Below are 56,648 nucleotides of genomic sequence, written 5' to 3'. Positions count from 1 at the left end.
GGGGCGATCGTGCCCGAGGGTTCGCCGTTCGAGGATTTCTTCCGCGAGTTCAACGACCGCAACGGACAGGGCGGCCGCAACACGCCGCGCCGCAGCCAGGCGCTGGGGTCGGGCTTCGTGATTTCCGAGGACGGGTACCTCGTGACGAACAACCACGTCATCGAGGGCGCGGACGAGATCCAGATCGAGTTCTTCTCGGGCAAGACCCTGGACGCGACGCTGGTCGGCACCGATCCGAACACCGACATCGCGCTCCTGAAGGTCGAGGCGGACGGCCCGCTGCCCTTCGTCAACTTCGGCGACAGCAACCTGATGCGCACCGGCGACTGGGTGATGGCCATGGGCAACCCGCTGGGCCAGGGCTTCTCGATCTCGGCCGGGATCGTCTCGGCCAGGAACCGCGCACTGTCGGGCACCTATGACGACTACATCCAGACCGACGCCGCGATCAACCGCGGCAACTCGGGCGGGCCGCTGTTCAACATGGACGGCGAGGTGATCGGCGTGAACACCGCGATCCTGTCGCCGAACGGCGGCTCCATCGGCATCGGCTTCGCCATGTCCAGCAACGTCGTCAGCAAGGTCGTGGCGCAGCTGAAGGAGTTCGGCGAGACCCGCCGCGGCTGGCTGGGCGTCCGCATCCAGGACGTGAGCCCCGACATCGCCGAGAGCATGGGGCTGGAGAAGGCCACGGGCGCGCTGGTGACGGACGTGCCGGACGGACCCGCGAAGGACGCCGGCATGAAGTCGGGCGACGTCATCATGTCCTTCGACGGCGTCGACGTGCCCGACACCCGCAGCCTGGTGCGCACCGTGGGCAACACGAGCGTGGGCAAGACCGTGCGCGTGGTCGTCTACCGCGACGGCAAGACCGAGACGCTGAGGATCACGCTCGGCCGCCGCGAAGAGGCGGAAAGCGCGCGTCCGGCCGCGGTCGAGACCCCCGCCGACCCGGCGACGAGCGAGATGCTGGGCCTGACCGTGTCGGAGATGACCGAGGAACTGAGGAGCGAGCTGAAGCTCGGCGACGCGGCCGAGGGTCTGGTCGTGACCGACGTGGCGGGCGACAGCGAGGCCTACGAGAAGAACATCCGCGCGGGCGACGTCATCACCGAGGCCGGTCAGCAAAAGGTGTCCGTCCCGCAGGACCTGGAGGACCGCATCGCCGAGGCGAAGGAGGGCGGGCGCAAGTCCCTGCTGCTTCTCGTGCGCCGCGAGGGCGAGCCGCGCTTCGTGGCGCTGACGCTGGACTAGTCCCTCCCTCGAAGACGGAAATGACGGGGGCGCCTTCCGGGGCGCCCCTTTGCTTTATGCCCGAGCGGATATGTGGTGCGGGCGAAACCTCCAGCCCCAAGTGGGGTGCCGGTTTCCTCAAGGAAACCGGTCCATTTTTCTTGAGAAAAATGGCGCAGGATGGAGAGGTCGGTCCGCGCGGGTGCCTGATCCCGCGCTATCTCCGATGATCGGGAGCCGGTTTCCTTGAGGAAACCGGACCATTTTCCTTCAGGAAAATGGCCTGGCACCGGAGTGGCGGGACGGCAGGGGCGACCGTGGACCGGCACCCGGCGGATCGACGGGGGCGCGGGACATGACCGGCGGAACGCCTCCGGCGGGAGTATTTGAGGCAAAGAAGAAACACGGCAGCCGGGGGCGGGCGCCGGTCAGCCCTCGATAGCCTCTTCCTCGGTATAGACGGCGAGGCCCAGGCGCTTGGCGCCGGCGAGGCTCAGCGCCGAGGCGTTCAGGCCCTGTTGTCCCTGGTAGCGGCGCACCGCGGCGCGTGTGGCGGCGTCCATCTCGCCCGTCACGGCGCCCGTGTAGTGTCCCCGTACCTGCAGGGCGCGCTGGAGGCTCGCGATGAAGGCCGGGGTCTGCTCGTGCGCGCAGACGGTCTGCAGGACGATCTCGCGGCGGTCCTGCAGGATGCGGGTTTCGGTCACGGTCTCGTAGCGGGCAGGCGCGTCCGCCTCCGCGGCAGCGGAGGAGGCATCCGGGGCGGCCAGGATGTGCTCGGTCCGGGTCTCGACCACGGCGGGGATGGTCACCGTGTCGAAACAGCCGGTGGCGGCGTCGCCGGTCGCCTCGGCCGCTTCCGCGGGGGCGATCTGGGGCTCGACGAACCGCGCGACATCGGGCGCCGAGGCGACGCAGCCCGCGAGAAGCGCAGGCAGCCACAGGGCGCAGGTTGCGCGGGCGGTGCGGGTCTTCGACATTCTGCTCGCGGCCTCTGACGGGTCGTTCCCCGGAATCCTAGCCGATCGGCTGTCCCCGCGGAAGCCGGAGGTCGATACGGCGGAACAGCGCAGGATTGTTTTGCCATTTCTGCCACAACCCGCCTATCCTCCCGACTTGAGGGAGGAGACGATCATGGGAATTTTCAAGAGCCCTTTCAGCCCCTTGGCGCTGAAGGAGCAGACGATCACCGAGCGGGTGTTCGAGGGGCTGGCCGGTCGTCCGCAGGACGACGTGGTGCTGATCGACGGGCCGAGCGGCGAGACGATGCAGGCCGGAGCCTTCGTCGACAGCGTGAAGCGGCTGGCCGGGGGACTTTCCGCCGCTGGCTTCGGCGCGGGGCAGGTGGTGGCGCTGATGGCGCCGAACATGCCCGCCTTCGGCGTGGTGAAGCACGGTGCGCTCTGGGCCGGGGGGACGGTGACGACGATCAACCCCGCTTACACCGCGCGCGAGGTCGCCCACCAGCTGCAGGATGCCGGGGCCGACATCCTGTTCACCACCGCGGCCTTCATCGACACGGCGCGGGCGGCGGCGGAGGGCAGCGGGGTGCGGCGGGTGGTCGTGATGGACGGGGAGGGGCCGGATGCCATGGCGGCGCTGATGGGCGATCCGCTGGAGGCGCAGGTGCCGGTGGACCTCGACTCCCACGTGGCGATGATGCCCTATTCCTCGGGCACGACCGGGCTGCCGAAGGGCGTGATGCTGAGCCATCGCAACCTCGTGGCCAACGTCGACCAGTGCATCGCCATGGGCGTGATCCGGCCGGGCGACGTGACGCCCTGTTTCCTGCCGTTCTTCCACATCTACGGGATGCAGGTGCAGTTGAACATGTTCCTCGCCGGGGGCGGCACGCTGGTCACCCTGCCGCGGTTCGACCTCGAGATGTTCCTGAGGCTCGCGCAGGAGCACCGGGCGCGCTCGCTCTTCATCGTTCCGCCGGTGGGGCTGGCGCTGGCCAAGCATCCGCTGGTCGACCGGTTCGACCTCGCCTCGGTCGAGATCCTGATGTCCGGCGCGGCGCCGCTCAGCGGCGAGATCACGGCAGCGGTGTCGCAGCGGCTGGGCTGCGACGCGTTCCAGGGCTACGGCATGTCCGAGACCTCGCCGGTGACGCTGATCAACGTGCCGGGGAAGTCGGTCAGCGGGTCGGTCGGCGTCCTCGTGCCCTCGACCGAGGGGCGGATCGTGGACGTGGAGAGCGGCGCCGACCTCGGGCCCGGGGAGGACGGTGAGCTGTGGGTGCGGGGACCGCAGGTGATGATCGGCTACCTGAACAACGATGCCGCGACGGCCGCGACCATGCCGGGCGAGGGATGGTTGCGCACCGGCGACATCGGCCATGTGGACGCGGAGGGGAACGTCTTCATCTCCGACCGGCTGAAGGAGCTGATCAAGTGCAAGGGCTTCCAGGTGGCCCCGGCCGAGCTGGAGGCGGAGCTGCTGAGCCATCCCGCGATCGTGGATGCGGCGGTGATCGGACGCCCGGACGACGAGGCGGGCGAGGTGCCGGTGGCCTTCGTCGTGCTCGCCCCGGGGCAGGGCCTGAGCGAGGCCGAGGTGCAGGCCCATGTCGCGGGTAGGCTGGCGAGCTACAAGCACCTGCGCGCGGTGAGCTTCGTCGAGTCGGTGCCGAAGTCGGCCTCGGGCAAGATCCTGCGGCGGCTGCTGCGGGACGCGTGAGCGTTCAGGCGGCGGCGAGGCGAAGGGCCTTCCGGCGCGGCTGGCCGAGGCGGGGGGGCAGCCGCCCGGCCAGCGCATAGGCCGCGAGGAGGCCGAGGCCCGAGGCCAGGAACACACCCGCGACCGGCGCCACCGCCAGCACCGCCCAGGCGGCGGCGGGGGTGGCGATGCCCGAGACGTCGCGGAAGGTGGAATAGACGGCGGACATCTCGGTGCGCTCCGCCGGGCGCACGGCCAGGAGGAACGGCAGGCCGGCCGAGATGTCGAGCAGGATGAGGAAGCCCGACCCCGCCAGCAGGGCGAGGACGGTGATCCAGGGCAGGGAGGCGGCGAGGGCCGCGCCGCTGAACAGGAGCCCTGCGGCAAGGAAGCCGGTGCGGATCGCCCGGCGCAGCGAGCGGCGCTGGACCCAGCGCAGCATCAGCGGGGTCAGGAACAGGGTGCCGTTGGTGACCGACAGCACGATCCCGCCCAGCCGGTCGCCGAGGCCGCTCTCGATGGCGAAGATCGGCAGGTAGACGACATAGACCCACCAGCCGCAGGAGCGGATCACGGCAAAGAGCCAGCCCGCCACCAGCCGCGGCTGCGCCGCGAAGCGGGGCAGGTAGGCCAGCGGGTTGGCCGGGGGGCGGCGCGACCGGGTGATGAGCTTGCCGTTGCCGAGGCGCAGGACCAGGAACACCGTCGCCATGGCAAGCGCCGCCGCCGCGGCGACGAGGAACGGCGCGGGCGCCCAGGCCTTCAGCAGGAAGACCCCGAGGGCCGGGCCGACCGTCCAGCCGAGGGCGCTGTAGAACATCCGCGAGGTCTCGCATTTCCCGAGATCGGCGCGGGCGATGTAGTCGAGCACGTAGGCGTTGAAGCACACGAAGCAGGTGACGGTGGCCGCGGTGGTGCAGAGAAGGCCGGCGATCAGCGCCGCGGCGCTGCCCTGGATCGCGAGGAAGGCGCCGGTGGCATAGAGCAGGCAGCCGAAGATGTAGACGAAGCGGCGCGGCACGAAGCGCGAGATCCAGGGCACCAGCAGGCCCGAGGCGAGCGAGGCGAGGCCGACCGCGAAATAGACCGCCGAGACCAGGGCGGCATCGCCGAGCGCCTTGAAGACGGCCAGCGGATAGACCGAGATCAGGATGCCCCGGGCCACGGCCTCGATCCCCGCGAGGGTCGCGAAGCCGCGCACGCCGGGGGTGGGGGGGTGGCGGAGCCATTCGGGGATATAGCGCTGGTGCATGGTCGGATCTCTTCGGCTGTGCGCCTTGTGCCGCAGGACGTGTGGGAATGATGTGCCGGCGGCGACATGCCGTCGCTTTTTCGGGCAATTCGCGAAGATCATCCGCCCCGTGTCTGCGCCCGGCGGAACGGAGTTTGGGAAACTCCGCCGCCGCGCCGCGGAGAGCGCGGGGTGACGGCCCCGGTCGGGAGAAGCCCCGGCGTCGCGCCCCCGTTTCGCGCCACCGCGTCGGGGGGGACGATCGCTCCATCTTTGCTTTCCAAATATCCCGGGGAGCGCGAGGGGCTGGCCCCTCGCTCCTGTCCTCCCGATCCGCGCAGGGGTCGGGGCGGCGTGCGGCGGCCGCGCGCCCTTCGGGGAGGCGGAAGCGCGGGTCGAGGAGGCGGAGCCTCCGGCGGGGATATTTAGGAAGCAAAGATGGGTGGTGCGGGCGCAGGGCGGCGCGGGTCGCCGGATGCGCGGGGTCGATCCGGCCAAGGGAGGTACCCGACCCGAGAAACGGCACCGCGCGGGATGCGGTGCCGTTCCGAAGATCGCGTCAGAAGTTCAGCGAGATGTCGCGGTGGATCGAGTTGCAGGAGGCGATGAACAGGGCCTGTTCGTGGGGCAGGCGGGGCTGCTGGCGCAGGCCGATCGTGCCCTTGATGGCCTCGTCGTAGGCCATCAGTTCGGGCAGCAGGTCGCTCCGGGCGCGGCTGCGCCAGTCGAGTTCGCTCCGGAACAGCGCCTGTGCCTCGGCGAGGTACTCCGCGGCCTTCTCCGGGTCGGGGGAGCGGGCGTCGATCTCGCGCCGCGCGTCCGCCAGCAGCCCGCGGATGTCGCCCGCGCCCGCCACCTCGCCGAACTGGCGTTCCACCTCCTTGAACCGCTCGTCCGCCATGTCGCGGTCCATCGACGGCGCGTCGGCGGCGAGCTGGCTCAGCGGCTCCGCCAGCTGCGCGAGGGCGTCGCGGGCCTCGATCACGGAGATCAGCCCGACCAGCGGCTCATAGGCTTGGTCCACCGTCCGGCGGTAGGTGGTGCGGGTGCTCCGGTCCTCCGAGGTGATCCTGTTGTAGGCCGCCTGGGTGTCGGTCCAGGTCCCGGGGATCTGGGCGAGCAGCGCGTCGTGCTCGGCCTCAAGCCGGTCGTAGCGGGCCTGCAGCGCCTCGGTGTCGCCGAAGCCGCGGCGGATGCGAGTTTCGAGCTCGGAGAGCTGCACCTCGATCCGGCGGGCGTCGCGCTGGATGGCGCGGACGATCCGGTGTTCGGGGCGGTAGTCCACCGCGCCTTCGGCGAGTCGGCGCTTGATGTCCTGGATCTCGGCCATCAGCGTGAAGGACTCCCCGGCCTTCTCGACGCCCTCCTGGAAGTCCTCGCGCAGATCCTCGGGAAGATAGGAGAGGTCGAGCGCGGCGGCGCGGTCGACGGCGGCCTTGATCTCGGTCCCGCGCTCGTCGAAGGCGTGGGCGACCCAGTTCTCGACGCAGTGCTGCAGCGCCGGGTTCACCGGCGGCGGCGCGGTTTCGGCGGTGAGCGAGCTTCGCGCGGGCAGGTAGTTCACCAGCGGCGGGTAGAAGGCGACGATCACCAGCGCGAGGAGCTGGAGGCAGATGAAGGACACGACGCCCTTGTAGATCTGGATCGTCCTGACCGCCGCCGGGGCCACGCCGCGCAGGTAGAACAGCGCGAAGCCGAAGGGCGGCGTCAGGAACGAGGTCTGGATGTTCAGACCGATCATCACGCCGAGCCAGACGGCCGAGACGTTCGCCTCGGGGTCGGCCAGAAGGATCGGCGAGACGATGGGCACCACGACCACGGCGATCTCGATGAAGTCGAGGAAGAAGCCGAGGACGAAGATCACCGCCATGACGATCACGAACTTGGTCCAGAAGCCGCCCGGCAGGCCTTCGAGGAAGTGCTTGACCAGCTCTTCTCCCCCGAAGGAGCGGAAGGCGGCGGTCAGCATCGCGGCGCCGAGCAGGATGATGAAGACGAGCGAGGTGGTCTTCGCCGTCTCGACCATCACGCCGGTCAGGGCGTCGTCGGTGACGAAGGCGCGGTAGCCGCTCCAGGCGATGGAGACGACCAGCAGCAGCACCGCGACGACGGCCAGCTGGACGCCGAACCAGTCATCCGCGCTCTGGATGTTCTGGACGTTGGTGTCGTAGGTCGAGAGCACGAAGACGAGCAGCGCCATGGCGGTCAGCGCGAGGATCGCCGGGACGTATCGCAGTCGACCGCCGGGATGCAGGCGGTAGCCGGCCATGATCATCGCGCCGACGGCACCGATGGCCCCCGCCTGGTTCACCGTGGCGATGCCGCCGATGATCGAGCCGAGGACGAGGATGATCAGCGCCAGCGGCGGCACCATGGCGAGGAACACCTTGCCGAGGAAGCGCAGGTCGTACTTCCCCTCGTAGGGGACGGCCGGGGCCAGTTTCGGGAACAGCACGGCCACGGCGAGGATGAACAGGATGTAGATGCCGACGAGCAGCAGGCCCGGCACCAGCGCGCCGAGGAACATGTCGCCCGCGCTGGTCGAGACCACGGCGTATTCCGAGGGCATCACGATCTCGCCGGTGACAGCCTTGTAGAGCTCCTGCCGGGTCTGGCCGGCCTGGTCGACGGCGGAGGCCAGCTGGTCGGCCAGGATGATGAGCACGATCGAGGGCGGGATGATCTGGCCGAGCGTGCCGGAGGCGGCAATGATCCCCGACGACAGCGGGTTGGAATAGCCGTTCCGCATCATCGCGGGCAGCGAGATCAGGCCCATGGCGACGACGGTCGCGCCGACGATGCCGGTGGTGGCGGCAAGCAGCGCGCCCACCACGACGACCGAGATGCCGAGGCCGCCCGGCACCGGGCCGAAGAGCTGGGCCATCGTGACCAGCAGGTCCTCGGCGATCTTCGAGCGCTGGAGCATGATGCCCATGAAGATGAACAGCGGGATCGCGATCAGCGTGTCGCGTTCGGGTTCCCAGTAGACCCCCCGCAGGTTCGTCACCCCCGCCGAAAGCCATTGCGAGGGGCCTCCGGAGGCGAAGTAGGCGTCGGTGCCGCCGCCGAAGAAGTAGCCCGCGATGGCGGCCAGCAGCACGGTGATGATCGCCGAGCCGGGCAGGGCGAAGGCGACGGGATAGCCCGAGCCGAGCGCGAAGGCCATCAGCCCGATCAACAGGAGGAGGAAGAAGAGTTCCATGCGCGGCGTCCCCGGCTGTGGTTAAAGGGCTTCGGCGTGCGTCTCGCGCGCGCCCGGCTCGCCGCGCCTGTCGGCGACGCCCTCGAAGAACTGGGCGACGAACTGGATCATCATCGTCACCGCGAACACGCCGAGGAACCCGGCCATGAAGTATTTCACGAACAGCCCGAAGCCCGACTGCGTGATCTCGTAGACCAGGATCGGGCCGACGATGATGCTGGAGGAGGAGCCGAAGCCGATGATCAGGATCGTCCAGCAGAGCAGCATCCCGAGGCAGATCGCGCCCACGGCGTTGACCCGCCCCTTCGCCTCGCGCCGCATCCCGGCATAGAGCAGGTCGACCCGGACATGGCCGTCCTCGAGCAGGGTATAGGCGGAGGCGAACAGGAACAGCGCGCCGTACCAGAAGCGCACGAGGTCGGACATGAAGGCCTGTTCGTAGGAGAAGATGAAGCGGCTGAACACGATCAGCAGCTCGGCCAGCACCACCAGCAGCGACAGCCAGATGAACCCGAGGGACCGGGTGACGGCGGCGACGAGGATGCCGAGCAGGATCAGCGGCACGTGGAAATAGAGCCCGCGATAGGCGGAGCGGCCGAGGTTGCCGGCGATCTCGGGTCCGACCAGCGGGTCGAGCAGGCCGTCGATGCGCAGGAAGGACAGGACCGCGTCGCCGATGCCGACGAAGACCACCACCCAGAAGGCGGCGCGCACCAGGAAACGGTTGATCGAAGTCACCCGCGCCGCGTCGTCGCGCAGCGTCATGTCGGGCTGCCGCAGCACCATCAGCCAGGCTCCGAGCAGCGCGAGCGCCGGATAGAGCGCGCATTGCACGATGGCGGGGCCCATGTCCGGGCCGCCCGCGAAGGCCGCGGCGGCGCCCGGAAAGGCGAACCAGAATGTCAGCACCACGTTCACGAGAAAGGCGGCCATCACCGCCAGCATCATCCAACCGAAAGACCGCGCGACGATCGCGCGTGCACCTTCTGCCTGCGTCATTGCGCCTGCACTCCCCCGTCGGGCCGTTCAGCCCTCGTTACCCTTGTGCCGGGGCGGGGGCTGTGCCCGCCCCGGCAGGATCCCTGTACCTCCGGTGACGCCCCGGCACCGGCCGGGGCGCCGGTCCGTCAGATGTCGAGATAGCGGTTGCGCTTGGCGACGTAGGGCGCGTCGGAGTAGTTGCTCCAGGCGCCGACGTTCGCGCGGGCGTCGAGGAAGCTGTCGACGATCTCCTTCGCCAGCTCGCTGTGGTCGCGGGTTTCCTCGATCACCTCGGTGGCGGCGTCGCCGAAGGCCTCGTAGACGTCATCGTTGAACTCGCGCAGCTCGACGCCGTACTCGTTGATGAGCTTGTTGAGGTAGATGCCGTTGTTGTAGTTGGTCTCGGCCGCCTGCATGGCGTTCTCCTCGGCGCAGGCGACGGTGATCAGCCGCTTGTCCTGGTCCGAAAGACCGTCCCACCACGCCTTGTTCATGCCGAGGCTGACCTGGCTTCCCGGCTCGTGCATGCCCGGCCAGTAGTAGTACTTGGCGGCCTCGTAGAGCTTCAGGAAGTAGTCGTTCCACGGTCCCACCCACTCGGTCGCGTCGATGGCGCCGGAGACGAGGTTCTCGTAGATCTGGCCGCCGGGCAGCGACACGGGCGAGGCGCCGACCTTGGCCATGACGTCGCCGCCGAGGCCGGGGATGCGCATCTTCAGGCCCTTCAGGTCCTCGGGCGAGTTGATCTCCTTGTTGAACCAGCCGCCCATCTGCAGGCCGGTGTTGCCGCAGGGGATGCCCTTGATGCCGAACTCGGCGCCGATCTTGTCCAGCAAGGCCTGGCCGCCGCCGAACTTCATCCAGGCGTCCATCTCGGTATAGGTCAGGCCGAACGGCACGGCGGTGAAGGGCGCCCAGCCGGGGTGCTTGCCCTTCCAGTAGTAATCGGTGCCGCAATAGGCCTGGGCGTTGCCCGACGCGACCTCGTCGAAGCTGTCGAACGCGCCCACGCGCTCGCCCGCCGCGAAGTACTGGACCGCGATCCGGCCTTCGGTCAGTTCCTCGATCCTCTCGGCAAGGCGCTGGCCGCTGGTGCCGAGGCCGGGAAAGTCGCGGCCCCAGGTCGAGACGATGACCATGTCCTTGCGCTCCTGCGCGAGGGCCGGTGCGGCCAGCGCGGCGGATGCCACCGTGCCGCTTGCCGCGGCCTTCAGAAACTTGCGTCGTTGCATCTTCTTGTTTTCCTCCTCAGTTGGTCGTGCCCGAAGGCCCCTTCCCGTTCTATTCTGCGCGGTTGCCTGCGCATACCCCTTTCGGCGCGCCGTGCCGTCGCAGGCGCCGGCGCACGCCTTCAGGGGTCACTTCTGTTCCCGAAGGCCGCGAAAAAGTGCAATCGGCGAGGCCGGGCGCGGGGCCGGTTTCCCGGCTTTGCCGCTTTCGCGGGCGTTTCGCGCCGCCATTTTTTCATGCTGCCTGCGGATTGGGCGTTTCGGGGACGGGCTGCTGAAAATTGTTTCCGCTAACAGGTGCGACGTGTCGCTTTTCGCCCGCGAGACGTCTTTACCCGTCCATCCGGCTCGGCCATAGAACCCTGGCGCCGGGCGAGGGGCGCGATCGTTCGGGGAGGATGCAGCGATGATCGAGACGGCATTGGGGCTGCGCAGCGCGTTCTCGGCGCCGCACCGCCTGGCGGCGAAGGCCGGGGCCGAGGTGCTGGAGGACGGCGGCAGCGCGCTGGAGGCGATGGTCGCCGCGGCGGCGGTGATCGCGGTGGTCTATCCGCACATGAACGGCATCGGCGGCGACGGCTTCTGGCTGGTGAAGCGGCCCGGCGCGCCTGCCTTCGGCATCTTCGCGGGCGGCGGCGCGGCGGCGCTGGCGGATCCGGCGTGGTACCGGGCGCGGGGGCACACCGATGCGATCCCGACCCGCGGCGCCGAGGCGGCGCTGACGGTGCCGGGCACCATCGGCGGCTGGGCGCTGGCGCTGGAGGAGGCGGGGCAGGGCGCGCGGCCCCTTGCCGACCTGCTGGCCCCGGCGATCCGGCTGGCGAGGGAGGGGATCGCCGTCAGCCGCAACCAGTCGGCGGTGACGGCCGAGAAGATCGACGGCCTGCGCGACGTGCCGGGCTTCGCCGAGACCTACCTGATCGGCGGCGAGGTGCCCGCGCCGGGCGCGAAGCTGGTGCAGGCGCCGCTCGCCGCGACGCTGGAGCGGCTGGCCGAGGCGGGGCTCGACGATTTCTACAGGGGCGACATCGCGGCGACCCACGCGCGGTTCCTGGAAGCGCAGGGCGGCCCGCTGCGCGCGTCCGACCTTGCCGGTCATGCCGCGCGCCGGGTGGTGCCGCTAGCCATCGAGACCTCGTGGGGTCGGCTGATGAACATGATCCCGCCGACACAGGGCATGGCCTCGCTCGCGATCCTCGGCGCCTTCGACCGGCTGGGCGTGACCGAGGGCGAAGGCTTTGCCCACTGGCACGGGCTGATCGAGGCGACGAAGCAGGCGTTCATCGTCCGCAACCGCGAGCTTGGCGACGAGCGGGGGATGCGCCGGGCGGCGCAGGAGATGCTGGGGCAGGCCGAGCTCGACGCCATGGCGGCGGCGGTGGACATGGAGCGGGCGCTGCCCTGGCCGCACCGCGCGAAGGACGGCGACACGATCTGGATGGGCGCGGCGGATGCCGGGGGCACCGTGGTCAGCTTCATCCAGAGCGTTTTCTGGGAGTTCGGCTCGGGCCTGACCTGCACCGACACCGGCGTGTTCTTCCAGAACCGCGGCGCCGGCTTCTCGCTGAAGGAGGGGCCGAACCTGCTGACCCCCGGACGCTGCCCGTTCCACACCCTGAACCCCGCGCTGGCCGAGCTGAAGGACGGCCGCGTGATGGCCTATGGCACCATGGGCGGCGAGGGGCAGCCGCAGACCCAGTCGGCGGTCTTCACCCGCTATGCCGCCTTCGGCCAGCCGCTCCAGCAGGCGGTCAGCGCGCCGCGCTGGCTGCTGGGGCGGACATGGGGCGATGCGACCGACAGCCTGAAGGTCGAGGCCGACGCCGACCCCGCGCTGGTCGAGGCGCTGCGCGGCGCGGGCCACGCGGTCGAGACGATCGAGGCGAAGTCCTCGCTCGCCGGGCACGCGGGCGCGGTGGTGCGCCATGCCGACGGGCGCTGCGAGGCGGCGGCGGATCCGCGCAGCGACGGCATCGCGCTGGCCGACTGACCCCGCAGGGCGGCGCGCATTGCGGCAGCGCTGCCCGCTCCTGCGGCGAAATGGCGCCCCGGCAAGAAATGCGGCCGCCGGATGGACCTTTCCGGCGGCCCGCTGCCTTTCCTCCGAGACCAGCCGGGTGCGGGCGCGATGATGCGTGCCCGCGGGACGACCCCGGACGCATCAAGGAGCACAGCATGAACACCCATTCCGACATGCAGGCCGGACAGGACACGGCATTGCCCGGACCCACGACCTCGAAGACGCGGCTTGTGGTCAACGGCACCGAGCGGGTGCTGGAGGTCGACAACCGTACCACCCTGCTCGACGCCCTGCGCGAACACCTCCGGCTGACCGGCACGAAGAAGGGCTGCGATCACGGCCAGTGCGGCGCCTGCACCTGCTTCGTCAACGGCCAGCGGGTCAATTCCTGCCTGTCGCTCGCCGTGATGCACGACGGCGACGAGATCACCACCATCGAGGGGCTCGGAACGCCCGAGGACATGGACCCCCTGCAGGCGGCCTTCGTCGCCCATGACGGCTTCCAGTGCGGCTATTGCACGCCGGGGCAGATCTGCTCGGCCAAGGCGACGCTGGAGGAGCTCCGCGCGGGCATCCCCAGCCACGTCACGAAGGACCTGCTGGCCAACCCGCCGCTGTCCCCCGAGGAGATCAAGGAACGGATGAGCGGCAACATCTGCCGCTGCGGCGCCTACGCCAACATCCTTGAGGCCGTTCTCGACGTCGCGGAGGCCCGGTGATGCGCGCATTCAGTTATGAGAAAGTGAAGAACCCCGCAGGCGCCGCGGCCCGTGCCGCCGAGGTGGCGAACGCCAAGTTCGTGGCGGGGGGCACCAACCTCCTCGACCTGATGAAGCTCGAGATCGAGACGCCGCTGCACCTGATCGACGTCAACGGCCTGGGCCTCGACCGGATCGAGGGGACCGACGACGGCGGTCTCAGGATCGGCACGCTGGTCAGGAACACCGCGCTGGCGGCGGACGAGCGGGTGAAGCGGGACTATCCCGTGCTGACCCGCGCGCTGATGGCCGGCGCCTCGGGGCAGCTGCGCAACAAGGCGACGACCGGGGGCAACCTGCTGCAACGCACGCGCTGCCCGTATTTCTACGACACCGCCATGGCCTGCAACAAGCGCAAGCCCGGATCGGGCTGCGCGGCGCAGGCGCCCGGCGCCTTCTCGCGCCAGCTCGGCGTCGTCGGCGTGTCCGAGGCCTGCATCGCCACCCACCCCTCGGACATGGCCGTGGCGATGCGCGCGCTCGACGCGGTGGTCGAGACAGTGATGCCCGAGGGCGAGACCCGCGCGATCCCGCTGGCCGATTTCCACCTGCTGCCGGGCCACACGCCCGAGGTCGAGACGGCGCTGAAACCGGGCGAGCTGATCACCGCGGTGACGCTACCCGCCCCCGTGGGCGGGCACCAGAGCTATACCAAGGTGCGGGACCGCTCGTCCTATGCCTTCGCGCTGGTCTCGGTCGCGCTGATCCGCCAGCCCGACGGCTCCGGCGCCGTCGCCCTTGGCGGCGTCGCGCCGAAGCCCTGGCGCAACGCCGCGGCGGACAAGCTGCTGCCGGAAGGGGCGAAGGCCGTCATGGCCGAGCTGATGAAGGATGCCCGCCCGACCGAGCAGAACCGCTACAAGATCAAACTGGCGGAGCGCACGCTCGCCTCCGCCCTGAACGAAGCGAAAGGCTGAGGCCATGGATTTCAACACAGCCGCAGAGACCAACATCTTCGACAGGCCGAAGATCCTCGGCAAGGCCGTGCCGCGCCGCGACGGCCCGCTGAAGACCACCGGCCGCGCGCCCTATGCCTACGAACGCCACGACGTCGCCGAGGGGCAGCTCGTCGGCTATCCGCTGGGCTCGGCCATCGCCAAGGGCCGGATCCTGTCGATGGACACCGAGGCGGCCAGGGCCGCGCCGGGCGTGCGCGCCATCGTGACGACGCTCGACATGGAGGCGATGCCGGTCCCGTCCGAGATGCACACCGCGCATCTGTTCGGCGGTGACAAGGTCGAGCACTACCACCAGGCGATCGCCGTTGTCGTCGCCGAGACCTTCGAGCAGGCCCGCGCTGCGACTGCGCTGATCAAGGTGGAGTACGACGCCGACGAGGGGGCCGAGTTCGACCTGCTCGCCGCCTACGAGAAGATGAAGGACACGCCCGTCGACCCCGAAGTGAGCAAGGGCGATTTCGAGACCGCTTTCGCCAATGCCGCCCACCGGATCGACCGGACCTACGTCACCACGCCCCAGAACCACGCCCAGATGGAGCCGCAGGCGACCGTCGCCGCCTGGGACGAGAACGGCAACGTGACGCTCTGGACCTCGAACCAGATGATCCAGTGGGCGAAGAAGGCGGTCGCCAAGACCTTCGAGATGGATGTCGAGAAGGTGCGCGTCGATTCTCCCTACGTCGGCGGCGGCTTCGGCAACAAGCTGTTCATCCGCTCCGACGTGGTGCTCGCCGCGCTCGGCGCGAAGGCGGCGGGACAGCCGGTGAAGCTGGCGATGCCGCGCCCCTTCGTCATGAACAACACCACCCACCGCGCGGGCACGGTGCAGCGCATCCGCATCGGTACCGACGCGCAGGGCAAGATCGTCGCCCTGGCGCACGAGGGCACGTCGAACACGCTGCCCGGCGGCAGCGGCGAGGATGCGACCAACCAGTCGCAGCACTTCTATGCCGCCGACACCCTGCTGATCGCCACCCGCCTGGCCGAGATGCACCTGCCCGAGGCCAACGCGATGCGCGCCCCCGGCGAGGCCTCGGGGCTCATGGGCCTCGAGATGGCGATGGACGAGATGGCCGAGGAGCTGGGGATGGACCCGGTGCAGTTCCGCCTCGTCAACGACACCGACACCAGCCCCGCCACCGGAAAGAAGTTCTCCGACCGCAACTTCGCCCGCTGCCTCACCGAGGGCGCCGAACGCTTCGGCTGGGAGAACCGCAACACCACCCCCGGCAGCCGACGGGAAGGCGACTGGCTGATCGGACATGGCGTGGCGGGGGCGTTCCGGCCCAGCCCGGCGACGACCTCCGGCGCGCGTGTGCGGCTTCAGGCCGACGGTCGGATCATCGTCGAGACCGACATGACCGACATCGGCACCGGCTCCTACACCATCATCGCCCAGACCGTGGCCGAGGCCATGGGCATGGACATCGAGGATGTCGAGGTGCGCCTCGGCGATTCCGCCTTCCCCGTCTCCTCGGGCTCCGGCGGCCAGTTCGGCGCCGTCAGCTCCACCGCGGGCGCCTATGCCGCCTGCACCGCGCTGCGCCGCGAGGTGGCGCGCCGGATCGGCCACAACGACGCCGACGGCCTGAGCTTCGCGCGCGGCAACGTCACGGCGGGGGCGAAGGAGACGCCGCTCGTCGACATCGCGCCCGAGGGCGAGATCGTGGCTGAGGACAAGGTGAAGTTCGGCAGCTTCCGCAAGGACCGGATGGTGGCGACCTTCGCCGCCCATTTCGTCGAGGTGGGGGTGAACGCCTGGACCGGCGAGGTCCGGGTGCGCCGGATGCTCGGGGTCTGCGACGCGGGCCGGATCATGAACCCGACGACGGCACTCAGCCAGGTGATCGGCGGAATGGTCATGGGCGTCGGCGCGGCGCTGAGCGAGGAGATCGCGGTCGACACGGCGAAAGGCGTGTTCATCAACCACGACCTCGCCAATTACGAGGTGCCGGTGCACGCCGACATCCCTGAGCAGGAGGTGGTGTTCCTCGATACGCTCGATCCCGTTTCGGGACCGCTGAAGTCGAAAGGGGTCGGCGAACTCGGCCTCTGCGGCGTGGCGGGGGCGGTGGCGAATGCCGTCTACAACGCGACCGGCGTGCGCGCGCGCGAATACCCGATCACCCTCGACAAGCTGCTCGACGGCTTGCCGGAGGTCTGAGCGACAGGGGCCGGGGCATCGCGCCCCGGCCCTTTCGCGTCACCCATCCCGAACAAGGACCCGCGCCATGCAGATCAGGACCATCACCGACCAGCCCTCCGCCGAAGGCCCCGCCGAATATTTCACCGGCCGCGTGCGTCTGGAGAACGCCTTCTCCTTCCCCGAGCCCGGCCGCACCAACGCCGCCCTCGTGATCTTCGAGCCGGGGGCGCGCACCGCCTGGCACACCCACCCCTACGGCCAGCTCCTCTACGTCGTCTCAGGCGAGGGCTGGGTGCGGTCCGAGGGCGGGGCGAAACGGGCGATCCGCGCGGGCGACACGGTGTTCTTCGAACCCGGCGAACGTCACTGGCACGGTGCCACCGCCACCCGTGCCATGAGCCACGTCGCCGTGCAGGAACGCAAGGACGGCTCCCCGGTGGACTGGCTGGAGCAGGTCAGCAACGTGGACTACCTCGCCGACTAGCGGGAACTGCCCTCCGAACGTCGGAAACGGGGCGCCAAACCGCCCCCATCTTTGCTTCGAAAATATCCTCGGGGGTCCGGGGGCAGACAGCCCCCGGTCCGCGCCCTCCGCCCGCAAGCGCCGCCGGATCAGGGGCACCGCGGGGGGCCGGGGGCGGCAGCCCCCGGCCTTTGCCCCGAAGGATCAGGGCCGCGCCGTGGTCAGGATCCGGCTGTCGAGCGACTGGACCGGTCCGCTCCGTTCGCGCAGCGCCGTGGCGAAGCCCTCGGCGCTTTCCACCGTGGGGCGCAGGCCGTCGAGGATCTGGCTCGAGGTGTGGATCACCAGGATCTTGGTCTTGCCCAGGGTCGAATCGTCGACCTCGAAGGCCAGTTTCGCGCCGTTGCTCGACTGCGCCTCGGCGGTCGAGAAGGCGACGCGGATCGTCACCGGGCCGCTCTGCCCGTCGCGGAGCGCCGCGATGGCGTTCTCGGGGCGGTTCAGGTTGGGCAGCAGGTGGAACACGTTGCCCGACACGTCGAGCGCGGCGACCAGCAGGTAGCCGTCGGTGACGCCCGCCGGAATGGTGACGTCGATCACCGGGTTCTCGCCCACGAAGTAGCGGCCCGTGGGGTTCTCCTGCCCGGTCCTGCCATCGGAGAAGGCGATGGAGAAGCCGCCCGGCGGCGCCTTCGGCAGGGCCGCGTCGATGGTGCAGAGGGTGGGGTTCAGCGTCTCGGTGTCGATCTCGACGCTGCGGGTCCCGGCAATGTTGCCGATGCTGTCCCGGAGTGCGGCGCGGGTGGTGTCGCTCGCCACGCGGCCCTCGACCACCACGGTGGCGTCCAAGCCATAGCCGGTCGGGGGCGGATCCTTCAGCGTCAGCTCCCCGCAGTCCGAATCGCCGGCGAGGATGTCGCGCACCCGGGCGACGTCGAGGATGCGGGGCCCGAGCTCGATGTCGGCAGAGACGTCGAGTCCCGGCGCGATCCCCGGCTCGGCCAGGGCTGCCTGGATCTGGTCGTGCAGGCTGCGGTTCTCGGTCAGGCCGGTGACCGTCGCCGTGTCGCCGGAAAGCTCCAGCGTGTAGCTGTCCAGCGGCTGGAGCAGGTTCAGCAGCGTGGCGACCCCCCCGGCCCAGTCGTCGGCGATGTCGCCGCGGGCGAGGGCGAGGTCGCTCACGCCGCCGCGCCCCTCGAGCTGTGCCTTCAGCGCCGGGTCGGGGACGAAGCCCCTGGCGACCGGCCCGTCGGGCCCGTTCGAGACGGTGAGCGTGAAGGGATCCTGCCGCGGCGGTTTCCCGGTCAGCCCGTCGAGCATCCCGGTGACATAGGCGCCGGTGCCGAGCAGCGCCAGCAGCACCACCGCCAGCACGGCGACGAGCAGGCCGCCGGAGGACTTCTTCGCGGCCGGTGCGGGTGCGGGTGCGGGCTCGCTCCGGACCGGGCGTTTCGGCGGGATCGTGGCGGGGGGGGGGGCGATCACCGTCGCCTCGTCGTCGAAATCGGGGGCGGCGGCAGCGCCCCGGATCATCGCCAGCACCGCCTCGGCGCTTTGCAGGCGCCTGTCGCGGTCCGGATCGGTCATGCGGTCGATGAGCGTCTTCAGCGGCTCGGGCACGCCGGAGGTGTCGAGCGGGCGGTTCTTGACCTCGATCACCTCGATCGGGTTCGCGCCGACATCGGGCTTCCTGCCGCGGAAGGTCGCCAGCAGCAGCGCGCCGAGGGCGTAGATGTCCGAGCGGGCGTCCGCCTGCCCGCTCAGCTGTTCCGGCGCGGCATAGGCGTACTTGCCGGCGAACTCGTTGCCGACGATGGTCTCCGCGCCCGGGTTGCTGTCCTTGGCGATGCCGAAGTCGATGATGACGGCGTCGGCCGGGTCGCCGTTCCTCAGGATGATGTTGTCCGGGGAGAGGTCGCGGTGGGTGATGTTCCGCGCGTGGGCGGCGGCCAGCCCCTCGGCCACCCGCTCGGCCACGGTCAGGAGGTCGGGCGCGCTCATGCCGCCCTCCTTCAGCTTGCGGTCCAGACCCGGCCCCTCGACGTAGTCCATGATCAGAAACACGACCCCGGTCGAGGTGCGCTGGTTGTGGAAGTAGCGCACGATCGCGTCGTGGCGGATCTCGCGGATCGCCTCCTCGCGGGTCATCAGGTTGAGGAAGTCCTCGTTGGTCGAGAACTCCGAGCGCAGCGCCTTCAGCGCGACGGCGTGGCCCGAGATCTCGGAGCGGGCGCGGTACACCTCGGACGTGCCGCCGCGCCCCAGGATCGCCTCGATCCGGTAGGTGTTGTTCAGGACGTCGCCGATCCGGAAGATCGTGCCTTCGGACGGTCCGCTCATCGCGGACCGCCGAGGGAAGCGGGCAGGGGACGTCCGGCGGGTCGCAAGGTCAGCTGATGATCTGGAATTCGACCCGGCGGTTCACGTCGGCCCTGGGGTTCGCGGGATCGAACAGCATCTCCTCGCCCACGCCGGTGGCCACCAGCCGGTCGGCGGCGATGCCGCAATCGGTGACGAGGAACCGCTTCACCTCCTCGGCGCGCAGCTTCGAGAGGCGCTTGTTGTACTCGTCGGTGCCGGAGGCGTCGGTGTGGCCGAGGATGCGGAAGGATTCGTCGCCCGAGGCCTTCATCGCGCCGCAGAGCGCGGTCAGCTTCGGCTTCTGGTCCTCGCGCAGCGCGGCGCTGTCGAAGTCGAACGAGATGTTGATGTTCACCTGCTGCTCGGGCGGCAGGTCGGTCATCCCGATCTCGGCCCCGGTGGGGCGGGCGGCGGTGGTGGTGTCGGTGCCCGTCTGCGGCGTGGTCTGGATGATCTTCAGGCCGCGGGTCTTCTGCTGCTGGAAGCGCTTGGCGATCTCTTCCTGCGTCATCTCGGGCGACTGGGCGGTGGCCGCGAAGGGCGTCAGCGCGGCGAAGGCGGTCAGACCACAGACGAGGGCAAATGTTGCGCGATGCATGATCCTGGACTTTCCGGTAAATGACATTGACCCGACGTTACAGCATCGCAGGCGCCCTGCCAATCGCCGCGACTTCCCGCAAGGGTCAGGAAAACCGGACGTTTTCACGGATTTGTCGGCCGCGCCGGGCCTCTGGCCGTTTGACTTGGGCCCGAGGCTGCCCCATCGTCACCCCGTCCCGACCCAACCGGATAAGCCTGCGGATGCGTGCCGTCATCATCGCCCTGATCTGCGCCATCGTGCTGCTGGCTGGCGGTCTGGTGTGGTTCGCGCTGCACTCCACCTCGGGCGGGGAGATCGACCCCGACCTCGGCTTCACCGACGACATCGGCACCGGCACCGCCGTGGACAGCGCCGCGCGAATCGAGATCGAGCTGATGCGCCAGCAGCTGGAGCAGCTGCAGGAGGCGATCGGCGCGCTGGAGGAACGGGTGCAGGTGCTGGAAAGCCGGCCCTCGGGGGGCTTCGGCGTTCCCGGGGGGCAGGGGCCCGATGCCAATGCGCCCGCGGTCAACACCGGGCCGAACGCGATCCTCGACGCCTATGCCTCGGTCGTGCTGATCGCCAACCGCCGCCAGGTGAACGGCGACCTGTCGGTGGCCAGCCCGCGGTTCCTCGAGGGCTTCATCGGGCGGCCGCGCGAGGTGCTGTCGGACAATTGCGACCCGATGACCAACCCGAAGCTGAAGGCGATGCTCCGGCTCGAGGACGTGGGACCGATCAAGGTCAACATGCTGCAACCCGCGATCGACAGCCTGAAGCGGGTGTTCGACAGGATCAACGCCACCGATCCCGACCTCTATGCCCGGATCAACACCGCCGGTTCGCTCTGCGTGCGGCAGATCCGCGGCACGCGGGGGCGGACCTCGACCCATTCCTTCGGGCTGGCGGTGGACCTGAACATCGACGGCAAGCTCGACACGCTCGGCGACGGGCGCACGCAGATCGGGCTGACCATCCTCGCCGACTTCTTCCGCGCCGAGGGCTGGGTCTGGGGCGCGGGGTTCAGCCGCGAGGATTCGATGCACTTCGAGGTGTCGCGCCAGAAGCTCGAGGAGTGGCGGCAGGCAGGGATTATCTGACTTGACCGGAAGCCCCCCGGCTCCTTGACTGGGGGCAGCCCTGCAACCGGCGCCCCGCGCCATGCCCGGAGGTCCACCATGCGTCCCGCCCGTCTTGCCCGCCTGTTCCTGCTGATCGTCCCCCTCGCGCTGCTGCCCGTGGCGGGCAGCGCGGCCGAGAAGATCGCCCTCGTCATCGGCATGGGGGACTACCGCACCGTTCCGAAGCTGGACAATCCCGTGCCCGATGCCCGCGCCATCGGCACGACGCTGCGCGAGATCGGCTTCCAGGTGACCGAGCTCATGGATGCCGACAGCGCCAAGCTGAGGAAGGCGGTGGAGGATTTCGCCTTCAACGCCGAGGTGGCGGACCTGGCGCTCGTCTACTACGCGGGCCACGGCGTCGAGGTGCAGGGCGAGAACTTCCTGATCCCCGTCGATGCCGATGTGCGCAGCAACAAGGACGTGCAGCGGGTGTCGCTGTCGCTCGACGACCTCTTGGCGGCGGTGGACGGGGCGCGACGGATGCGGGTGGTGATCCTCGATTCCTGCCGTGACGACCCGTTCGGCGGCGCGCTGGACCTCGCCCAGCTGAAGGCGGACAGCGCCGCGGCCGGGGAAGGGCGCGGCATCGGCTCGACCGGCCTCGCCGCGCCCTCGCCGGACCGCGGAACGCTTGTCGCCTTCGCGGCGAAGGACGGGGCGGTGGCGTTGGACGGAACCGGCGACCACAGCCCCTATGCCCAGGCGCTGATCGACACGCTGCCGCAGCCCGGGCTCGAGATCAGCCTGATGTTCCGCAAGGTCCGCGACGAGGTGCTGGCGGTGACCGGCAACCGGCAGGAGCCGCACACCTACGGCTCGCTCTCGGGCACGCCGTTCTTCCTGGCGGGCGGCGACGGGGCGACGGTGCAGCAGGCCTCGTTCGACCCCGACACCGCATGGTCGCGGATCCCGCGCGACCAGGAGGCGCTGCTGGCCTCGCTCGCCGATCAGGGCGACACGCGCTCGATGGTCGGTCTCGCCTACATGCGGCTGAACGCGGCCGACCCGCGCTATGCCCCCGGCCAGGCGGCGGACCTGCTGACCAGGGCGGCGGATGCGGGATCGCCCGAGGCGCAGTTCGAGCTGGCGCAGCTCTACGAGAAGGGGCTGGGCGTCGCGCAGGACTATGCGCGGGCGCTGGAGCTTTACCGGGCCGCGGCCGACCAGGGCTTCGCCGACGCGCTGAACGACCTCGGCTTCCTCTACTACCAGGGCGGGCTCGGGGTGACGCGGGACCCCGCGAAGGGGCTCGACTACTTCCAGCAGGCCGCGGCGATGCGCCATCCGCAGGCGATGTACAACGTCGCGGCGCTGATCGACGACGGCAAGCTGCCCGGCAAGGGACCCGAGGACGCGGCGCTGCTGCTGTACCGCGCGCTGAGGACCGGGGCCGAGGACGTCTATGCCGTGCTGCGCGACCGCCCCGAGAGCTTCACCGAGGCCACGCGCAAGGCCCTGCAGTCGAAGCTGTCGGAATATGCCTTCTACAACGGCGGCATCGACGGCTCGTTCGGGCCCGGCACCCAGCGGGCGATCCGCGCGGCCTATGGCCTCGGCGAGTAGGGGGCGGCCTGGCCTGCCCTGCGGTGCGCCCGTGGGCCGCCGCTGGGCAGACGGTCACATCTTTTCCTTGACGCCCGCGCGGATCAGCCACCAGTTCACGGGGTATGCGGTGGCGAAGCCGCAGAGCATGGCGATCTGCATCATGAACCAGAACTCCACCGTCGGCACCTCCAGCCTGGTGCCGAGAAGGTGGGCGAAGATCCAGAAATGCGCGAGGGCCATGAAGCCGTACATGCCGACCTGCCAGGCGGTCAGAGACAGGGCGTCGGCCTTCACCGCCTGGATCAGGCCCTGCATCGGGGACAGGCCGCGCATCGGCTTGATCGTGAAGTACTGGAACGCGACGCCGAAGGCGAAGGCGACGATGTAGTCCAGCACCCAGACCGCGAAGATCTTTTCGGGGAAGATGCTTTTCCAGCCGAACCAGACCGCGACCGCCGGGACGAAGAAGGCCAGCCATTCGGCCACGATGTCGCCGAGCGTGCAGCCGCTGCCGCAGTGGGCCGCGCCCTTGGCCACCATGCCGGGGAATGGCGTCTTCGCCTTGTTCGGCATCGGCTCGTCCCGCTCCATCGCCGCCGAGACGCGCCTTTCGGTGGCGAGCTTTCCGTAGCTGAAATAGCCCCAGATCGAGATCGGACCGGCGAAGAGCGCGGTCGCAGGCCAGACGACGTTCATGATCCACATGTGCTGCGGATCGCGCCGCTCGTCGACGGCGATGACGAGCGCGCAGGCCAGCCCGAGCAGAAGGGAAAGGATGGAGAGCGCGTGCAACCAGCCGGGAACCATGAAACCTCCTTGATCCTGCGGTACCCGTACCAACAGCAAGGCGGCGCTGATGTTTCCGGCGAAGCCGCGGCGCGGGTTCGGCGCCGCAGGACTTTTCCGCTCAGCCGGCCCGCAGCCCGGCGACGATGTCCGGCAGCGCGTCGAAGTGGTCGAAGGCGTGGGCGTGGGGGATCTCGGCGACGGGGACGTGCCGGTAGCCCTCGGTGAAGAGGGCGAAGGCCAAGCCCGCGCGCTCGGCCGTCTCGCCGTCCACCTCGCTGTCGCCGACATAGAGGGTGGGGCCGCCGCCGAGGTCGCGCATGGCGGCAAGCAGGGGCGCCGGGTCGGGCTTCTTCTGCGGCAGGCTGTCGCCGCCGTAGACGGTGTCCATCCGGCGGGCGAGGTCGAAATGCGCCAGCACGTCGCGGGCCGGGGCCAGCGGCTTGTTGGTGCAGAGGCCCAGCCGGTGGCCCGCCTCGCGCAGCGTGTCGAGCGCGTCGAGGCAGCCGGGATAGAGCGTGGTGCGCGAGGTGGCGCCTTCGTAGAAGTCCATCAGCCGCTCCAGCAGCGCGCCGTGCCGCTCCCGGTCGAGGTCGCGCGCGGCGATGACCTTGTCCATAAGCACCGAGGTGCCGTTGCCGATGAAGCCGATCACGGTCGGCAGGTCGAGCGGCGCCGCGCCGTTCTCCTCCAGCACCTTGTTGACGGCGAAGCGGATGTCGGGGGCGCTGTCGATCAGCGTGCCGTCGAGGTCGAAGATCACGTTCACCAGGCGTTGTCCTTCCATTTGATCGAGCAGCCCACGGCGGGCATCTGCTCGGCCGGGCCGCGGCCGGTTTCTGCGACCCTGCTCATCCCTTCGAACAGGTCGCGCGGCAGATTGTCGAGTCCCCCCTTGCGGCCCGCGCTGTCGAGACGGCCGCGGTACTGGAGCCCGCCCGCGGCGTCGAAGCCGAAGAAGTCGGGCGTGCAGACGGCGCCGTAGGCGCGGCCGACGCTCTGGTCCTCGTCGTGGAGGTAGGGGAAGGGGAAGTCCTTCTCCGCCGCCATGCGCCGCATCTCGGGGAAGCTGTCGGCGGGGTAGGCCGCGGCGTCGTTCGAACAGATCGCGGCGCTGCCGATGCCGAGCGCGGCGAGGTCGCGGGCGTCGCGCACGATCTTGTCGAGCACCGAGAGCACGTAGGGGCAATGGTTGCAGATGAACATGACAAGCGTGCCCTTCGGCCCCGCGACCCTGTCGAGGGTCCAGCGGCTGCCGTCGGTGGCGGGCAGGTCGAAGGGCGGCGCGGGCCGGCCGAAGTCGCAGACGGGGGCGGTGGCCATGGGGATGCTCCGGTTCGGGACGTGACAGGCGGCAGCATAGGGGAAATCCCGCCGGGGGACAGGGCGGGCGGTCGGGACAGCGGCCTACATCGGGGCCGACTTGTCGGGCAGATCGCCCACGAATCGGTCATTTCCGGGCAAATGAGCCGTTCTTTGTGTCCACACAGAAATTTCAGGCGGTATTGCTTGCCAAGCCGGACCGCATCCGGTTTAGTCCGACGAAAGCCTGTGCCGAAAAAACAGGCGAACAGACGGGGAAAACATATGGCTGCTTCCGCTCAGGATGCATCCGCGTTCGTGCAATACGATCGCGTGCAAAAGAGCTATGACGGCGAAACGCTGGTCGTCAAGGACCTCAACCTTTCCATCGGCAAGGGCGAATTCCTGACCATGCTCGGGCCCTCGGGGTCGGGCAAGACCACATGCCTGATGATGCTGGCGGGGTTCGAGACGGCCACCAACGGCGAGATCCGGCTGGACGGGCGAGAGATCAACAACATCCCGCCGCACAAGCGCGGCATCGGCATGGTGTTCCAGAACTATGCCCTGTTCCCCCACATGACGATCAACGAGAACCTGTCCTTCCCGCTGGAAGTGCGCGGCATGGGCAAGGACGAGCGCGAGGAGAAGGTGCGCCGCGCCCTCGACATGGTCGAGATGGGCCGCTTCGGCGCCCGCCGTCCCGCGCAGCTGTCGGGCGGCCAGCAGCAGCGCGTCGCGCTGGCGCGGGCGCTGGTGTTCGAACCCGCGCTGGTGCTGATGGACGAGCCGCTCGGCGCGCTCGACAAGCAGCTGCGCGAGCAGATGCAGTTCGAGATCAAGCACATCTCGGACCGCCTTGGAATCACTGTTGTTTACGTCACCCACGACCAGACCGAGGCGCTGACCATGTCCGACCGCGTGGCGGTGTTCGAGGATGGGCGGATCCAGCAGCTGGCCGCGCCGGACGAGCTGTACGAGCGGCCCTGCAACAGTTTCGTCGCCCAGTTCATCGGCGAGAACAACACGCTGCTCGGCAAGGTCGAGAACATCCAGGGCGGCATCGCCACCGTCCGGCTCGACAGCGGCGACGTGATCGACACGGTGCCGGTCAACGTCGAGCGGGCGGGCGACCGCACGCGGGTGTCGATCCGTCCCGAGCGGGTCGAGATCAACCCCGGGCATCTGGGCGCGAACGCCCACACGCTCGAGGCCGAGGTGCAGGAGTTCATCTACATGGGCGACGTGTTCCGCACGCGCCTGAAGGTCGCGGGGTCGGACGATTTCATCGTCAAGACCCGCAACCAGCACAACCAGCAGCGTCTTCAGCCCGGCCAGAAGGTCCGCATCGGCTGGGTGCCCGAGGACTGCCGGGCGCTGGACGCCTGAGGCACGAGATGTCGACGGTCCGCACCGCGCGGGCCGCGATGAACATGGACGGGCGCGCGTGGTCCGGAGCTGCCCGTTCCTTCGACGAAAAACCGGACTGTATAGGGAGTTACAGTATGAAGTTGAGAAGCATCCTTCTGGCCACAGCGCTTGGCGGCGTCGCCTTCGGAGCGCAGGCTCAGGAAGTCACGGTGATGTCCTGGGGCGGCGCCTATGGCAAGAGCCAGACCGAGGCATATGCCAAGCCCTTCACCGAAGAGACCGGCATCAAGGTGAACATGGTCGACGCCGACAACCCGGCGACCCCGATCAAGGCCCAGGTCGAGGCCGGCAACGTCACCGTCGACGTGGCCGACGTCGAATATTCCGACGCCGTGCGCCTGTGCGACGAGGGCCTGCTGGTCGAGATCGACCAGTCGATCCTGCCCGCGGCGCCCGACGGCACCCCCGCCGCCGACGACTTCATCGAGGGCGCGCTGACCGACTGCGCCGTGGCGAGCATCGTGTGGTCCACCGTCTATGCCTACAACGAGAAGAACGTCGAAGGCACGCCGAGCACCATGGCCGACTTCTTCGACACCGAGAAGTTCCCGGGCAAGCGCGGCCTCAGGAAGTCCGCCAAGGCGAACCTGGAAATGGCGCTGATCGCCGACGGCGTGCCCACGGACGAGGTCTATGACATGCTCGAGACCGACGAGGGCGTGGACCGCGCCTTCGCCAAGCTCGACACGATCAAGGACGACATCGTCTGGTGGGAAGCCGGCGCGCAGCCGCCGCAGCTTCTGGCCGACGGCGAGGTGGTGATGTCCACCGCCTACAACGGGCGCATCTTCAACGCCGCCGTGGGCGAGGGCCAGCCGTTCAAGATCGTCTGGGACGGCCAGATCCTCGACTTCGACCTGTTCGTGATCCCGCGCGGCGCCCCGAACGAGGAAGAGGCGAAGAAGTTCATCGCCTTCGCGACCGACACCCAGCGTCTGGCGGATCAGGCCAAGTGGATCAGCTACGGCCCCGCGCGCAAGTCCTCGGGCCCGCTCGTCGGCACCTACATGGACGGCAAGACCGAGATGGGCCCCGAGATGCCCACGGCCGAGGCCAACATGAAGACCGCTCTGGTGAACAACTTCGAGTTCTGGGCGGACCGTGACGCCGAGCTGAACGAGCGCTTCAACGCCTGGCTGGCGCAGTAACACGACACCGCGGCGTCCCCGTCCCGGGGGCGCCGCAATCAGGACGGCACGACGGCAAGACGGCACGACGGGGGAGAGACGATGAAGAAGGGCTACTGGATGGTGCATGTCACCGTCACCGACCCCGAGAACTATGCCGAATACGTGCGGCTCGACACGCCGGTGGTCGAACGGTTCGGCGGCAGGTTCATCGTGCGGGGCGGCGCCAGCGAGGCGCCGGAGACGCCGCAGAAGGACCGCCACGTGATCGTCGAGTTCCCGAGCTTCGAGGCCGCGAAGGACTGCTACCACTCGGAGGACTACCAGAAGGCCGCCGCGATCCGCCGCGCCCATTCGGACAGCGACATCGTCATCATCGAGGGTACCTGAATGACCGAGACCGCCGCAGATCCCCATGCCGCCGTCGCCATAAACGCGGGCGGAGTCAGTTCCGGCGGCCTGACCACCGCCGACGGCCGCCCCCTGAAGGCCGCCCTTGCCGCCGCGCAGTCCCACGCCAAGCGGCGCGCCTTCCTGCTGGTGCTGCCGCTTCTGCTGTTCGTGCTGATCACCTTCGTCTTCCCGATCGGGCAGATGCTGCACCAGTCGGTCTACAACCCGGGGTTCACCACCAACGTCGACGTCATCACCAAGGAAGAGACGCCGATCATGGTGAACGTGCGCAACTGGTTCGACGCGAACCCGCCCGGCACCGAGCCCGACGAAGCCGCCTTTGAGGCGCTGGCCAAGGATTTCCTGCTGGTGGACGAGCTGCGCGCCGCGGGGTCGGTCGGCACGCGGATCAACTATGACATGTCGGGCACCCGGTCGCTGTTCACCAAGACCGCGCGCAAGGCCGAGGACCTGCAACCGCCCTACAAGGAGGCGATGCTCGACATCGACGAGGAGTGGGGCGACCCCGAGCTCTGGGCGGTGATGCGCGGCGCCTCCTCGGCCTACACGGCGAACTTCTACCTCGCCGCCATCGACCTGACGAGGAACGCGCAGGGCGAGATCGTGAAGGTGCCCGACGACCGCTCGCTCTACATCAAGCTGTTCGTGCGCACGCTTCTGCTGTCGCTGCTCATCACCTTCCTGACCTTCGTCCTGGCCTATCCCGTGGCGCACCTGCTGGCGACGCTGCCGCTGCGCTATTCCAACCTTCTGATGATCTTCGTGCTGCTGCCGTTCTGGACCTCGCTCCTGGTGCGCACGACAAGCTGGATGGTGCTGCTGCAATCCCAGGGCGTGATCAACGACGCGCTGGTGGCGGGGGGGCTTTTGTCCGACGACGGGCGCATCCAGATGATGTACAACCAGACCGGCACGATCATCGCGATGACCCATATCCTGCTGCCGTTCATGATCCTGCCGCTCTATTCCGTGATGCGCCCGATCAACCCCTCCTACGTCCGCGCCGCCCGTTCGCTGGGCGCGACCAGCTGGACCGCGTTCCGGCGCATCTACTTCCCGCAGACGGTGCCGGGGATCGGGGCGGGGGCGCTTCTCGTCTTCATCCTGGCGGTCGGCTACTACATCACGCCGGCCCTCGTGGGCGGCGCCGACGGGCAGCTGATCTCGAACCTCATCGCCTTCCACATGACGAAGTCGCTGAACTGGTCGCTTGCCGCCGCGCTGGCCTCGATCCTGCTTGCGGGCATCCTGCTGCTCTACTGGCTCTACGACCGGCTGATCGGCATCGACAACCTGAAGCTCGGGTGACGCCCATGGTCCCTTGCCTGCCTCGTCCCCCCATGTCCGACCCCAGCAGGGAGCGCTGAGTCATGGCCTTGCCGAAACACGCCGACACGCTGGAGCGGATCTGGCACTATGCCTACATCGTGATCTGCTGCCTGATCTTCCTGTTCCTGATCGCGCCGATCCTGATCGTCATCCCGCTGTCGTTCAACGCCGAACCCTATTTCACCTTCACCCAGAAGATGCTGTCGCTCGACCCGACAGGCTTCTCGGCGCGCTGGTACGACCTGCTTCTGACCTTCGGGATGAACAATGCCGAGGCGCCGCGGGACAGCTCGTGGTGGGCCGATGTCTGGGCCAACGCGGCCTGGGTCAACGCCGCGAAGAACTCGATGATCATCGGCTTCTTCGCGACGATCCTGGCGACGGCCCTCGGCACCCTCGCGGCGCTGGGCCTGTCGCGCCCCGAGATGCCGTTCCGGCGGGCGATCATGGCGATCCTGATCTCGCCGATGATCGTGCCGATCATCATCACCGCGACGGGGCTGTTCTTCTTCTATTCCAAGACCGGCCTCGCCAACACCTACTTCGGGATCATCCTGGCCCACGCCACGCTCGGCATCCCCTTCGTCATCATCACCGTGACGGCGACGCTGGTGGGCTTCGACCATTCGCTGACCCGGGCGGCCGCGAACCTCGGGGCCAATCCGCGGACGACCTTCTTCAAGATCACCTTCCCGCTGATCCTGCCCGGCGCGATCTCGGGCGCGCTCTTCGCATTCGTCACCTCGTTCGACGAGGTGGTGGTGGTGCTGTTCGTCGCCGCCCACGACCAGCAGACGATCCCCCGGCAGATGTGGAACGGCATCCGCGAGCAGATCAGCCCGGCGATCCTGGCGGTGGCGACGATCCTGGTCGTGATCTCCATCGCGCTCCTCGCGACGATCGAGCTGCTGCGCCGCCGGTCCGAGAAGATGCGGGGCATGTCCCCGGCCTGACCGGATGCCCGGCAGCGCCCCCGCCGGCAGCGCTGCCATCGTTTCACGCCCCCTGCGGAGATGCTGCCGGGAAGTCCCTCGCGGCCCGGATTGTCCCCGGACCCGACGCATTTGTGGCCAAATTGATGGTTAACCCTGCACTTGCGGACCTGCCGTCCGCGCACGGGAACCGGAATGGCACAATACGGCATCTACGTCCTTGGCAGGGCAGGGATCGACATCAGCGGCGGCGGCGATCTGAGCGGCCTCACCCAAGGGGACGGCTCGCACCTCGTGGGGCGGACGATCACGCTGACGAGCGGCAACTGGCAGGAGATGTTCCTGAACGATGCCGACACCGCCTTCTCCGACAACGACGGCTCGCAGACCCTGAACGGGTCGCAAAGCCTCGACGGGGTGCAGTACGCGGCGGGCTCGGTCGTCGAGGCGGAGTACACGCTGAACGTTAGCCATGGCGGCAAGACCTATCAGTTGATCGGCTTCAACATCAACAATTCGAACCCAGCCTATGCCACGGTCGAGGGCCTTGCCTTCATTGGCGGGCCCGGCGGCTTTCCTCCGGTCGGCGTGCCGCTGACCGTGACGGGCAGCGGCGAGGGGCCGTCCACCATGCAGGCCGCCGACTATGCGCGGCCGGTCTGTTTCGGGACGGGCACCCGGATCGCCGTGCCGGGCGGCACGCGCGCCGTGGAGGAGTTGCGCGGCGGCGACTGGGTCTGCACCGCGACGGGGCGCGAGCGGGTGCTCTGGGCCGGGGGGCGGCGCTTTCCCTGCCTTGGCAGGACGGCTCCGGTCCGTTTCGCGCCCGGCGCGCTTGGCAACGAGCGGGCGCTCGTGGTCTCGCCGCAGCACCGGATCCTCGTCACCCGCTCGGCGGCGCTGCTGATGTTCGACAGGGCAGAGGTGCTGATTCCGGCGGCGCATTTCGTGAACGGCCGCACGGTGACGCGGATCACCGGAGGCGTGGTCGGCTATCATCATCTGCTGCTGCCCCGCCATGCCATCCTTTGTGGCGACGGCGTGGCGAGCGAGAGCTTCTATCCCGGCCGCCAGGCCCTGATGGGCCTGGATCGGCCGGCGCGGGACGAGATACTGGCGCTGTTTCCGCGCCTCGTCACCGATCCCGGCGCCTACGGTCCCGAGGCCGGCTGCGCCCTGAGGCGCCACGAGGCACGCGCGCTGCTGGCGGCCTGAGGGGCGCGGCTCAGGGCAGGATCGCGAGCCAGACCCAGACGGTGAGGATGGACAGGCCCGTGGCGATCAGCACCGCCGAGGCGGCGACGCGCCGCGCGGTGCCGTACATGTTGGCGAAGACATAGGCGTTCACCCCCGGAGCCATGGCGCCGGTGACGACCGCCGCGCGCAGCGCCTCGGTCGAGATCCCGAGCGCCGTTCCGGTCGCGTAGGCCACGGTCGGGTGGATCACCAGCGAGCAGAGGCAGACCCAGAGGATCGCCTGCATGTCGCCCTCGGGCCTGTAGCGCACCAGCACCCCGCCAAGCCCGAAGAGCGCCGCCGGAAGCGCCGCGCGCACCATCAGGTCCACCGCGTCCTGCATCGGCTTCGGGATCTCGAGCCCCGAGAGGTTCACCGCGAAGCCCGCGAGGATGCCGATGACGAGGGCGTTGCGGAACATCGCGCGGGCAAGCTTCCTGCCGGTGTCGCGGAAGGTGCCGCCCTGGTTGCGGACCATCTCCATCGCCGTCAGCCCGACGGCATAGCAGAACGGCGCGTGCAGCGCGATGATCGCGAAGTTGTAGTCGAGCGCGGCGGTGCCGAAGGCGCGCTCGGAAATCGGCAGGCCGAGCAGGACGGAGTTCGAGAACAGCCCGCAGAAGCCGATGGCGACGCTGTCGGGCCAGGTCCGCCGGAAGATCAGCCGGGCGCCGACCAGCCCCGCGGCGAAGCCCGAAAGCGCGCCGAGGTAGAACGAGAACAGCATCGCCGGATGGAATTCGGTCCCGAGGTCGAGGGTCGAGATGGCGCGGAACAGCAGGCACGGGATCGCGAAGGTCTGGGTGAACTTCATCAGCGCATCGGCGCCGGTGTCCGAGAAGTAGCCGCGCCAGACGGCGAGATAGCCGAAGCCGATCACCAGGAAGACCGGCAGGATGACCTCGATCAGGGCCTGCATCGGGGGGCCTCGGTGCGGTGTGCCGCGTGGGTGCTCTGCTGCGGGCGGCGTGCGCGTGGAGGGTGCGGGATGCCTCCGGCGGGAGTATTTCTGCAAAGAAGAAGCAGGGCGGGGCGCCATGGGCCGGGACCGGCCGTCGTTGCGGCCGGTAGAGGGCGGGCGGAGCGGGGAGGGAGGGCCGACATGGGTCAGGGCCTTCGGGATGGGCGGCCTTGGCCGTGGCGGGGGTCAGTCGGCGGGCAGGGTGATCTGCATGCCGTCGAAGGCGGGGGTGACGTGGGCGGGGGTCTCGGCCTCGAGCGTGGCGTAGTCGAGATCGACGTGCATGTTGGTCAGCACCGCGCGTTTCGGGCGAGCCCGTTCGATCCAGCCCAGCGTCCGGTCGAGATGGCTGTGGGACGGGTGGGGCGTGCGGCGCAGGGCGTCGACGATCCAGACGTCGAGACCGTCGAGCGCGGGCCAGGCGGCGTCGGGGATCTCCAGCACGTCCGGCAGGTAGGCGAGCCCGGCGATGCGGAAGCCGAGGGCGTGGATGTTGCCGTGGTTGACCTCGAAGGGGGCCAGGGTGATCGTGCCGCCGGGGCCGTCGATGGTCACCGGCCCCTCGATCCGGTTCATCTCGCAGATCGGCGGATAGCTCGATCCTTCGGGCTGCACGAAGACATAGCCGAAGCGGGTGCCGAGGCTTTTCTCGGTCGCCGCGTCGGCCCAGAGCGGCAGGCGTTTGCGGGTGTTGAAGACGATCATCCGCAGATCGTCGAGCCCGTGGGTGTGATCGGCATGGGGATGGGTGAACACCACCGCGTCGAGCGTGCCGACGCCCGCGTCGAGCAGCTGCGCGCGCAGGTCGGGGGAGGCGTCGATCAGCACGCGGGTCGTTTGCGCCCCGTCGATCCGCTCGACCAGGAGCGAGCAGCGGCGGCGCGCGTTCTTCGGGTTCGCCGGGTCGCAGTCGCCCCAGTGGCCGCCAAGCCGCGGCACGCCGCCCGAAGAGCCGCAGCCGAGGATGGTGAAGCGGTAGTCGCTCATGCCGGGGCGGTCCAGGCGGCGGCCTTGGCGAACAGGCGGTCGAAGTTCGCCTCGGTGCGCGCGGCAAAGTCGGCATAATCGAGCCCGAAGGTCTCGGCCGCCTTGCGGGCCGTGTGGGCGGTGTAGGCCGGTTCGTTGCGCTTGCCGCGGTTCGGCGGCGGGGCGAGGTAGGGGCTGTCGGTTTCCACGAGGATCCGGTCGAGGGGGGCGGCGGCGAAGATCTCGCGCAGTTCGCCGCTTTTGGGGAAGGCGGTGATGCCGGACATCGACAGGTAGAAGCCAAGGTCGAGCGCCGCCTTCGCCAGCGCGGCGTAGCTGGAGAAGCAGTGCATCACGCAAGCGTAGGGCGCGGCGCGGTGTTCCTCGGTCAGGATCCGGGCCATGTCGTCGTCGGCGTCGCGGGCGTGGATGATGAGGGGCAGGCGGGTGCGGCGCGCGGCCTCGATGTGCAGGCGCAGGCTGTCCTGCTGCTGGGCCGCGCTTTCGGCGGTGTAGTGGTAGTCGAGCCCGGTTTCGCCGATGCCGACGAACTTAGGGTGCTCGGCCAGCGCCACCAGTTCCTCCACTGTCGCCATGGGTTCGGCGGCGACGCTCATCGGGTGGATGCCCGCGGCCCAGAAGACCGGCGCGTGGGCTTCGGACAGGGCGCGGACCGTGGGCGCGTTCTTCAGCTTCGTGCAGATGGTCACCATGCGCCTTACCCCCGCCTCGGCGGCGCGGGCGATCAGGGCCGCGTGCTCGCCCTCGAAATCGGGAAAGTCGAGGTGGCAATGGCTGTCGGTGATGGCCGGTGGCGTCATGGGGATCAGGCGGAGGTGGCCGCCGCGCTCTGGTTCAGGGTCAGTCCCATATCGAGGATGAGCGCGGAAGGGTCAAGGTTGACCGCCTTGCCGTGGGCCATGCGCGCGCCGAGCGACTGCTGGAGGTCGGCCCAATGGCGCCCTGCCTGCGCGTCCGGCGCGAGGCGGGTCAGCAGCGCCCGTTCGCCCCGCGCGATCTCGATCTCCGGCGGCAGGCCCGCGCCGGTGCGCGCGAGGCGCGAGAGCAGGCGGGCGAACAGGCGCAGGGTCAGGTCGAACTTCTCGGCATTGGCGCGGCCGGTCATGGCATTGGCGAGGGACAGGAGCCTGCCGCGGTCCATGTTCGGCGCACCGTCGAGCAGCGCGGCGAGGTCGCGGTAGAGCTTGAGCCCGTCGAGGTGGATCAGGCTCAGCGCCTCGCCCACCGAGCCGCCCGCGAGATCGGCGAGCGCCTCGGCGTCGGCGCCCGGTTCCTCGCCCATGGCGGCCAGCGCGGCGCTCATGTCCCCGGGCGCGAGGGCCGTGCAGCGCAGGGTGCGGCAGCGCGAGCGGATCGTCGGCAGCAGCCGGGCGGGGGCGTGGCTGACGAGGATCAGGGTGGAGCGCTTCGGCGGTTCCTCCCGAAGCTTCAGGAGCGCGTTGGCGGCCTGGGGGTTCATCTCGTCCGCCGCGTCCACGATCACCACGCGCCGCCCGCCCTCGGCCGAGGAAAGCGCTAAGAAGGCGGAGAGGCGGCGCACCTCGTCGACGGTGATGACCGTCTTCAGCTTCTTGTCCTTCTCGTCCCAGGCGCGGCGGATCAGCAGCAGCCCCGGCTCGGACATCGCGCGGGTGCGGCGGGCGACGGGGTGATCGTCGGGGATCGCGAGCGTCGTGGGCGGTTCGGGCGCGAACATGCCCGCCGGTTCGTCCGTCCGGGACAGCAGGAAGCGGGCGATGCGCCAAGCGAGCGTAGCCTTGCCGACGCCGCGGGGGCCGGCGATCAGCCAGGCGTGGTGCATCCGGCCGCCGTTGAAGGCGTCGAGGAAGGCGGCCTCGGCCCCGTGCTGGCCAAACAGCGCGGAGGTTTCCCGCGGGTGGGGGGCGCCTTCGATGCGGTCGGCCTCGAGCGGCTCGTCCTCAGCCATGGGGCACGCCCCGAGGGAGGGCTTCGAGGCGCGGAGCGAGGAGGCGAAGCACCTCGGCCGAGACGGCCTCGGCCGGGCGGTCGCCCGCGACGGTGCGGAAGCGGTCCGGGAACTCGGCGGCGAGGCCGAGGAAGCCGTCGCGCATCCGCGCCTGCATGGCGGCTCCGAAACCTTCGAACCGCTCCTCGGAGGTGCGGCGCGACAGGGCGCGGGCCAGTCCGGTTTCGGGGTCCATGTCGATCAGGAAGGTCAGGTCGGGCTCGCAGCCGATCATCAGCGCGTGCAGCCGGTCGACGAGGGTGCGCAGGTCGCCCCGCGAGAGGCCCTGGTACATCCGGGTAGAATCGGCGAAGCGGTCGCAGACGACGATCTTGCCGGCCGCCAGGGCAGGGCGGATCGTGCGTTCGAGGTGGTCGCGGCGCGCGGCGGTGAACAGCAGGATCTCGGTTTCCGCCGACCAGCGGTCGGGATCGCCCTCCAGCACCAGCGAGCGGATCTGCTCGGCCCCCGGAGAGCCGCCGGGTTCGCGGGTCAGCACCACGTCGAAGCCGCGGTCGCGCAGCGCATTGGCCAGCAGGCGCGCCTGGGTGGACTTGCCCGAGCCGTCGATCCCCTCGAAGGTCAGGAACAGCCCGCCGGTGGGGGAGGCGCCGCTCACTCGAATTCGGCGGCCGTTTCGGGCTTGGCAGCGGCCTGGGGCTCCGCCGCCGGAGCCTCGGTTGCCGAGGTCGCCGCCGGAGCGGCGTCGGGCTGGGGCGTGGCGGCGGGGGCGTCGTCCTCGGCCATGAAGTCCTTCACCAGCTTCAGCGCGGCGGTCTTCAGGTGCGGCACGAACCCGCCCTTGGCCACCGCGCGGTCCGCCAGCAGCGGCACCCGGGCATCGGGCAGGTCGCCAAGCGAGATCACCAGCTCGCCCATCTCCTGCCCCGCGAGGATCGGTGCCTCGAACGGGCCGGTGTAGACGGCGCGCGCCTCGATCCCCTCCTGCAGCAGGGCGGGGACCAGCACCGACACGTCCCGCGCGGCAACAAGGCCCACGGTGGGATCGAGCCCCATCCAGACCTCGGCCTGGGTGATCGGCTGGTCCTTGGTGACGATGGTCTTCTCGACGAACTGGCGGAAGGCCCAGTTGACGATCCGCTCGGCCTCTTCGGCGCGGGCGGTTTCGGACGAAAGCCCGGTGATCACGAAAACGATCCGCCGGCTGCCCGACACGGCCGAGCCGACGAGGCCATAGCCCGCCTCGGAGGTGTGGCCGGTCTTCAGCCCGTCCGCGCCGATCCCGAGCTTCAGGAGCGGGTTGCGGTTGAAGCGGTTCTGCGGCGCGCGGCCGTCGTACTCGAACTCCTTCTCGGAGAAGTAGCCGTAGTATTCGGGGAACTCGGTGATCAGTCGGGTCGCGAGGATGCCGAGGTCGTGCATGCTCATCCGGTGGCGCGGATCCGGCCAGCCCGAGGCATTTGCGAAGGTGGACTGCGTCATCCCCAGGCTCTCGGCCCGCTGGTTCATCATCCGTGCGAAGGCCTCTTCCGTCCCCGCCAGCCCCTCGGCCACGACCACGCAGGCGTCGTTGCCGGAGTTGACGATGATGCCCTGGATCAGCTGCTCGACCGTGGGGCGGTCCCGTTCGTTCAGGAACATGGTCGAGCCCTGCATCGCCTTGGCGCGGGAGGAGACGCCGAACTGGGTGTCCATCGTCACCCGCCCGTCGCGCAGCGCCTCGAACAGCATGTTCAGGGTCATCAGCTTCGACATCGAGGCCGGTGGCAGGGGCACGTCGGCCTGCTTGGACAGAAGCACGGTGTCGGTGGTGATGTCATAGACCCAGGCCGCGCCGGCGCGGGTGTCGAAGGCACGGGCGGGCAGGGCGGCGGCCAGCACGATCACCATCGCGGCGGCCAGGCGGAAGGGTCGGATCAGGGTCATGGTCGGCCTCCAGCGGGTCGGTTGTTCGGCACGGCAGGGGGTGGCACGGGGCCGCGGTCAGTTCGAGACGAAATAGGCATCGGAGAAGCCCTGCTTCTTCACTTTCGCGAGAAGCCGGTCCTTCTCGGACGCGCTGCCCGCCGGACCGGCGATGACGCGGTAGAACGACTTGCCGCTGGCCGACTGGGTCTTCACCGTGACCGTCATTCCGGCCTTGCGCAGGGCGGCGGCGGTCTCCTCGGCGTTCGTCTCGACGCTGAAGATGCCGATCTGGACATAGGGCCGGTCGACCTTCGACGCGGGCGGCGCGGCCGGAGCTGTCGCCGCAGGGGCCGGGGCTGTGGCCACGGCCGAGGTGGCGTCGTCGCCGATGGCGGCGTCGGCGGGCGGCGTGCCGCCCGGCGGCGTGTCGAGCGACAGCGCCTCGATCTCCGAAGGCTCGGGCAGGGGGGCGTCGCCGGCGGCCGCCGCGGAGTCCGGCGTCTCGGCCACTTCCTCGCGCCGCAGCGCGACCACGTTCAGCTTCGCGGGGGCCCCGGCCAGCATCCCGAGCGCCTCGGCCGCATCGGATGACACCTGGAGCGCGGGCCCCGGCGTCTCGCGCTCGCGGCGGAACAGGGCGCCGACGACGAACTTGCCGTTCGCCTCGTTGCGGATGATGACCCGCTCGGGGTCCTTCACGTCGGCATAGGCGACCCAGACGCCGCCGAGCGAGGGACGGCCGTCCCAGAGGCCGGTCTCGGACAGCTGGAACACCTCCGGGGCCTCGATGTCGCGCTCGACCAGCCGGGTGCTGCGCGGTGCCTCGGAGGATCCGGCCTCGGAATCGCCGGGCTTCTTCAGAAACCCCGGCCCCGCGCCGTCCTGACAGCCCGCGGCCAGGGCCACCAGACCCGAAAGCATGGCCAGTCTCACCAGATGTCCTGTCATCGGTTGCCCCCAATGGTGGCGCGGTCGTTGCCCCGCCCTTCGTGCCGGTCACCGGCCTTGCTGCTCGTCCCGAGCGCCTCCCACAGGGACGCGCCCGCCGCACTCTAGCGGCAGGCGGGCCGCAATGAAAGTGGCGGGATCGACACCGGCGAGATTGTGTCCCCCGCTTGCGACCCAGCCCGGCGCCGCCCGTCTCCGTCCTTCTCCCGCGGCGCCCGCGTCCGCACTCCCGCCGCGCCCCCGCGCGCGCGCTTCGTCACCAGCGCCCCCGGCACTCCCCCTCCGTCATCGGCCCGGGACCCGCCCCTGCGGCACACCTTCCCGAATCGCTCGTGCAGGGTTAACCCGCTCGGACCGGAGGAGTGGCAGAGTGGTCGATTGCAACGGTCTTGAAAACCGTCGTGCGTGAAAGCGTACCGTGGGTTCGAATCCCACCTCCTCCGCCACTTGCCCTCGCGAAAGCGTTCTCCCGATCCGGCTGCGGCCGGATTTTTCCGTTGTTTTTGAGGGTTATGCGGGTGGGGCTGAGCACTGGCCCCGGTAGGCGGTGGCCCGGAAGCGTTCTCTCGGGGCCGATATTCTCCAGACCTGTTGCCTGCGCCGATTTGGTAAATAGCTTACAAGGCACTGGTATTGCGATGTTTTTCCGAGGCCGCCCTGAACACTTCGACGCCGGTGGCGTTCGGCGTGATGGAACAGAAATCGAACTTAGGATCGGAGCAAAGGAAGCCAAAGTCGTCAGGCAGGCAAAGCAATCCGCCCTTGCCGTGACTCCCGGCGTGGCGAACTCGGGCAAATCCTGCTCGAAGTGGACGCGGTGAGGAACGCTTGGCAACCCGCCGGGTCTGGGAGCCAACGATACGGTGGAGTATCTCTACCCGCGCGGTCCTCCGATCTGCGCTCTTCTTGACTGCAAAGGCTGCAAACATATCGCGCCGCGCTCATCTCGTGTTTACCGGGTCGAGCCAAGCTGCCATCATTGGAACATGAGCCTGATAAGATCAAAGAAACGAGTTGCCGATCATGGCGAAGTGTTCACGCCGCCATGGCTGGTCGATGCCATGCTGGACCTTGTCAAAGACGAGACGGACAGAATTGACTCGCGTTTTCTGGAACCGGCCTGCGGAAGTGGCAATTTTTTGGTTCGCGTTCTACAACGAAAGCTTGCCGCCGTCGAAATCAAGTTCGGGAAATCTGATTTCGAGAAGAGGCATTATGCCCTTCTAGGCTTAATGTGCATCTACGGAATTGAACTGCTCGAAGACAACGTCGCCGAGTGTCGTGCAAACCTGATCGAGATATTTTCGGATTATATCGGTGTGGACAAATCGGACGACTTGTATCGCGCCGCATCGTTTGTGCTGTCGCGCAACCTCCTCCATGGTGACGCGGTCACGATGCGAAGGCATGACAGTGAGCCGATCACATTCGCCGAATGGGGCTATATCGGCAGGGGCAAGTTCCAGCGGCGCGACTTCCGCCTGGACGTCCTTACCGGCTCATCGAGGTTCAGCGCGGAGGGATCGTTGTTCGCGCATCTCGGCAAGCATGAGCTCTTCACCCCGATCAGGACCTACCCGCCGATGACGGTCCGCGACCTCGCCGCTGGCTGCGGTGGCACGCCGATGGAGGCCGCATGAGCATACAGGCTGGCTTTGCCCTTCGCGGGCGCAATCCCGACGTGCTGACCTGCATCGCGAACCTGTCGAACGACGAGGTCTTCACGCCACCCGAGTTCGCGAACCGGATGCTTGATACACTCGCGGAGGCCTGGGCGGCAGGGCACGGCGGCGCGAACATCTGGGCCGACCGGAATGTGAAGTTTCTGGACCCCTTCACCAAGTCCGGCGTGTTCCTTCGCGAAATCACCGTCCGCCTCACCGCGGGGCTGGCCGACGAGATCCCGGACCTTCAGGAACGCGTTGACCATATCCTCTCGCAGCAGGTGTTCGGCATCGGCATTACCCGACTGACCGCCATGTTGGCGCGACGCAGCGTCTATTGCTCGAAGCATGCCAATGGCGCGCACTCGGTGACCACGCGCTTCAACAGTGAAGCTGGAAACATCTGGTTCGAGCGCACCGAACACACTTGGGCCGACGGAAAATGCAAGTTCTGCGGCGCCAGCCAGGCATCGCTCGACCGGGGCGAGGGACTCGAGACCCACGCCTACGCATTCATTCATACCGACAACATCAAGACTCGGGTTGCCGAGCTCTTTGGAGGCGACATGCACTTCGACGTGATCATCGGAAATCCACCATATCAGCTGGACGATGGTGGGCACGGAACCAGCGCTGCCCCGATTTACCAGAAGTTCGTCGAGCAGGCTAAGAACCTCGAACCTCGCTACCTGACCATGGTTATCCCATCGCGCTGGTTTTCTGGAGGCAAAGGCCTCGACGATTTTCGCGAGTCTATGCTGAAGGATGATCGCCTTCGCTCGATTGATGATTTCCTGAGCGCCGCGGACGTGTTCCCGGGCGTGGGCCTGAAAGGCGGTGTCTGCTATTTCCTGTGGGACCAAGAGAACCGCGGCCCTTGTCGGGTCGCCACTCATTTCAAGGATTGGCCAGTTTCGGAGGCCACGCGGCCCTTGCTCGAAGATGGCGCCGAGATATTTATTCGTTACAACGAAGGCGTTTCCATTCTTAAAAAAGTCGTTTCGCGCGAGACTGGACAGGACAAGGTCTTGTCATTGCCAGAGGCGCAGCGCTTTGGACGGCTCGTGAGCTCCCGAAAGCCGTTTGGACTCGAGACCAAATTCAAAGGCAACGCAAAGAAGCAATCTGCTGATGATTTGATGGTCCACCAGAATGGTGGCGTCGGCTATACGCCACGAAGTGCAATCACAACAGGTCTTGGACTGATCGGCGCATGGAAGCTCTTCGTAGGTTATGCGGCACCTGGTACAGGAAATAGGGACACCTATCCGCACCGGATCATCAGCACGCCGTTCATCGGCAAGCCGGACTCTATCTCTTCCGAAACCTACCTTTGCATTGGCCCGTTCGACACCAAGGAGCAGGCGGAAAGCGCGCTTTCCTACCTTTCGTGCCGCCTTACGCGCTTCCTGATCCTGCTACACAAGTCCTCTCAGCACGTGACCCGTTACGTCTATTCTTTCGTGCCAGTTCAAGACTGGACTCGGGTGTGGACCGACGAAGCTCTGTATGCCCACTACGGCCTGTCTGAAGACGAGATCGCCTTCGTCGAGAAGATCGTCCGCCCCATGGAAGTGGCGAGCGATCTGTTGGGCGACGTCTCGGTGGACGACGGCGACGATGCATAAGCCCACCATCGACGCAATCCTCGCCCCGAAGCCTGAAGCCCGCCCCCGCATCTACGCCTATTCCATCGCCGACGATGCGCACGCCGGTCTCCTCAAGATCGGGCAGACAACGCGCGATGTGAAGCTGCGCGTCGCCGAGCAGCTCAGGACGGCAACCATCAAGAACTACCGCATCGAGTTGGACGAACCCGCCGAGCGGGACGACGGCACAGTCTTCACCGACCACGAGGTGCGCGCCGCCCTTGCCCGCAAGGGGTTTGCGGACAGCGAACTGGAGTGGGTGCGCTGCACGCTGAGCGACGTGAAGACCGTCCTGACCGAGCTGCGGACAGGCAAGAAGTTCAGCGGCAACCATCACCTGACGTTCCCGATGCGCCGGGAGCAGGCCGAGGCGGTGGACATGACCCACGGCTATTTCATGTCCCGCTGGGCGGAGGATATGCACGCAGTGCCGCGGTTCCTCTGGAACGCCAAGATGCGGTTCGGCAAGACCTTCACGACCTACCAACTGGCGAAGAAGCTCGGCGCCAAGCGGGTGCTCGTGGTGACATTCAAGCCTGCAGTTGAGGATGCGTGGCAGACGGATCTAGAGAGCCACGTCGATTTCGACGGTTGGCAGTACCTGTCGAAAAACTCCGGAGGCGACCCAACCCAGATCAATCGTTCCAAGCCCGTCGTCTATTTCGGCTCGTTCCAGGACCTCCTCGGCCGCGATGCAGCAGGGAACATCAAGGCGAAGAACGAGTGGCTCCACCAAGTGAACTGGGACCTCGTCGTGTTCGACGAGTACCATTTCGGTGCCTGGCGGGAGACCGCGAAAGAACTGTTCGAGGGCGAGGAAGAGGCGGTCGCCAAGAAGGAGGCCAAGCTGGAATATGATCCCGGCCTCGACGGCGTGAACGAAGATCTCAACGTTCTTTCCAACGACGAGGCCGAGTTCCTGCCGATCACGACGCGGGCATACCTCTATCTGTCCGGAACGCCGTTCAAGGCGCTCGCGACCGGCGAGTTCATCGAGGAACAGATCTTCAATTGGACTTACACGGACGAGCAACGCGCCAAAGCGGACTTCGCTGCCAAGCATCCGGACAAATGGAACCCCTATGGCGCACTGCCGCAGATGAGGCTCCTGACATACCAGATGCCCGATGAACTCCTGGCAATCGCGAGCGCCGAGGAGTTCGACGAGTTCGATCTGAACGAGTTCTTCTCCGCGACCGGAGTCGGGACAGGCGCTCAGTTCAAGCACAAGGACGATGTACAGAAGTGGCTCGACATAATCCGCGGCCAATACGCACCGCGAGCTGTCGAAAGCCTCAAGACAGCCACTCGGCCGCCATTCCCGTACTCGGATGTGCGCTTGCTGCCATACCTACAGCACTCGTTCTGGTTTTTGCCCAATGTGGCGGCGTGTCACGCGATGGCGAACCTGTTGGCTGAGAAGCACAACACCTTCTGGCAAGACTACGACGTCATTGTCTCTGCCGGTGCTTCGGCAGGGATCGGCCTAGATGCGCTGCCGCCAGTACGCAAAGCGATCGGGAGCGGCTTTGACACAAAGACCATCACCCTGTCCTGCGGCAAACTAACGACCGGCGTGACCGTGCCGCAGTGGTCCTCGATCATGATGCTCCGCAACCTGAAATCGCCGGAGACTTACTTCCAGGCGGCGTTTCGCGTTCAGTCTCCGTGGTCCATCAAAAACCCAAATGGCGACAATCCCAACGAGGAAGAGATCCTAAAGCCGATCTGCTTCGTGTTCGACTTTGCGCCGACGAGGGCGCTGCGTCAGCTGTCCGAGTACGGGATCGGTCTTGCCCCGAACGAGCCCAACCCCGAGAACGCCGTTAAGGACCTCGTGTCGTTTCTGCCGGTGCTGGCCTACGACGGCGCGAACATGACGCAAATCGATGCGGGTGGTATCCTCGACATCGCGATGGCCGGGACCTCGGCAACGCTGCTCGCGCGCAAATGGGAAAGCGCGATGCTGGTGAACGTGGACAACGAAACCCTTCGTCGCGTCCTCGACAACCCCGAAGCGATGGCAGCGGTGGAACGCATCGAGGGTTGGCGTTCGCTGGGTGACAACATCATCAAGACGATCATCAACAAGAGCGAGAAGGTCAAGGAATTCAAGAACAAGGCCAAGAACGGTGGCCTCACCGAAAAGGAGAAAAAAGAACTTACTGCAGAGGAAAAGGAATACAAGTCCAAGCGGAAGCTTGTTCAGGAAAAGCTGATCAAGTTTGCCACGCGAATTCCAGCATTCATGTACCTGACCGATTTCCGCGAAAACACACTGCAAGACGTGATCACCAAGCTCGAGCCGGACCTGTTTCTGACCGTCACGGGACTGACGGTGAAAGATTTCCACCTGCTCGTGCGCCTCAAGGTGTTCAACACCGAGCAAATGAACCAGGCGGTCTTCGCTTTCCGGCGCTACGAGGACGCCTCTCTGCGCTACACGGGCATCGAGAGCCATAGAGGACTGACGCACTATGGGCTCTACGACACCGTGGTAGCCAGAGAAAGCAGCATCCTCGGTGACCCAGACGACGATCCCAATACAGATGATCCCGGTCCCATGATCCGTGACGGCCAGTAGGTGTGACATGACGGAAGAAGAAAAACACGAAGCAAGAAAACAACGTCTGGAACAAAAAAGCGCCGTTACGATGCGACTGAGCGAAACAACGCGATTTGTTGCCTTCGGAATTATTGCGTGGGTTTTTGCTGTGCAATCATCCGATGCAGAGTTCTCAAAGTCATATATATCAGAGTATGAAATTTGGGTGAACGCAGCAGGTGTGCTAGCAATTTTTTCGATCGCAAGCGACTACTTCCAATACCTGTCAGCTTACGTTTCTGTGAAGCACGCTCTGACTAGAAAAGGCGAGGGGTATCAATACAACAAAAATCACCCCGCCTACTTGTTGCAACTAACTTTCTTTATCATAAAACAGATCGCTGTTGGCCTTGGCGCAGTAATCGTGGCACTTACTTTCACTATCCACGTAGTTCAGCACTAGCGGTGAAATAAGCTGCCGCCATGAACGCGGTCTCGCGTTTCGAAGACCTCCTTGATCCGCGCTATCAAAGCTGCCGGATCGGTGCGCTGGGACTGGTACTGGTAGGTGGAACGGTCGTACCGGAGACCCGGCGCTGACTTTCCCACACCGACGGAAATGGCTCCTGCATTCGCGCCAGCGTCGCCTCTGGTCCCTGCTTCCCGTCCAGAATCGCCTCCACGATGTCGGGCGCAAGCAGCGTCAACCGCAGGACGCGCGTCAAATAGGACGGCGCGATGCCCTCCCGCTCGGCCAGTTCAGTGATGGTGGCGAACTCGCCCGACTCCAGCATCCGCTTCCATCGGAACGCGCGAGCCAGTGCCTTGACGAGCGTGTTGTCCGTTCGCCGCGGTTGCGCGGCGCCCTCCGGCAGCTGCATCTCCTTCCGCCCGCCGCGCTTCACGACGCGGAACGGTACACGGAGCGTCACAGTTTCCGGGATCGGCGTGCTGCGGTTCATGCGGCCGCCTCGATGCCGCCGGCCAGCATCTCGCGCGCGAGGCTGCCGAGGCCATCAACACGAAGCCGGACGTTCAGCTCGTCCGTGCCGATGTCCACGCGCTCGACCAACAGCGCCACGATGCGGGCCTGCTCTGCGGGGAAGAGTTCGTCCCATAGCGGATCGAGTTGCTGCAGAGCAGTCCGGGCGTCGGCCTCCGTGATGTCGCCTGCGTGGCCGCGTGCCGCCTTCCACGTGCCTGCCACGATCTCGGGCTGGCGGAACACGGTGCGGAGCTGGTCGATGACCGCCGCCTCGATCTCGCCCGCTGGCACGCGGCCCACCAGGCAAGATCCTGCGCCATGCTTCAGCACCGTCTGGCTGACGTAGTAGCGATAGAGCCTGCCACCCTTGCGTGTGTGTGTCGGCGAGAACGCGGCGCCATCCGGCCCGAACAGCAGCCCCTTCAGCAGCGCCGGAGTTTCAGCGCGGGTGCGCGCGGCGCGCTTTCGGGGGCTCTCCTTCAGGATGGCGTGGACCCGGTCCCATGTCTCTCGGTCGATGATGGCATCGTGCTCGCCGGGGTAGCTTTCACCCTTGAACGGCGCCTCCCCGAGATAGGTCCGATTGCCCAGCATCCGGTAGATGGCCTTCTTGTCGAGCGGCCCGCTGCTGCGGTTGCGGATGCCCCTGGCGGCGGCCTCCCGGGCCAGCACCGTGCCCGAGCCCAGTTCGACGAAGCGCGCGAAGATCCACCGGGCGTGCGCGGCGGCTTCCTCGTCGATCACCAGCTTGCGGTCCTCGACGCGGTAGCCGAAGGGCGGGACACCTCCCATCCAGATGCCCCGCCTGCGGCTGGCGGCGATCTTGTCGCGGATGCGTTCCGCCGTCACCTCCCTTTCGAACTGGGCGAAGCTGAGCAGGATGTTCAGCGTAAGCCGGCCCATGGACGTTGTCGTGTTGAAGCTCTGCGTCACCGAGACGAAGGTCACGCCGTTCCGGTCGAACACCTCGACCAGCTTGGCGAAGTCCGCCAGCGAGCGGCTGAGGCGGTCGATCTTGTAGACCACGACGACATCGACCAAACCATCCTCGATGTCCTCCAGAAGGCGCTGCAGGGCAGGGCGCTCCAGCGTGCCGCCCGAGATGCCGCCGTCGTCATACTGGTCGCGGACCAGCACCCAGCCTTCGGAGCGCTGGCTGGCGATGTACGCCTCGCAGGCTTCCCGCTGGGCGTGGAGGCTGTTGAACTCCTGCTCCAGCCCTTCCTCGGAGGACTTGCGGGTGTAGACGGCGCAGCGGCGCTTGAGCTTCACCTCCGCCATCACCGGCCTCCCTGTCGCTTGAGGCCAAAGAACACGAGCCCGTTCCAGCGCGTGCCGGTGATCGCGCGCGCGATGGCCGACAGCGACCTGTAAGGCCGCCCCTGCCATTCGAAGCCATCGGCGGTGACGGTGACGACATGCTCGACGCCCTGCCATTCGCGCAGGAGCCGCGTACCGGTGATCGGGCGGTCGCGACCGGCATGCACGCTGCGCTTCTTCCGGTCGCCGCCGTCCAGCTCCTCACCGAGCCGTTCCAGCCGCCGGATCGTCTCGGGCTTCAGCCCGCCGTAGGCCAGTTCCTGGATCCGGTAGGCGAGCCGGGACTCGAGGTAGCGGCGGTTGAAGGGTGGCGGCTCGTTGTCGAACAGCTCACGCCACTGGGTCTTCAGCTGCGGCGTCGGCGTGGTCTTCAGGGCGGCCAGGCGGGCGGGGATGGTGTCGGTCATGCGGTTCTCCGGTCGGTTGGAGTTGCATGACCGCTCCGGTGCCCGGGAGAGTGAAGCGAACTTTCTCCAGTGCCGCCGGATAGTTCGCTTGACTGCCTCATCCTCAGCCGCACCAGCCCCACGGCCAGAAGACGGCAGAGTTCGGCGCGGCGTTCGAGCGGGGTCATCGCGGATGCGGGGATGGGATTGGGGCCAGAGATCGACATACCAACCTCTACTCACCGGACCCGAAAAGTGTCTCATCCGCGCAGATCGATGCCATGGTTGGCAGGCCGCGCCCATGAGGCTGCAGGGCTTCGAGCCAGAAAGAATCGAATTGGCTTAATGGCTTGGGATATCCCGCAATGAAAATTGTCTTCGAGCATCTTGACCAGAGGATTTCCACTCCCGATCTCGGCTTCACCGTATTCAGGAGAAATCATAATTTGAAAGGAATTCGCCATGGTGGCGAAGGTGAAGAAGTTTGTCAGCCGAGAATTCGTCAATACCGTCGATCTATGCTTGTTCAGGCGTTTCCTGGAAGAATTCAAAGATCTGGGTGGCATTGCCTGGGACGATCTTCGGGAGCCGGAAAAGAGCAAGAGGAACCGGCTTTTCGAACAGTTCCAGCGCTCGGAAAACCTGAGTAACCTCCTGCACCTGGCACTACACCATGCAAAGATACTTGCCAGTGATGCCGGGACGAGAAAACTGGTGCAGTTGGCGGACGCTTGCGGCATCCGTCTGGCGCCTCTGGAATCTGCAGACAATTCCTTGTCCGATCCACTGGACAGACGTTCACTCGCCCTTCTAGCTTACATCCATCATCGCCGCATCTTCGATTGTGCCGTCGATCAGACCATCCTTTGGACGGTAAGCCGACCGACCGAGTGCCGCGGAGCCCGAGCTGGAGTCTTGAGTCGCCATGACGACATGGTCTGGAAGGAAGCCTTCCGAGCCGCGGTCTCGGACTACTTCAATCAGAAGTATTGCGGGCGGTATTGCGATGTCCGGTGGCATATCGATGGGGACGAGGTCGACATCATCGTCAGCCACGGCAAAACTGCCCGGACGCTGAATGTCGAGGAAGGCGGAAAGGAGTGTTCCAAGGCGGTCCGGGAAATTGCCGAAGACACGATCCGGTATTCCGAACGTAACGGGTGGATCAAGATCGGAACGGGATCTGACCGAGACGCGAAGAAACTGATCGAACTGTTCGCGGAGTACCTGATCGGGGACAAGGCGTTTTTCGCAGAATATCGATCGGAAACGCTCTATACCCTTGTGCCCGTGCAAGAAATGGGATCGGACTTCAGGTTCCGCTACGACTGGCATCCCGCGATCACGGACGTCCGGTGCCGCGAACTCACGCTCGACGATGACGGGCTGATCGGTCGGCGGAGGCGGCGTTCGCCCTGGAGCCTGATCGTGAGGGACGATGTTGATGCACTTGCCCGCGCAAAAGCGATAGGATTCAAATTGCGTCAGTCAGGACTAGGCATTCGCTCGATGAAGATCGATGTCGATATCCGTGAGGGCTCACGGGAGATCACCTTGCCGGTCTGCATCCAGCCGCCAGGCCTCGCGATCTTCCAGGATCATGCCCACGAAGACCTCATATTCGAACTTCTCGAACGCAACGGGCTACGTCGTGCAATTTTCCCTGATCCTTCAGCTGTTGCAGCTCAGTGACCATCGACCGCTTGGCAGCTTCGCCCGCTCGGATCTGGACTTCGCGGACGACCATGCGTTTCGGGACCTCCTGAACACGGGCGTTCTGCTGGAACGCCGCGCCCGTGACATGATCGATGGGGCAGCGGTGCTGCGGATGGATGGCAGGGTTGTGCTGGTCCCCCTGGACCCCGACGAGGATGCCTGCGAGATCGATCCGGAAGACTTGCGTCTGTTCGAGATCGATCATCTCGCCCTCGCGGGTGCGCTTCGCAGGTCGATCGGGCTGCACGGATCCCAGGTCCGTGCGGTATCGAGAGACCTGATCTGGGTCGGGTCACGGTTGATCGGGGGGCAACGCGAGGCTGTCTTCCTGGGCCTGAAGAGATCGGTCGCGGACCTTCTGACGATGCTCGGACAGACCAGGGTGAACGACCCGGCGCCAGCCATCACGATCCTCACGCCAACGGACTGGGATGTCCCGGCCGACATCCCGGGCCACTACGAACACCACGGCGCCCGGATCGCGGTGCTTGGGGAGATGGCGATCAACGGGGACCGCATTCTCCTGCCTGCCTTCGACCTTCGCCACGGTACCCCGCCGCGGCTGATCATTGATCGCGGTGGACATACCGCCCGTCTGGATGGTGAGAGACTTGACCTGCCGCGCCGGGAGTTCGCAGTCCTCGCCGCTCTTGGCGCGGAAGCATCGAGCGATGCCGGGTGTGTCACTCACGACCGGCTCCTGGATGCAATCGAACATGCCACTGGCACGACTGACCGCTATCCCGATCAGCTCACGAACGCCGTGAGCAAACTGAGAGATGTCCTCGTCGACAGGACCCTGATCAAGACACACAGGGGACAGGGCTATCGGCTCAACCTCGAACCTTCGGCCATATCCTGTGAAGGATAGGTTCGCGATAGGTTCGGATAGGTTCGGGACAGGTTCGATGCCCGCATAGGCTGCAGTCTTTCTCCATCGCCGCAACGCATGGAGAAACCCGGCAATGACCCCCGAGCACCTGAACATCATCCTGTCCGAGACCCTTCAGGGGGCGCACCGATTGCGGCGGCGTCTCGACCTGCCTCCGGCCGACCTCGACGACGTGGCCCAGGATCTGCGTCTCGATCTGATCCGGCGGCTGCCGAAGTACGACCGGTCCCTCGGCGCCCTCGGGCCGTTTGCGGGTACGGTGATCCGAAACCGATCCTCGCGCATCGCCACGCGCATCCGTTCCGCCCGGCGCCGCACCTGCGGTCCGATCGCATCTCTGGATGAGGGTATGCGAGGAGCGCACCTGGAAGCGGTGGTGCCGGAGAAAGCGGGCCTGTGGGCGGTCCCGGACCTCGGCGAGATGTCCGAGCGACGCCTGGTCGTGTCCTCGGTGCTGTCACACCTCGACGACGAGGATCTGGACCTTTGCATCGCACTGGCGTCTGCCTCGGTGACCGATCTGGTGCGGAGCGGGCGGTATTCACGGTCGACGCTCTACCGGCGTGCCGCGCGCCTGCGCTGCACGTTCGCGGCATGGGGTCTTTCCGACCGGGGGGCTCTGTGATGGACCGGCACCCCGCACGACATGCCCGCATCCACCCTGCGCGCCAGACCGCCCTGACCGACATCGAGTTCTGCATCTGGGCGGGCGATGCACTTCCCGGCGAGCAGAAGACCTATCACATCGGCTTCCTGTCGATCGATTGCTGCCAGCCATCAACGATACTGGGCGCCACGGAGCACGCGAGGATCAACGGCCTTGCCCGGAGCGCGCGGTGGGCCTTCGAGATGGGGCTTGTCCACCTGGTTCAGCGCCGTCTCGGACCCAACCACTTTGCCTACATCGCCATCGCGCGTCCGAAGCCGCGAGCACGGCGCGTCGACCTTGCCGATCTCCTCGCCGTTCAGGAGGCCGCGTGATGGTTTATCAGTCCAGCACGATAAAGCGTCACCGGGCCACCCGGGCCGAAATGGCAGAGCGGGAGGCTTTCCTGGTGGACTATGCCCTCGCACACGGCCCGATGACAGTCCGTGGCCTCTATTACCAGGCGGAGGTCGCCGGGCTGCCGGGGATCGAGAAGACGGAGAACGGCTACCGGAAGGTGCAGTCGCAGGCCCTGCGGCTTCGTCAGGCCCAGCGTCTGCCCTATTCTGCCATCGCGGATGCGACGCGCTACATGCGCAAGCCTTCGACCCACGACGGCTGGGAGGCGGCGCTGGCCGAAACGGCCCGGCTTTACCGCAAGAGCCTCTGGGTGAACCAGCGTGTGACGGTCGAGGTCTGGCTGGAGAAGTCCGCGCTCGCCGGGGTTCTATACCCGGTCACCGCGGAGTACGACGTGCCGCTGATGTGCACGGGCGGGTTCACATCGGAGACCTTCGCGCACGAGGCGGTCGCAGGCATGGAGGGCGCCCATCAGCAGCTGGTGATCCTCGCGCTCTACGACTTCGATCGGGCAGGGCAGGATGCCTGCCGGTCCTTGCGCGAGAAAGTCTACCGCTTTGCCGCCGACTACGGTGTCGATGTCGCCTTCGAACAGCTCGGTCTGACCTCTGGCCAGGTTGAGGCGATGGCCTTGCCGGTGCGGCTTCCAAAACGAAAGTCTCCGGCAGATCGCCGCTGGCCACATGCCGTTGCCGCGGAGCTTGACGCGGTGCCCCCGGACGATCTGCGCGCAATGGTGCGTTCCGCCATCGAGAAGCGGCTGCCCACGGCCGAACTCGAAAACCTCAAGCTGATCGAGGCCGCGGAGCGCGACACGCTGCAGCAGTTCCTGGAGGGCTTCTCATGAGCGGCGGGGACGAGATGCACGTGTTCCTGACCCAGCACGAACTGGCGGCGCGCTGGAGGATTGCCGACCGCACGCTGGAGCGGTGGCGCGCCGAGCGCTACGGCCCGGCTTGGATCACCATCGGCGGTTCGATCCGATATCGCATGTCGGACGTGCTGGCCTTCGAGGCCGCGCACCGCAAGCGCCCGTAGCGATGGACGGGGGACGCAAGCAAGGCGACCCCTGCAGCAACCGGAAGACCGACAGGGTGGCCAGCGGCCGCCCCGCTGGTGCTGGGCACGTCATCTACGGGGATGCCGCCCTGCAACTGCTCGACCACGGCTACGAGCCGATCCCTCTGAAGCCGGGGCAGAAGGTTCCGGCGCTGAGCCGATGGAGCAGCGTGGCCATCGACGAGAGCACCGTGGAGGGCTGGTGCGTTACCCATGGCACTTCTGGCATCGGCTTGCGGACCGGGGCCCTCGTGGCGGTGGACATCGACAGTCTCGATCCCGACCGGGCGCACGCGGTGCAGGCCCTTGCAATCCGCCGGTTCGGCGCGACGCTGATGCGGGTCGGGCAATGGCCGAAGCGGCTGCTGCTCTATCGGACCGAGGTGCCGTTCACCAAGATGAAGGTCGGCGAGGTCGAGATCCTCGGGCGGGGACAGCAGTTCGTGGCCTTCGGCATCCATCCCGGGACGCAGCGTCCCTACGGCTGGCCGAACGGCGAGACGCCGCTGGAGGTCCCGCTGGACGCGTTGCCTGTCATCAACCGGGAGGCCGCAGCCGCCTTCCTGGCCGAGACCGGTCCGGCCGAGCCTCTTCGGACCGGGCCCCGACGTTGCGGCGGTGGTGGCGGCAGCAAGGGGACAGGCAGTCCCGTTCGCGACGTCGAAGGTCGGGTCATCGACGGCCGCGACGACTGGCTCAGCAGGATCGCCTTCCATGCCGTCCACGACGCCCTCGACGTCGGTGAGGCCCTCGACCCATCGCGGCTCGCCGATCGGGTCTGGTCCCGCTTCACGGAGACGGCGGACCTCACTCGGCCGCGACAGGATGGCGGTGCGGCCTACGACCTTGCCGATGCGCTGCGCAAGGTTCGGGACAAGCTGCGGCTGGCCGGGCAGAGGCGTCTGCCGAACCGGGGCGGGGATGTGCCCGAGCCCGCGTTCCAGGTGCCGGATCAGTCCGTGGAGGCGGCGCGGAGCGCGCTCGCAGACGTCGTGGCCCGGTTCTGCGAGGAGGTGCTGGCCTGGCACGGCGGGTCCGCCGCGCAGCCGCCGATGCTGGGCATCCTGGCGACGGTCGGCCTCGGCAAGTCCCATGCTTCGCGGGAGCAGCTGCTGGCGCTCGCCGCCGTTCTCCGGGCGCGGGGCCTGCCACACCGCATGCTCGTGTTCACCGCGTCCCACGCGCTGGCCGAGGAAACCGCCGCGGCGTGGACGGCGGCGAGCGCCAGCGTCGCCGTCCTGCGCGGCTACGAGCGGAAGGACCCGGCCACCGGCGTGCCCCTCTGTAAGGACCTGGAGGCGGTCCGGGCATCTCTCGCCGCGGGCCTGAAGGTCCGCGACAGTGCCTGCAGCGCAAGCGATGACAGCCGCTGTCAGCACTTCGCGACCTGCCTGAAGCAGCAGAACTTGCGCGACGTTGCGGCGGCGGACGTGGTCGTGGCGCCCTACGACGCGCTGTTCTCGGGCCTCGCCTTCGAGCGGGATGACGTGGCACTGCTGCTGATCGACGAGGGCTGCTGGGCGCGCGCGATCGAGCGCCGCCAGGACATTTGCGTCGAAGATCTGGCAAGCGAGTCTGTGGCGGGCATGGGCGGGGATCGCATCGGCCGAGGGCCTGTCGGCGCGATGGCGGACCTCGTGGTGTGGCGCACAAGGCTTGCAGCGGCTCTGGCGGCAAACGGGCCCGGCCCGGTGTCCCGCTCGGCCTTGGTCGGGGCGGGGCTGTCCGCGGAAACGTGCAGGGATGCCGCCGGACTTGAGCGGTGGCGCTTGCAGGACACCGGTCTGGCGCCCGGACTGAAAGGGAATGCACGGCAGGCGGCACTCTCCATGGCCGTGGCGAACGCGCGCATCCTGTCGCTGGCATCGCTCTGGCAGGCTCTGGCGCGGTTCCTGTCCGCGTCGGGGTCGCACAGCGGGCAGCTGCGGATCGGCGAGCCCGACGGCACGGGGCGTCATCCTGTCCATCTCTCCCGGGTCCAGGAGCTTCACGACAGCCTGCGCGGCAAGCCGATCCTGCACCTCGACGCCACGATGCGACCCGATCTCGTGCACACGGTTCTGCCGCGGCTCGACATCGCGAGGATCGAGGCCGCCGCACCGCACATGCAGGTCCGCCAGGTCGCGGGCAGCTTCGGCAAGTCGATGCTCTGCCCGGCACCGGGCCTCGAACCGGACGAGGTGGCGCGCCGTGCGAACCGGCTGCAGGAATGCGTGGACTACGTGCACTGGCACGCCCGCCGGGTGTCGCCGGGCAGGGTGCTGGTCGTGACCTACCAGTCGATCGAGCAGGCCTTCGCGGGGATCCCGAACGTGGAGACGGCCCACTTCAACGCTGTGGCCGGACTCGACCGCTACAAGGACGTGGCGCTGCTGATCGTCATCGGCCGGCCCCTGGCACCGAGCCGCGAACTGGAGGCCCTGGTTGGCGCGTACTTCGGGCATGTTCCGGAGGGCCGTTACCGCAAGGACCTCGCGGGGATCCGAATGACTTCGGGGCAGACCCGCGGCCTTGTTGTCCTCCGCCACGAGGATGACCTGGCCGAAACCCTTCGCGCGGCGATCTGCGACGACGAACTGATCCAGGTGATTGGCCGTGGCCGCGGCGTCAACCGTACAGCGCAGGACCCGCTTGAGGTACACGTGCTCGCAGACGTGGCGCTGCCGCTCGCCATCGACCGGCTCACCGCCTGGGACGTCGAGCGCCCGGACGTGGTGCAGCGGATGCTGCTGGCTGGCATCGCAGTGGACAGTCCGGCAGATGCGGCGGCGTTGCATCCCGAACTCTTTTCCGATGAGAAGCAGGCCCAGAAGGCGTTTGAGCGGGCGGTATTTAAGCGACAAAACCCTATGTATACTTCTTATAGGGAAATGTCGCTTAAATCGGCTGCCTACCGACGTGCCGGGCGTGGCCGGTCATGGCAGCGGGCCTGGTGGATCGAGGGCGCTGCCGAGGAGGTTCGTGCTCGGCTGCAGCATGTGCTGGGGGAGCTGGCGGAATGGCGAGCGGGATGCCAGTAGTTTCGACCGGGCGGGAGCGGACGTTTGGGTGGAGTGCAGCAAAGGTGGGGACGGAGTCCGAAGGGACTGGATCAAGCGAGAGCTAAGTTGGTGTTTGGGTATGCATAGGCAACGCTCATTGCCTTGGCCAGTTGCCTGAAAAAGCTGTAGGGTAAGAGCGCATTCCATTGACGCGGCAGGAGGAGCGTAACGATGCCAATTCCTACTGGGCCTACTCAAGTATGTCGTGACTGTCGGAGGGACCTCCCGATATCGAAGTTTAGCCGTGCGGGTCGGAAAGACGGTTTTCGGCGTCCAGAATGCCGACAATGCCAGCATGCCCGAAGTAAACAAATAAATCCCAATTACCAATATACTGAAGGTTCGGTCGCGGCCCGGGCGGCACACACGATGACGCCTGGAGAGGTTTCCAAGATCAAGACTGAGAAGATAAGGTCTCAAAACGGCGAGTGCGTCTACTGTACGGCCAAAATTACTGTATCAACCTGCCATCTCGATCACCGTACACCTCTTGCAAGAGGAGGGACAAATGAGAGAGGGAATCTGCAAGCACTTTGCGCACCATGCAATTCCGAGAAGCACTCGAAAACTCACGAAGAATATATCGTTTGGCTAGTGGCATTTGGTCAAAGCGCTGCGCGAGATCGAAGTGGCGAGATCTAATACCAAAGTCATTGGGCTGCTAGCAAAAGATATTTTCCACGCAATCTATTTTATGCGTTTTGGCGGCGCGGCACCATCGTCAGCATAGTCCGCTACCCAGACGGTCGTGCCTGCCGTAGTGAACCTCGGCTTCCCTTCCTTCCCGCCCCACGACCCCCCAGATGCGGAGGAGCGCGAGCAGCCATGGCAACACTGCCTTTGGTCCTGCCTTCCCCGCACGCCCACGCGTCAGCCCCCAATCCGCTTGCGTCAGGACGGTTAGGACCGTTTCCCCGGAATTGTCGTCCCATGTCGGTTCGTGGCGAATAATGTCGAACTGACAGGCACTTGGCCGATCTGCTATGATTCCAGAAAGGCCCGAGGACGGGCGGCAATGGCGAAGGCGGGGTCATGGCGAAGCGGACGGCAGAGGCGTTCGAAGGGGACGAGATCGCGGGGGCGCGGTCGATCGAGCAGCGGCCGGTGGCCGAACTGATCCCCTACGCGCGGAACGCCCGGACGCATTCGGAGGCGCAGGTGGCGCTGATCGCGGGTTCGATCCGGGAGTTCGGCTTCAACAACCCGGTGCTGGTGGACGGGGCGAACGGGATCATCGCCGGGCACGGGCGGGTGCTGGCGGCGCGGAAGCTCGGGCTCGACCGCGTGCCGGTGATCGAGCTTGGGCACCTGACGGAGGCGCAGAAGCGGGCCTACATCCTGGCCGACAACCGGCTGGCGGAGCAGGCGGGCTGGGACCGGGAGCTGCTGGCGCTGGAGCTTGGCGATCTCGCCGACCTCGGTGTCGAGCTTCCGGACCTCGGGTTCGAGGCGGCCGAGATCGACGCGCTGCTGAACGCCGGGGCGGCGGATCCGCGGGAGGAGGACACGCCCGAGCCCCCGGTCGACCCGGTGAGCCAGCCCGGGGACCTGTGGCACCTCGGCCCCCACCGGCTGCTCTGCGGCGATGCCACCGATCCGGCGGCGGTGGCGCGGGTGCTCGATGGCGTGACGCCGACGCTGATGGTGACCGATCCGCCCTACGGCGTGAACTACGATCCCGCCTGGCGCAACCGGGCCGGAGCCTCGGAGACGAAGCGGACCGGCAAGGTGCGGAACGACGACCGGGCGGACTGGCGCGAGGCCTGGGCGCTGTTCCCGGGCGACGTCGCCTATGTCTGGCACGGCGCGCTGCATGCGGGCACGGTGGCCGACAGTCTCGCGGCGACGGGCTTCGGGATCCGCTCGCAGATCATCTGGGCGAAGGAGCGACTGGTGCTCTCGCGCGGGCATTATCACTGGATGCACGAGCCGTGCTGGTACGCTGTGCGCGAAGGGCGCAAGGGGCACTGGAGCGGGGACCGGACGCAGACGACGCTCTGGACTATCCCGAGCCGGGACCAGGACGCCACGACGGTGCACGGCACGCAGAAGCCGGTGGAGTGCATGCGCCGCCCGATGCTGAACAACACGAGCCCGGGGCAGGCGGTCTACGAGCCCTTCTGCGGCTCCGGCTCGGCGCTGATCGCGGCCGAGACCACGGGGCGGGTGTGCCACGCTGTGGAGCTCGATCCGGCCTATGTCGACGTGGCGGTGCTGCGCTGGCAGGCGTTCACGGGCAGACAGGCTGTGCTGGAGGGCAGCGGCGAGCCCTTCGACGCGGTGGCCGGGGCCCGGAAGGCGGTGGCGGCATGAGCCAGGGCCGGGGCATGTCGGCGGTGGAGGCGACTGCGAACGTGGTCGTCGGCTGGGTCGCGGCCGTCCTCGTCCAGATCATGGTGTTTCCGGCAGTCGGGCTGCACGCGCCTGCCTGGCAGCACGTCACGATCAGCGCCGTGTTCACCGCGATCTCCTTCGCGCGCAGCTATGTCCTGCGGCGCATCTTCGCGAGGCTGGGCTGATGGCACGCCCGTTCAAGACCCTCACCCCGGCGCAGGTCGGCGAGGTCGAGACCCTGGCGGCGGTCCTGACCACGGAGCAGATGGC

49 protein-coding genes and 1 tRNA gene (1 of these 50 running past the window's edge) are annotated in these 56,648 nt (G+C 67.5%); 30 read left to right on the top strand and 20 right to left on the bottom strand.

Features of this window, described 5'->3' with window-relative positions; genetic code table 11:
• Window positions 1–1,254: the 3' portion of a DegQ family serine endoprotease gene (locus tag A7B20_RS12245; RefSeq protein ID WP_102108869.1), read on the top strand. It extends 243 nt beyond the left edge of the window; the window shows 1,254 of its 1,497 coding nt (coding positions 244–1,497); the start codon falls outside the window, past its left edge; its stop codon occupies window positions 1,252–1,254.
• 407 nt (window positions 1,255–1,661) lie between these two features.
• On the opposite strand, the gene A7B20_RS12240 is transcribed toward A7B20_RS12245, so the two are convergent.
• On the bottom strand, window positions 1,662–2,213 hold the full coding sequence (locus tag A7B20_RS12240; protein ID WP_102108868.1) for a peptidoglycan-binding domain-containing protein: 552 nt from the start codon (window positions 2,211–2,213) through the stop codon (window positions 1,662–1,664).
• Between the two features lie 154 nt (window positions 2,214–2,367).
• Between A7B20_RS12240 and A7B20_RS12235 the strand changes: the two genes are divergently transcribed.
• Window positions 2,368–3,915 (top strand): AMP-binding protein, encoded by a 1,548-nt coding sequence (locus tag A7B20_RS12235; RefSeq protein ID WP_102108867.1) that lies wholly within the window; start codon window positions 2,368–2,370, stop codon window positions 3,913–3,915.
• A 4-nt stretch (window positions 3,916–3,919) separates the two neighbouring features.
• On the opposite strand, the gene A7B20_RS12230 is transcribed toward A7B20_RS12235, so the two are convergent.
• From A7B20_RS12230 to A7B20_RS12215, 4 genes are all read right to left on the bottom strand, one after another.
• The gene (locus A7B20_RS12230; protein WP_102108866.1) at window positions 3,920–5,146 is read right to left on the bottom strand and encodes an MFS transporter; all 1,227 of its coding nucleotides are present in this window, start codon (window positions 5,144–5,146) and stop codon (window positions 3,920–3,922) included.
• A 538-nt stretch (window positions 5,147–5,684) separates the two neighbouring features.
• Window positions 5,685–8,327 (bottom strand): TRAP transporter large permease, encoded by a 2,643-nt coding sequence (locus tag A7B20_RS12225; RefSeq protein WP_102108865.1) that lies wholly within the window; start codon window positions 8,325–8,327, stop codon window positions 5,685–5,687.
• 21 nt (window positions 8,328–8,348) lie between these two features.
• Window positions 8,349–9,326 carry a TRAP transporter small permease subunit gene (locus A7B20_RS12220; RefSeq protein WP_102108864.1) on the bottom strand — a complete coding sequence of 326 codons (978 nt, stop codon included), beginning with the start codon at window positions 9,324–9,326 and terminating at the stop codon, window positions 8,349–8,351.
• A gap of 128 nt (window positions 9,327–9,454) precedes the next feature.
• Entirely contained in the window at window positions 9,455–10,540 is a 1,086-nt protein-coding gene (locus A7B20_RS12215) for a TRAP transporter substrate-binding protein (protein WP_102108863.1), read from the bottom strand.
• A 403-nt stretch (window positions 10,541–10,943) separates the two neighbouring features.
• Here A7B20_RS12215 and A7B20_RS12210 point away from each other — a divergent pair, with 403 nt between their 5' ends.
• From A7B20_RS12210 to A7B20_RS12190, 5 genes are all read left to right on the top strand, one after another.
• A complete protein-coding gene (locus tag A7B20_RS12210; RefSeq protein ID WP_102108862.1) occupies window positions 10,944–12,527 on the top strand; it encodes a gamma-glutamyltransferase family protein in 1,584 nt (527 codons plus the stop codon).
• Window positions 12,528–12,712: 185 nt separating this feature from the next.
• Complete coding sequence (paoA, locus tag A7B20_RS12205; protein ID WP_281260100.1) at window positions 12,713–13,276, top strand: aldehyde dehydrogenase iron-sulfur subunit PaoA; 564 nt, start codon at window positions 12,713–12,715, stop codon at window positions 13,274–13,276.
• Entirely contained in the window at window positions 13,276–14,232 is a 957-nt protein-coding gene (locus tag A7B20_RS12200; RefSeq protein ID WP_102108860.1) for an FAD binding domain-containing protein, read from the top strand. The genes paoA and A7B20_RS12200 overlap by 1 nt, the downstream gene beginning before the upstream one ends.
• A gap of 4 nt (window positions 14,233–14,236) precedes the next feature.
• On the top strand, window positions 14,237–16,438 hold the full coding sequence (locus tag A7B20_RS12195; RefSeq protein ID WP_102108859.1) for a xanthine dehydrogenase family protein molybdopterin-binding subunit: 2,202 nt from the start codon (window positions 14,237–14,239) through the stop codon (window positions 16,436–16,438).
• Window positions 16,439–16,505: 67 nt separating this feature from the next.
• Window positions 16,506–16,904 (top strand): (R)-mandelonitrile lyase, encoded by a 399-nt coding sequence (locus tag A7B20_RS12190; protein WP_102108858.1) that lies wholly within the window; start codon window positions 16,506–16,508, stop codon window positions 16,902–16,904.
• A 183-nt stretch (window positions 16,905–17,087) separates the two neighbouring features.
• Here A7B20_RS12190 and A7B20_RS12185 read toward each other — a convergent pair whose 3' ends face one another.
• Window positions 17,088–19,223, bottom strand: coding sequence for a serine/threonine protein kinase (locus A7B20_RS12185; protein ID WP_102108857.1), 2,136 nt, complete (start codon window positions 19,221–19,223; stop codon window positions 17,088–17,090).
• Window positions 19,224–19,272: 49 nt separating this feature from the next.
• Window positions 19,273–19,842, bottom strand: coding sequence for an OmpA family protein (locus A7B20_RS12180; RefSeq protein WP_102108856.1), 570 nt, complete (start codon window positions 19,840–19,842; stop codon window positions 19,273–19,275).
• 203 nt (window positions 19,843–20,045) lie between these two features.
• Here A7B20_RS12180 and A7B20_RS12175 point away from each other — a divergent pair, with 203 nt between their 5' ends.
• Both A7B20_RS12175 and A7B20_RS12170 read left to right on the top strand, forming a co-directional pair.
• On the top strand, window positions 20,046–20,924 hold the full coding sequence (locus tag A7B20_RS12175; RefSeq protein ID WP_102108855.1) for a M15 family metallopeptidase: 879 nt from the start codon (window positions 20,046–20,048) through the stop codon (window positions 20,922–20,924).
• 78 nt (window positions 20,925–21,002) lie between these two features.
• The gene (locus A7B20_RS12170) at window positions 21,003–22,511 is read left to right on the top strand and encodes a caspase family protein (RefSeq protein ID WP_102108854.1); all 1,509 of its coding nucleotides are present in this window, start codon (window positions 21,003–21,005) and stop codon (window positions 22,509–22,511) included.
• A gap of 54 nt (window positions 22,512–22,565) precedes the next feature.
• On the opposite strand, the gene A7B20_RS12165 is transcribed toward A7B20_RS12170, so the two are convergent.
• The 3 genes from A7B20_RS12165 to A7B20_RS12155 form a co-directional block, all read right to left on the bottom strand.
• Window positions 22,566–23,300, bottom strand: a complete 735-nt coding sequence (locus A7B20_RS12165; RefSeq protein ID WP_102108853.1) for a DUF4396 domain-containing protein — start codon at window positions 23,298–23,300, stop codon at window positions 22,566–22,568.
• Between the two features lie 100 nt (window positions 23,301–23,400).
• Window positions 23,401–24,066, bottom strand: coding sequence for a phosphoglycolate phosphatase (gene gph / locus A7B20_RS12160; protein ID WP_425437163.1), 666 nt, complete (start codon window positions 24,064–24,066; stop codon window positions 23,401–23,403).
• Window positions 24,045–24,602: a thioredoxin family protein gene (locus tag A7B20_RS12155; protein ID WP_102108852.1), complete on the bottom strand. Its 558-nt coding sequence runs from the start codon at window positions 24,600–24,602 to the stop codon at window positions 24,045–24,047. Before A7B20_RS12155 ends, gph begins: the two co-directional genes overlap by 22 nt.
• Before the next feature lie 264 nt (window positions 24,603–24,866).
• On the opposite strand from A7B20_RS12155, the gene A7B20_RS12150 reads away from it, so the two are divergent.
• The 6 genes from A7B20_RS12150 (at window position 24,867) to A7B20_RS12125 (ending at window position 31,029) form a co-directional block, all read left to right on the top strand.
• Window positions 24,867–25,970 (top strand): ABC transporter ATP-binding protein, encoded by a 1,104-nt coding sequence (locus A7B20_RS12150; RefSeq protein ID WP_102108851.1) that lies wholly within the window; start codon window positions 24,867–24,869, stop codon window positions 25,968–25,970.
• Window positions 25,971–26,086: 116 nt separating this feature from the next.
• Complete coding sequence (locus A7B20_RS12145) at window positions 26,087–27,160, top strand: ABC transporter substrate-binding protein (protein ID WP_102108850.1); 1,074 nt, start codon at window positions 26,087–26,089, stop codon at window positions 27,158–27,160.
• An 81-nt stretch (window positions 27,161–27,241) separates the two neighbouring features.
• Window positions 27,242–27,529, top strand: coding sequence for a DUF1330 domain-containing protein (locus A7B20_RS12140; protein WP_102108849.1), 288 nt, complete (start codon window positions 27,242–27,244; stop codon window positions 27,527–27,529).
• Window positions 27,530–28,861, top strand: a complete 1,332-nt coding sequence (locus A7B20_RS12135; RefSeq protein WP_102108848.1) for an ABC transporter permease — start codon at window positions 27,530–27,532, stop codon at window positions 28,859–28,861.
• A 62-nt stretch (window positions 28,862–28,923) separates the two neighbouring features.
• Complete coding sequence (locus A7B20_RS12130; RefSeq protein WP_102108847.1) at window positions 28,924–29,835, top strand: ABC transporter permease; 912 nt, start codon at window positions 28,924–28,926, stop codon at window positions 29,833–29,835.
• Window positions 29,836–30,009: 174 nt separating this feature from the next.
• The gene (locus A7B20_RS12125; protein ID WP_102108846.1) at window positions 30,010–31,029 is read left to right on the top strand and encodes a Hint domain-containing protein; all 1,020 of its coding nucleotides are present in this window, start codon (window positions 30,010–30,012) and stop codon (window positions 31,027–31,029) included.
• 10 nt (window positions 31,030–31,039) lie between these two features.
• Here the strand turns inward: A7B20_RS12125 and A7B20_RS12120 are convergent, their stop codons facing one another.
• From A7B20_RS12120 to A7B20_RS12090, 7 genes are all read right to left on the bottom strand, one after another.
• On the bottom strand, window positions 31,040–31,969 hold the full coding sequence (locus A7B20_RS12120) for an AEC family transporter (RefSeq protein WP_102108845.1): 930 nt from the start codon (window positions 31,967–31,969) through the stop codon (window positions 31,040–31,042).
• A 228-nt stretch (window positions 31,970–32,197) separates the two neighbouring features.
• Window positions 32,198–32,998, bottom strand: coding sequence for an MBL fold metallo-hydrolase (locus tag A7B20_RS12115; protein WP_102108844.1), 801 nt, complete (start codon window positions 32,996–32,998; stop codon window positions 32,198–32,200).
• A complete protein-coding gene (locus A7B20_RS12110) occupies window positions 32,995–33,798 on the bottom strand; it encodes a TatD family hydrolase (RefSeq protein ID WP_172961009.1) in 804 nt (267 codons plus the stop codon). The genes A7B20_RS12115 and A7B20_RS12110 overlap by 4 nt, the downstream gene beginning before the upstream one ends.
• 5 nt (window positions 33,799–33,803) lie before the next feature.
• Window positions 33,804–34,925 (bottom strand): DNA polymerase III subunit delta', encoded by a 1,122-nt coding sequence (locus tag A7B20_RS12105; RefSeq protein WP_102108842.1) that lies wholly within the window; start codon window positions 34,923–34,925, stop codon window positions 33,804–33,806.
• Window positions 34,918–35,583: a dTMP kinase gene (gene tmk, locus A7B20_RS12100; RefSeq protein ID WP_102108841.1), complete on the bottom strand. Its 666-nt coding sequence runs from the start codon at window positions 35,581–35,583 to the stop codon at window positions 34,918–34,920. The genes A7B20_RS12105 and tmk overlap by 8 nt, the downstream gene beginning before the upstream one ends.
• Window positions 35,580–36,851 (bottom strand): D-alanyl-D-alanine carboxypeptidase family protein, encoded by a 1,272-nt coding sequence (locus A7B20_RS12095; RefSeq protein ID WP_102108840.1) that lies wholly within the window; start codon window positions 36,849–36,851, stop codon window positions 35,580–35,582. Before A7B20_RS12095 ends, tmk begins: the two co-directional genes overlap by 4 nt.
• Before the next feature lie 57 nt (window positions 36,852–36,908).
• The gene (locus tag A7B20_RS12090) at window positions 36,909–37,766 is read right to left on the bottom strand and encodes an SPOR domain-containing protein (protein WP_342747260.1); all 858 of its coding nucleotides are present in this window, start codon (window positions 37,764–37,766) and stop codon (window positions 36,909–36,911) included.
• A gap of 371 nt (window positions 37,767–38,137) precedes the next feature.
• Here A7B20_RS12090 and A7B20_RS12085 point away from each other — a divergent pair.
• From A7B20_RS12085 to A7B20_RS21290, 5 genes are all read left to right on the top strand, one after another.
• A tRNA-Ser gene (locus tag A7B20_RS12085) sits at window positions 38,138–38,227 on the top strand.
• 417 nt (window positions 38,228–38,644) lie between these two features.
• Window positions 38,645–39,421 (top strand): N-6 DNA methylase, encoded by a 777-nt coding sequence (locus A7B20_RS12080; protein ID WP_216641202.1) that lies wholly within the window; start codon window positions 38,645–38,647, stop codon window positions 39,419–39,421.
• Window positions 39,418–41,073 (top strand): Eco57I restriction-modification methylase domain-containing protein, encoded by a 1,656-nt coding sequence (locus A7B20_RS12075; RefSeq protein ID WP_102108837.1) that lies wholly within the window; start codon window positions 39,418–39,420, stop codon window positions 41,071–41,073. Before A7B20_RS12080 ends, A7B20_RS12075 begins: the two co-directional genes overlap by 4 nt.
• Entirely contained in the window at window positions 41,066–43,678 is a 2,613-nt protein-coding gene (locus tag A7B20_RS12070) for a DEAD/DEAH box helicase family protein (protein WP_216641201.1), read from the top strand. Before A7B20_RS12075 ends, A7B20_RS12070 begins: the two co-directional genes overlap by 8 nt.
• Window positions 43,679–43,685: 7 nt before the next feature.
• A complete protein-coding gene (locus A7B20_RS21290; protein ID WP_157937674.1) occupies window positions 43,686–44,102 on the top strand; it encodes a hypothetical protein in 417 nt (138 codons plus the stop codon).
• Between the two features lie 64 nt (window positions 44,103–44,166).
• Here the strand turns inward: A7B20_RS21290 and A7B20_RS12065 are convergent, their stop codons facing one another.
• From A7B20_RS12065 to A7B20_RS12055, 3 genes are read right to left on the bottom strand one after another with little or no spacing between them, the layout of a single operon-like run.
• Entirely contained in the window at window positions 44,167–44,601 is a 435-nt protein-coding gene (locus A7B20_RS12065) for a hypothetical protein (protein WP_102108836.1), read from the bottom strand.
• Entirely contained in the window at window positions 44,598–45,905 is a 1,308-nt protein-coding gene (locus A7B20_RS12060) for a recombinase family protein (protein WP_102108835.1), read from the bottom strand. The genes A7B20_RS12065 and A7B20_RS12060 overlap by 4 nt, the downstream gene beginning before the upstream one ends.
• The gene (locus tag A7B20_RS12055) at window positions 45,905–46,351 is read right to left on the bottom strand and encodes a DUF2924 domain-containing protein (protein WP_102108834.1); all 447 of its coding nucleotides are present in this window, start codon (window positions 46,349–46,351) and stop codon (window positions 45,905–45,907) included. The genes A7B20_RS12060 and A7B20_RS12055 overlap by 1 nt, the downstream gene beginning before the upstream one ends.
• A gap of 441 nt (window positions 46,352–46,792) precedes the next feature.
• Between A7B20_RS12055 and A7B20_RS21285 the strand changes: the two genes are divergently transcribed.
• The 10 genes from A7B20_RS21285 (at window position 46,793) to A7B20_RS12005 (ending at window position 56,563) form a co-directional block, all read left to right on the top strand.
• Window positions 46,793–48,022: a hypothetical protein gene (locus A7B20_RS21285; RefSeq protein ID WP_157937673.1), complete on the top strand. Its 1,230-nt coding sequence runs from the start codon at window positions 46,793–46,795 to the stop codon at window positions 48,020–48,022.
• Window positions 47,982–48,917: a winged helix-turn-helix domain-containing protein gene (locus A7B20_RS12045; protein WP_172961008.1), complete on the top strand. Its 936-nt coding sequence runs from the start codon at window positions 47,982–47,984 to the stop codon at window positions 48,915–48,917. Before A7B20_RS21285 ends, A7B20_RS12045 begins: the two co-directional genes overlap by 41 nt.
• 94 nt (window positions 48,918–49,011) lie before the next feature.
• On the top strand, window positions 49,012–49,563 hold the full coding sequence (locus A7B20_RS12040) for a sigma factor (RefSeq protein WP_102108832.1): 552 nt from the start codon (window positions 49,012–49,014) through the stop codon (window positions 49,561–49,563).
• Complete coding sequence (locus tag A7B20_RS12035; protein ID WP_102108831.1) at window positions 49,563–49,919, top strand: hypothetical protein; 357 nt, start codon at window positions 49,563–49,565, stop codon at window positions 49,917–49,919. The genes A7B20_RS12040 and A7B20_RS12035 overlap by 1 nt, the downstream gene beginning before the upstream one ends.
• Window positions 49,919–50,791, top strand: coding sequence for a hypothetical protein (locus A7B20_RS12030; protein WP_245866860.1), 873 nt, complete (start codon window positions 49,919–49,921; stop codon window positions 50,789–50,791). Before A7B20_RS12035 ends, A7B20_RS12030 begins: the two co-directional genes overlap by 1 nt.
• Entirely contained in the window at window positions 50,788–50,982 is a 195-nt protein-coding gene (locus A7B20_RS12025; RefSeq protein WP_102108830.1) for a helix-turn-helix transcriptional regulator, read from the top strand. The genes A7B20_RS12030 and A7B20_RS12025 overlap by 4 nt, the downstream gene beginning before the upstream one ends.
• A gap of 56 nt (window positions 50,983–51,038) precedes the next feature.
• The gene (locus tag A7B20_RS12020) at window positions 51,039–54,023 is read left to right on the top strand and encodes a bifunctional DNA primase/polymerase (RefSeq protein ID WP_245866856.1); all 2,985 of its coding nucleotides are present in this window, start codon (window positions 51,039–51,041) and stop codon (window positions 54,021–54,023) included.
• Between the two features lie 192 nt (window positions 54,024–54,215).
• Window positions 54,216–54,686 carry an HNH endonuclease gene (locus A7B20_RS21815; RefSeq protein WP_102108828.1) on the top strand — a complete coding sequence of 157 codons (471 nt, stop codon included), beginning with the start codon at window positions 54,216–54,218 and terminating at the stop codon, window positions 54,684–54,686.
• Between the two features lie 390 nt (window positions 54,687–55,076).
• On the top strand, window positions 55,077–56,357 hold the full coding sequence (locus A7B20_RS12010; RefSeq protein WP_102108827.1) for a site-specific DNA-methyltransferase: 1,281 nt from the start codon (window positions 55,077–55,079) through the stop codon (window positions 56,355–56,357).
• On the top strand, window positions 56,354–56,563 hold the full coding sequence (locus A7B20_RS12005) for a DUF7220 family protein (RefSeq protein ID WP_102108826.1): 210 nt from the start codon (window positions 56,354–56,356) through the stop codon (window positions 56,561–56,563). The genes A7B20_RS12010 and A7B20_RS12005 overlap by 4 nt, the downstream gene beginning before the upstream one ends.
• The last annotated feature ends 85 nt before the right edge of the window (window positions 56,564–56,648 follow it).

Origin of the sequence: Oceaniglobus roseus (genome assembly GCF_002869745.1) — a bacterium.
GTDB lineage: Bacteria > Pseudomonadota > Alphaproteobacteria > Rhodobacterales > Rhodobacteraceae > Oceaniglobus > Oceaniglobus roseus.
Note: the sequence above shows the minus strand (reverse complement) of the source record. Positions and strands in the feature narration are given on the sequence as shown.

Excerpts from the sequence above, each read along its gene's own strand:
- A7B20_RS12240 (WP_102108868.1), bottom strand. The coding sequence starts at position 2,213 with ATGTCGAAGACCCGCACCGCCCGCGCAACCTGCGCCCTGTGGCTGCCT.
- A7B20_RS12235 (WP_102108867.1), top strand. The coding sequence starts at position 2,368 with ATGGGAATTTTCAAGAGCCCTTTCAGCCCCTTGGCGCTGAAGGAGCAG.
- A7B20_RS12230 (WP_102108866.1), bottom strand. The coding sequence starts at position 5,146 with ATGCACCAGCGCTATATCCCCGAATGGCTCCGCCACCCCCCCACCCCC.
- A7B20_RS12225 (WP_102108865.1), bottom strand. The coding sequence starts at position 8,327 with ATGGAACTCTTCTTCCTCCTCCTGTTGATCGGGCTGATGGCCTTCGCG.
- A7B20_RS12220 (WP_102108864.1), bottom strand. The coding sequence starts at position 9,326 with ATGACGCAGGCAGAAGGTGCACGCGCGATCGTCGCGCGGTCTTTCGGT.
- A7B20_RS12215 (WP_102108863.1), bottom strand. The coding sequence starts at position 10,540 with ATGCAACGACGCAAGTTTCTGAAGGCCGCGGCAAGCGGCACGGTGGCA.
- A7B20_RS12210 (WP_102108862.1), top strand. The coding sequence starts at position 10,944 with ATGATCGAGACGGCATTGGGGCTGCGCAGCGCGTTCTCGGCGCCGCAC.
- paoA (WP_281260100.1), top strand. The coding sequence starts at position 12,713 with ATGAACACCCATTCCGACATGCAGGCCGGACAGGACACGGCATTGCCC.
- A7B20_RS12200 (WP_102108860.1), top strand. The coding sequence starts at position 13,276 with ATGCGCGCATTCAGTTATGAGAAAGTGAAGAACCCCGCAGGCGCCGCG.
- A7B20_RS12195 (WP_102108859.1), top strand. The coding sequence starts at position 14,237 with ATGGATTTCAACACAGCCGCAGAGACCAACATCTTCGACAGGCCGAAG.
- A7B20_RS12190 (WP_102108858.1), top strand. The coding sequence starts at position 16,506 with ATGCAGATCAGGACCATCACCGACCAGCCCTCCGCCGAAGGCCCCGCC.
- A7B20_RS12185 (WP_102108857.1), bottom strand. The coding sequence starts at position 19,223 with ATGAGCGGACCGTCCGAAGGCACGATCTTCCGGATCGGCGACGTCCTG.
- A7B20_RS12180 (WP_102108856.1), bottom strand. The coding sequence starts at position 19,842 with ATGCATCGCGCAACATTTGCCCTCGTCTGTGGTCTGACCGCCTTCGCC.
- A7B20_RS12175 (WP_102108855.1), top strand. The coding sequence starts at position 20,046 with ATGCGTGCCGTCATCATCGCCCTGATCTGCGCCATCGTGCTGCTGGCT.
- A7B20_RS12170 (WP_102108854.1), top strand. The coding sequence starts at position 21,003 with ATGCGTCCCGCCCGTCTTGCCCGCCTGTTCCTGCTGATCGTCCCCCTC.
- A7B20_RS12165 (WP_102108853.1), bottom strand. The coding sequence starts at position 23,300 with ATGGTTCCCGGCTGGTTGCACGCGCTCTCCATCCTTTCCCTTCTGCTC.
- gph (WP_425437163.1), bottom strand. The coding sequence starts at position 24,066 with ATGGAAGGACAACGCCTGGTGAACGTGATCTTCGACCTCGACGGCACG.
- A7B20_RS12155 (WP_102108852.1), bottom strand. The coding sequence starts at position 24,602 with ATGGCCACCGCCCCCGTCTGCGACTTCGGCCGGCCCGCGCCGCCCTTC.
- A7B20_RS12150 (WP_102108851.1), top strand. The coding sequence starts at position 24,867 with ATGGCTGCTTCCGCTCAGGATGCATCCGCGTTCGTGCAATACGATCGC.
- A7B20_RS12145 (WP_102108850.1), top strand. The coding sequence starts at position 26,087 with ATGAAGTTGAGAAGCATCCTTCTGGCCACAGCGCTTGGCGGCGTCGCC.
- A7B20_RS12140 (WP_102108849.1), top strand. The coding sequence starts at position 27,242 with ATGAAGAAGGGCTACTGGATGGTGCATGTCACCGTCACCGACCCCGAG.
- A7B20_RS12135 (WP_102108848.1), top strand. The coding sequence starts at position 27,530 with ATGACCGAGACCGCCGCAGATCCCCATGCCGCCGTCGCCATAAACGCG.
- A7B20_RS12130 (WP_102108847.1), top strand. The coding sequence starts at position 28,924 with ATGGCCTTGCCGAAACACGCCGACACGCTGGAGCGGATCTGGCACTAT.
- A7B20_RS12125 (WP_102108846.1), top strand. The coding sequence starts at position 30,010 with ATGGCACAATACGGCATCTACGTCCTTGGCAGGGCAGGGATCGACATC.
- A7B20_RS12120 (WP_102108845.1), bottom strand. The coding sequence starts at position 31,969 with ATGCAGGCCCTGATCGAGGTCATCCTGCCGGTCTTCCTGGTGATCGGC.
- A7B20_RS12115 (WP_102108844.1), bottom strand. The coding sequence starts at position 32,998 with ATGAGCGACTACCGCTTCACCATCCTCGGCTGCGGCTCTTCGGGCGGC.
- A7B20_RS12110 (WP_172961009.1), bottom strand. The coding sequence starts at position 33,798 with ATGACGCCACCGGCCATCACCGACAGCCATTGCCACCTCGACTTTCCC.
- A7B20_RS12105 (WP_102108842.1), bottom strand. The coding sequence starts at position 34,925 with ATGGCTGAGGACGAGCCGCTCGAGGCCGACCGCATCGAAGGCGCCCCC.
- A7B20_RS12095 (WP_102108840.1), bottom strand. The coding sequence starts at position 36,851 with ATGACCCTGATCCGACCCTTCCGCCTGGCCGCCGCGATGGTGATCGTG.
- A7B20_RS12075 (WP_102108837.1), top strand. The coding sequence starts at position 39,418 with ATGAGCATACAGGCTGGCTTTGCCCTTCGCGGGCGCAATCCCGACGTG.
- A7B20_RS12070 (WP_216641201.1), top strand. The coding sequence starts at position 41,066 with ATGCATAAGCCCACCATCGACGCAATCCTCGCCCCGAAGCCTGAAGCC.
- A7B20_RS21290 (WP_157937674.1), top strand. The coding sequence starts at position 43,686 with ATGACGGAAGAAGAAAAACACGAAGCAAGAAAACAACGTCTGGAACAA.
- A7B20_RS12065 (WP_102108836.1), bottom strand. The coding sequence starts at position 44,601 with ATGAACCGCAGCACGCCGATCCCGGAAACTGTGACGCTCCGTGTACCG.
- A7B20_RS12060 (WP_102108835.1), bottom strand. The coding sequence starts at position 45,905 with ATGGCGGAGGTGAAGCTCAAGCGCCGCTGCGCCGTCTACACCCGCAAG.
- A7B20_RS12055 (WP_102108834.1), bottom strand. The coding sequence starts at position 46,351 with ATGACCGACACCATCCCCGCCCGCCTGGCCGCCCTGAAGACCACGCCG.
- A7B20_RS21285 (WP_157937673.1), top strand. The coding sequence starts at position 46,793 with ATGGTGGCGAAGGTGAAGAAGTTTGTCAGCCGAGAATTCGTCAATACC.
- A7B20_RS12040 (WP_102108832.1), top strand. The coding sequence starts at position 49,012 with ATGACCCCCGAGCACCTGAACATCATCCTGTCCGAGACCCTTCAGGGG.
- A7B20_RS12035 (WP_102108831.1), top strand. The coding sequence starts at position 49,563 with ATGGACCGGCACCCCGCACGACATGCCCGCATCCACCCTGCGCGCCAG.
- A7B20_RS12030 (WP_245866860.1), top strand. The coding sequence starts at position 49,919 with ATGGTTTATCAGTCCAGCACGATAAAGCGTCACCGGGCCACCCGGGCC.
- A7B20_RS12025 (WP_102108830.1), top strand. The coding sequence starts at position 50,788 with ATGAGCGGCGGGGACGAGATGCACGTGTTCCTGACCCAGCACGAACTG.
- A7B20_RS21815 (WP_102108828.1), top strand. The coding sequence starts at position 54,216 with ATGCCAATTCCTACTGGGCCTACTCAAGTATGTCGTGACTGTCGGAGG.
- A7B20_RS12010 (WP_102108827.1), top strand. The coding sequence starts at position 55,077 with ATGGCGAAGCGGACGGCAGAGGCGTTCGAAGGGGACGAGATCGCGGGG.
- A7B20_RS12005 (WP_102108826.1), top strand. The coding sequence starts at position 56,354 with ATGAGCCAGGGCCGGGGCATGTCGGCGGTGGAGGCGACTGCGAACGTG.